General features: G+C 28.9%; 55 protein-coding genes and 1 pseudogene (2 of these 56 cut by a window edge). All 56 read right to left on the reverse strand.

Annotated elements, in window-relative coordinates:
• Positions 1 to 1,449: the 5' portion of an NAD-dependent DNA ligase LigA gene (gene ligA / locus O3884_RS00295; protein WP_371451049.1), read on the reverse strand. It extends 543 nt beyond the left edge of the window; the window shows 1,449 of its 1,992 coding nt (coding positions 1-1,449); it begins with the start codon at positions 1,447 to 1,449; its stop codon lies beyond the left edge, outside the window.
• 4 nt (positions 1,450 to 1,453) lie between these two features.
• Entirely contained in the window at positions 1,454 to 3,637 is a 2,184-nt protein-coding gene (locus tag O3884_RS00300; protein WP_371451050.1) for an ATP-dependent helicase, read from the reverse strand.
• Between the two features lie 356 nt (positions 3,638 to 3,993).
• Positions 3,994 to 5,133: a recombinase RecA gene (gene recA, locus O3884_RS00305; protein ID WP_371451051.1), complete on the reverse strand. Its 1,140-nt coding sequence runs from the start codon at positions 5,131 to 5,133 to the stop codon at positions 3,994 to 3,996.
• A gap of 16 nt (positions 5,134 to 5,149) precedes the next feature.
• Complete coding sequence (locus O3884_RS00310) at positions 5,150 to 6,064, reverse strand: fumarylacetoacetate hydrolase family protein (RefSeq protein WP_371451052.1); 915 nt, start codon at positions 6,062 to 6,064, stop codon at positions 5,150 to 5,152.
• A 132-nt stretch (positions 6,065 to 6,196) separates the two neighbouring features.
• A complete protein-coding gene (gene uvrC, locus O3884_RS00315; protein ID WP_371451053.1) occupies positions 6,197 to 7,945 on the reverse strand; it encodes an excinuclease ABC subunit UvrC in 1,749 nt (582 codons plus the stop codon).
• Positions 7,946 to 8,030: 85 nt separating this feature from the next.
• On the reverse strand, positions 8,031 to 9,932 hold the full coding sequence (pknB, locus tag O3884_RS00320) for a Stk1 family PASTA domain-containing Ser/Thr kinase (protein ID WP_371451054.1): 1,902 nt from the start codon (positions 9,930 to 9,932) through the stop codon (positions 8,031 to 8,033).
• Positions 9,925 to 10,668: a protein phosphatase 2C domain-containing protein gene (locus O3884_RS00325; RefSeq protein ID WP_371451055.1), complete on the reverse strand. Its 744-nt coding sequence runs from the start codon at positions 10,666 to 10,668 to the stop codon at positions 9,925 to 9,927. The genes pknB and O3884_RS00325 overlap by 8 nt, the downstream gene beginning before the upstream one ends.
• Positions 10,646 to 11,779 carry a dual-specificity RNA methyltransferase RlmN gene (gene rlmN, locus O3884_RS00330; protein ID WP_003145512.1) on the reverse strand — a complete coding sequence of 378 codons (1,134 nt, stop codon included), beginning with the start codon at positions 11,777 to 11,779 and terminating at the stop codon, positions 10,646 to 10,648. Before rlmN ends, O3884_RS00325 begins: the two co-directional genes overlap by 23 nt.
• Positions 11,773 to 13,098: a 16S rRNA (cytosine(967)-C(5))-methyltransferase RsmB gene (rsmB, locus tag O3884_RS00335; protein WP_371451056.1), complete on the reverse strand. Its 1,326-nt coding sequence runs from the start codon at positions 13,096 to 13,098 to the stop codon at positions 11,773 to 11,775. Before rsmB ends, rlmN begins: the two co-directional genes overlap by 7 nt.
• Positions 13,091 to 14,053 carry a methionyl-tRNA formyltransferase gene (fmt, locus tag O3884_RS00340; protein WP_371451057.1) on the reverse strand — a complete coding sequence of 321 codons (963 nt, stop codon included), beginning with the start codon at positions 14,051 to 14,053 and terminating at the stop codon, positions 13,091 to 13,093. The genes rsmB and fmt overlap by 8 nt, the downstream gene beginning before the upstream one ends.
• Positions 14,054 to 14,142: 89 nt before the next feature.
• Complete coding sequence (locus O3884_RS00345) at positions 14,143 to 14,646, reverse strand: methylated-DNA--[protein]-cysteine S-methyltransferase (protein WP_371451058.1); 504 nt, start codon at positions 14,644 to 14,646, stop codon at positions 14,143 to 14,145.
• 83 nt (positions 14,647 to 14,729) lie between these two features.
• On the reverse strand, positions 14,730 to 15,185 hold the full coding sequence (lspA, locus tag O3884_RS00350; RefSeq protein ID WP_371451059.1) for a signal peptidase II: 456 nt from the start codon (positions 15,183 to 15,185) through the stop codon (positions 14,730 to 14,732).
• A gap of 13 nt (positions 15,186 to 15,198) precedes the next feature.
• Positions 15,199 to 15,843 (reverse strand): endonuclease III, encoded by a 645-nt coding sequence (nth, locus tag O3884_RS00355; protein ID WP_371451060.1) that lies wholly within the window; start codon positions 15,841 to 15,843, stop codon positions 15,199 to 15,201.
• On the reverse strand, positions 15,824 to 16,345 hold the full coding sequence (locus tag O3884_RS00360; RefSeq protein WP_371451061.1) for a DnaD domain protein: 522 nt from the start codon (positions 16,343 to 16,345) through the stop codon (positions 15,824 to 15,826). The genes nth and O3884_RS00360 overlap by 20 nt, the downstream gene beginning before the upstream one ends.
• A gap of 9 nt (positions 16,346 to 16,354) precedes the next feature.
• Positions 16,355 to 17,641 (reverse strand): asparagine--tRNA ligase, encoded by a 1,287-nt coding sequence (gene asnS / locus O3884_RS00365; protein ID WP_371451062.1) that lies wholly within the window; start codon positions 17,639 to 17,641, stop codon positions 16,355 to 16,357.
• A gap of 127 nt (positions 17,642 to 17,768) precedes the next feature.
• Positions 17,769 to 19,619: an exonuclease domain-containing protein gene (locus O3884_RS00370; RefSeq protein ID WP_371451063.1), complete on the reverse strand. Its 1,851-nt coding sequence runs from the start codon at positions 19,617 to 19,619 to the stop codon at positions 17,769 to 17,771.
• Positions 19,620 to 19,647: 28 nt separating this feature from the next.
• Positions 19,648 to 20,808: a CCA tRNA nucleotidyltransferase gene (locus tag O3884_RS00375; protein ID WP_371451064.1), complete on the reverse strand. Its 1,161-nt coding sequence runs from the start codon at positions 20,806 to 20,808 to the stop codon at positions 19,648 to 19,650.
• 61 nt (positions 20,809 to 20,869) lie between these two features.
• The gene (locus O3884_RS00380; RefSeq protein ID WP_294683315.1) at positions 20,870 to 22,054 is read right to left on the reverse strand and encodes an acetate/propionate family kinase; all 1,185 of its coding nucleotides are present in this window, start codon (positions 22,052 to 22,054) and stop codon (positions 20,870 to 20,872) included.
• A gap of 206 nt (positions 22,055 to 22,260) precedes the next feature.
• Positions 22,261 to 23,256: a hypothetical protein gene (locus O3884_RS00385; protein WP_371451065.1), complete on the reverse strand. Its 996-nt coding sequence runs from the start codon at positions 23,254 to 23,256 to the stop codon at positions 22,261 to 22,263.
• 147 nt (positions 23,257 to 23,403) lie between these two features.
• Positions 23,404 to 23,820, reverse strand: coding sequence for a UDP-galactopyranose mutase (locus tag O3884_RS00390; protein WP_371451066.1), 417 nt, complete (start codon positions 23,818 to 23,820; stop codon positions 23,404 to 23,406).
• A complete protein-coding gene (locus O3884_RS00395; protein ID WP_371451111.1) occupies positions 23,820 to 24,002 on the reverse strand; it encodes a UDP-galactopyranose mutase in 183 nt (60 codons plus the stop codon). The genes O3884_RS00390 and O3884_RS00395 overlap by 1 nt, the downstream gene beginning before the upstream one ends.
• Positions 24,003 to 24,106: 104 nt before the next feature.
• Positions 24,107 to 24,295: a hypothetical protein gene (locus O3884_RS00400; RefSeq protein ID WP_371451067.1), complete on the reverse strand. Its 189-nt coding sequence runs from the start codon at positions 24,293 to 24,295 to the stop codon at positions 24,107 to 24,109.
• Positions 24,292 to 24,525, reverse strand: coding sequence for an NAD(P)-binding protein (locus O3884_RS00405; RefSeq protein WP_371451068.1), 234 nt, complete (start codon positions 24,523 to 24,525; stop codon positions 24,292 to 24,294). Before O3884_RS00405 ends, O3884_RS00400 begins: the two co-directional genes overlap by 4 nt.
• Positions 24,526 to 24,578: 53 nt before the next feature.
• A complete protein-coding gene (locus O3884_RS00410; protein WP_371451069.1) occupies positions 24,579 to 25,532 on the reverse strand; it encodes an acyltransferase in 954 nt (317 codons plus the stop codon).
• A 20-nt stretch (positions 25,533 to 25,552) separates the two neighbouring features.
• A pseudogene (locus O3884_RS00415) lies at positions 25,553 to 25,779 on the reverse strand (NAD(P)-binding protein); the annotation flags it as partial.
• 250 nt (positions 25,780 to 26,029) lie between these two features.
• Positions 26,030 to 27,133 (reverse strand): glycosyltransferase, encoded by a 1,104-nt coding sequence (locus tag O3884_RS00420; RefSeq protein ID WP_371451070.1) that lies wholly within the window; start codon positions 27,131 to 27,133, stop codon positions 26,030 to 26,032.
• A complete protein-coding gene (locus tag O3884_RS00425) occupies positions 27,134 to 28,687 on the reverse strand; it encodes a lipopolysaccharide biosynthesis protein (RefSeq protein ID WP_371451071.1) in 1,554 nt (517 codons plus the stop codon).
• Between the two features lie 9 nt (positions 28,688 to 28,696).
• Positions 28,697 to 29,659 carry a capsular polysaccharide synthesis protein gene (locus O3884_RS00430; protein ID WP_371451072.1) on the reverse strand — a complete coding sequence of 321 codons (963 nt, stop codon included), beginning with the start codon at positions 29,657 to 29,659 and terminating at the stop codon, positions 28,697 to 28,699.
• A gap of 4 nt (positions 29,660 to 29,663) precedes the next feature.
• On the reverse strand, positions 29,664 to 30,659 hold the full coding sequence (locus O3884_RS00435) for a glycosyltransferase (protein ID WP_371451073.1): 996 nt from the start codon (positions 30,657 to 30,659) through the stop codon (positions 29,664 to 29,666).
• A 6-nt stretch (positions 30,660 to 30,665) separates the two neighbouring features.
• Complete coding sequence (locus O3884_RS00440) at positions 30,666 to 31,649, reverse strand: glycosyltransferase family 2 protein (RefSeq protein ID WP_371451074.1); 984 nt, start codon at positions 31,647 to 31,649, stop codon at positions 30,666 to 30,668.
• Positions 31,650 to 31,959: 310 nt separating this feature from the next.
• Positions 31,960 to 32,937 carry a glycosyltransferase family 2 protein gene (locus O3884_RS00445; RefSeq protein ID WP_371451075.1) on the reverse strand — a complete coding sequence of 326 codons (978 nt, stop codon included), beginning with the start codon at positions 32,935 to 32,937 and terminating at the stop codon, positions 31,960 to 31,962.
• A gap of 55 nt (positions 32,938 to 32,992) precedes the next feature.
• Positions 32,993 to 34,000, reverse strand: coding sequence for a glycosyltransferase family 2 protein (locus tag O3884_RS00450; RefSeq protein WP_048802174.1), 1,008 nt, complete (start codon positions 33,998 to 34,000; stop codon positions 32,993 to 32,995).
• A 25-nt stretch (positions 34,001 to 34,025) separates the two neighbouring features.
• Entirely contained in the window at positions 34,026 to 35,006 is a 981-nt protein-coding gene (locus O3884_RS00455; protein WP_371451076.1) for a glycosyltransferase family 2 protein, read from the reverse strand.
• Positions 35,007 to 35,045: 39 nt separating this feature from the next.
• Positions 35,046 to 36,155, reverse strand: coding sequence for a CDP-glycerol glycerophosphotransferase family protein (locus O3884_RS00460; protein ID WP_371451077.1), 1,110 nt, complete (start codon positions 36,153 to 36,155; stop codon positions 35,046 to 35,048).
• Position 36,156: 1 nt separating this feature from the next.
• On the reverse strand, positions 36,157 to 37,233 hold the full coding sequence (locus O3884_RS00465; protein WP_371451078.1) for a glycosyltransferase: 1,077 nt from the start codon (positions 37,231 to 37,233) through the stop codon (positions 36,157 to 36,159).
• A gap of 1 nt (position 37,234) precedes the next feature.
• A complete protein-coding gene (gene tagD / locus O3884_RS00470; protein WP_371451079.1) occupies positions 37,235 to 37,633 on the reverse strand; it encodes a glycerol-3-phosphate cytidylyltransferase in 399 nt (132 codons plus the stop codon).
• Positions 37,630 to 38,463, reverse strand: coding sequence for a glycosyltransferase (locus tag O3884_RS00475; RefSeq protein WP_371451080.1), 834 nt, complete (start codon positions 38,461 to 38,463; stop codon positions 37,630 to 37,632). Before O3884_RS00475 ends, tagD begins: the two co-directional genes overlap by 4 nt.
• Positions 38,464 to 38,470: 7 nt before the next feature.
• The gene (locus O3884_RS00480) at positions 38,471 to 39,577 is read right to left on the reverse strand and encodes an EpsG family protein (protein ID WP_371451081.1); all 1,107 of its coding nucleotides are present in this window, start codon (positions 39,575 to 39,577) and stop codon (positions 38,471 to 38,473) included.
• 48 nt (positions 39,578 to 39,625) lie between these two features.
• Positions 39,626 to 40,285, reverse strand: coding sequence for a CpsD/CapB family tyrosine-protein kinase (locus tag O3884_RS00485; protein WP_371451082.1), 660 nt, complete (start codon positions 40,283 to 40,285; stop codon positions 39,626 to 39,628).
• A 4-nt stretch (positions 40,286 to 40,289) separates the two neighbouring features.
• Positions 40,290 to 40,922, reverse strand: a complete 633-nt coding sequence (locus O3884_RS00490; protein WP_371451083.1) for a YveK family protein — start codon at positions 40,920 to 40,922, stop codon at positions 40,290 to 40,292.
• An 87-nt stretch (positions 40,923 to 41,009) separates the two neighbouring features.
• The gene (locus O3884_RS00495; RefSeq protein ID WP_371451084.1) at positions 41,010 to 41,591 is read right to left on the reverse strand and encodes a sugar transferase; all 582 of its coding nucleotides are present in this window, start codon (positions 41,589 to 41,591) and stop codon (positions 41,010 to 41,012) included.
• A gap of 694 nt (positions 41,592 to 42,285) precedes the next feature.
• Entirely contained in the window at positions 42,286 to 43,665 is a 1,380-nt protein-coding gene (sufB, locus tag O3884_RS00500; protein WP_040464531.1) for a Fe-S cluster assembly protein SufB, read from the reverse strand.
• Between the two features lie 35 nt (positions 43,666 to 43,700).
• On the reverse strand, positions 43,701 to 44,129 hold the full coding sequence (sufU, locus tag O3884_RS00505) for a Fe-S cluster assembly sulfur transfer protein SufU (RefSeq protein WP_371451085.1): 429 nt from the start codon (positions 44,127 to 44,129) through the stop codon (positions 43,701 to 43,703).
• Complete coding sequence (locus O3884_RS00510; protein WP_371451112.1) at positions 44,119 to 45,345, reverse strand: aminotransferase class V-fold PLP-dependent enzyme; 1,227 nt, start codon at positions 45,343 to 45,345, stop codon at positions 44,119 to 44,121. The genes sufU and O3884_RS00510 overlap by 11 nt, the downstream gene beginning before the upstream one ends.
• Positions 45,346 to 45,350: 5 nt before the next feature.
• Entirely contained in the window at positions 45,351 to 46,637 is a 1,287-nt protein-coding gene (gene sufD / locus O3884_RS00515) for a Fe-S cluster assembly protein SufD (protein ID WP_371451086.1), read from the reverse strand.
• Position 46,638: 1 nt separating this feature from the next.
• A complete protein-coding gene (sufC, locus tag O3884_RS00520; protein ID WP_003145337.1) occupies positions 46,639 to 47,379 on the reverse strand; it encodes a Fe-S cluster assembly ATPase SufC in 741 nt (246 codons plus the stop codon).
• A 200-nt stretch (positions 47,380 to 47,579) separates the two neighbouring features.
• Complete coding sequence (locus tag O3884_RS00525; protein WP_371451087.1) at positions 47,580 to 48,476, reverse strand: C39 family peptidase; 897 nt, start codon at positions 48,474 to 48,476, stop codon at positions 47,580 to 47,582.
• Positions 48,477 to 48,488: 12 nt separating this feature from the next.
• Complete coding sequence (locus O3884_RS00530) at positions 48,489 to 49,352, reverse strand: DMT family transporter (RefSeq protein WP_371451088.1); 864 nt, start codon at positions 49,350 to 49,352, stop codon at positions 48,489 to 48,491.
• A complete protein-coding gene (locus tag O3884_RS00535; RefSeq protein ID WP_371451089.1) occupies positions 49,345 to 50,490 on the reverse strand; it encodes a glycerate kinase in 1,146 nt (381 codons plus the stop codon). Before O3884_RS00535 ends, O3884_RS00530 begins: the two co-directional genes overlap by 8 nt.
• Positions 50,491 to 50,987: 497 nt before the next feature.
• Positions 50,988 to 51,848 carry a polyprenyl synthetase family protein gene (locus tag O3884_RS00540; protein ID WP_371451090.1) on the reverse strand — a complete coding sequence of 287 codons (861 nt, stop codon included), beginning with the start codon at positions 51,846 to 51,848 and terminating at the stop codon, positions 50,988 to 50,990.
• Positions 51,841 to 52,041, reverse strand: coding sequence for an exodeoxyribonuclease VII small subunit (xseB, locus tag O3884_RS00545; RefSeq protein ID WP_003145059.1), 201 nt, complete (start codon positions 52,039 to 52,041; stop codon positions 51,841 to 51,843). Before xseB ends, O3884_RS00540 begins: the two co-directional genes overlap by 8 nt.
• The gene (gene xseA / locus O3884_RS00550; protein ID WP_371451091.1) at positions 52,041 to 53,297 is read right to left on the reverse strand and encodes an exodeoxyribonuclease VII large subunit; all 1,257 of its coding nucleotides are present in this window, start codon (positions 53,295 to 53,297) and stop codon (positions 52,041 to 52,043) included. Before xseA ends, xseB begins: the two co-directional genes overlap by 1 nt.
• Before the next feature lie 13 nt (positions 53,298 to 53,310).
• Entirely contained in the window at positions 53,311 to 53,706 is a 396-nt protein-coding gene (gene nusB / locus O3884_RS00555) for a transcription antitermination factor NusB (RefSeq protein ID WP_294682763.1), read from the reverse strand.
• A 14-nt stretch (positions 53,707 to 53,720) separates the two neighbouring features.
• Positions 53,721 to 54,026 carry an Asp23/Gls24 family envelope stress response protein gene (locus O3884_RS00560; protein ID WP_003145278.1) on the reverse strand — a complete coding sequence of 102 codons (306 nt, stop codon included), beginning with the start codon at positions 54,024 to 54,026 and terminating at the stop codon, positions 53,721 to 53,723.
• Between the two features lie 187 nt (positions 54,027 to 54,213).
• Complete coding sequence (gene alaS / locus O3884_RS00565) at positions 54,214 to 56,835, reverse strand: alanine--tRNA ligase (RefSeq protein WP_371451092.1); 2,622 nt, start codon at positions 56,833 to 56,835, stop codon at positions 54,214 to 54,216.
• Positions 56,836 to 57,232: 397 nt separating this feature from the next.
• Positions 57,233 to 57,671, reverse strand: partial view of a type III toxin-antitoxin system CptIN family toxin gene (cptIN, locus tag O3884_RS00570; protein WP_371451093.1) — the 3' portion only. 38 nt of this gene lie beyond the right edge of the window; 439 of the gene's 477 nt are visible here — the last part of the coding sequence; its start codon lies off the right edge, out of view; the stop codon is at positions 57,233 to 57,235.

Genomic DNA, 57,671 nt, shown 5'->3' on the forward strand with positions numbered 1-57,671 from the left:
CTTTTTACCCATTCTTTCTAGAGCAATAAGTTTTTCTCTATCTAATGAATATAAATCTATTGTATGACCAATAATTTCTTTATCATATAAAGTTGCTACTACTTTATCGCCTAATCCCTCAATATTTAAGGCATCCCTTGAAGCAAAGTGGATTATTCTTCGAATATTTTGATCAGGGCAATCAGGATTTTTACATCTAGTAAAAGGATCATTATCTTTTACGTAAGTTTCCTGATGACATGATGGACAAGTAGATGGCATTTGATATTTTGTAGATCCCTCAGCTCTTAACTCTTTAACAACACGAACTACCTTAGGAATAATCTCACCAGCTTTCTTGACTACTACCATATCCCCAATATGAATATCCAGTTCATCAATAATATCTTTATTATGTAAAGATGCTTTAGACACTGTAGACCCAGAGATTACAATTGGATCTAAAATTGCAACAGGTGTAATTATCCCAGTTCTACCTACACTAAGTTCTACATCAAGTAATTTAGTTGCAAGTTCTTCTTCAGGGAACTTGTATGCTGTAGCCCATCTAGGACTTTTTTGGGTATAACCAATCTCTTCTTGTAGGTTATATGAATTCACTTTAATAACAATTCCATCTATATCGTATGGTAAATCTTGTTTGTGTTTTGTCCAATAGTTAATATAGTCAATTACTTCATCAATACTTTTACAAAGTTTGAAGTTTGGATTTACAGGAAGTTCATATTCCTTAGCTGTATTTAATGCTTCTTCTTGTGAAACAATATTATTATCACCTACTATTGAATAAATAAAAGCCGATAATCTTCTTTTTGCTGTTATTTTAGAGTCAAGTTGTCTTAAAGATCCTGCTGCAGCATTACGAGGATTAGCAAATAATACCTCATTATTTGCCTCACGCTCTTTATTTAGTATATTAAAAGATTTCCTTGGAAGATATACCTCTCCCCTAACCTCAAATGATCTTTTATCTTTTAACAGTTTTGGAATCGAAAATATTGTTTTTATATTTTCAGTAACATCTTCTCCGACAGTTCCGTCTCCACGAGTAGCAGCACTAACTAATTTACCATTTTCATAGTTAATAGAAATTGCAAGACCATCTATTTTTAATTCACATATATACTCAACATTTTTACTTGGAACTAATTTTGATACTCTAGCATCAAAATCTCTTAAGTCTTCAGTAGAAAATGTATTTGATAAACTTAACATCGGTATTTTATGAGTAATTTTCTCGAACTCATCAAGAACTCTATCCCCTACTCTTTGTGTAGGGGAATTTTCTAGTATTAATTCAGGATATTTTTCTTCTAATTTCTCTAATTGTTTATATAATGTATCATACTCTGTATCAGTAATTTGCGGATTATCTTCAACATAATACTCATATGAATATTTATTTAGTAGTGAAACTAGTTTTAAAATTTCTTCTTGAATTTGTTTCATAATATTAATCCTTTCTAGTCAGATTAGCATACTCTATTAATAAAGTTTTTACACCAACCTCACTAAATTCAACTTTTACACTATCCTTAGATATGTCTAAGACCTTACCTTCTCCAAATTTCTTATGAAGCACAGTATCACCTACACCATAATTTGTACTAACTGAAGATTTAGGTTTTTCTGAAATTTTAATTTTTGGGCTAAGTTTGCTAATAAACTTATTAGCTTGCTCCATATTTGAATCAGTACTTTCAAAACTTCCTCCGAATGAAGATTCAAAATGCATTAGTTTGTTAGGAACTTCATCTAAGAACCTAGAACGTTTATTCATCTTGATAGAACCAAATTGCATTCGTCTGTTTGCATAAGACATAAATAATCTTTCTTTTGCACGAGTAATAGCAACATATGCTAAGCGACGCTCTTCTTCCATTTTATTCTTCTCGTCAGCACTACTCTCAGCATCTCTGATAGATGGGAATAAATTCTCCTCTAACCCCATTATAAAGACTACTTTATACTCTAACCCTTTTGAAGCATGAACTGTCGATAGTACTACTGCATCTTCTTGATTCTCATCATCAGAATCAGAAGTAAGTGACATTTCCGAAATGAAGTCAATAAGGCTATCATTCATACTAGAGAATTGTTTAGCAGAAGATACTAACTCAGAAATATTCTCAATTCTACTTTCTGCATAAGGATCATTAGACTCTTTTAGCATATTTTCATATCCAGAATCTTTATAAATCCCAATAATTAATTCATCTATTGCGTACTTTTCTACTTCTGAATATTTTTCAATTAGATTTGTCAGTAATTTGATGTTAGTTACTATTTTTTTAGAAACTCCTACTGCTTCGATATTTTTTAGAGCTTCGAATAAAGAAATACCGTATTGGTCAGCATACTTATCAATTTTATCCATAGAACTAGCACCAATACCTCGTTTTGGTACATTAATAATTCTTCTTAAACTAAATTCATCAGCTCTATTTACAATAACATTTAAATATGCAAGTAAATCACGTACCTCTTGACGTTGCAAGAATTTAAGAGAACCAATTAACTTATATGGTATTCCAAAAGATAGACATGAATTCTCCATTTGACGTGAAAGGTAGTTTGCTCGATATAAAATTGCAATATCTTTATAATTAATACCTTCTTTTTTCAATTCAAGTATTTTTTTAGCAATATCATCCGTTTCATCTTTATCATTAGAAGCAGAGTAAACTGATATTTTTCCTCCACCTTTATTTTCAGACCATAGAGCTTTTTCTTTTCTATCAGTGTTATTTTTAATAACAGCATTAGCAGCATCAAGAATTGTTGAATTAGAACGGTAGTTCTGATCGAGGAATACTAGTTCAACATTGTCAAAATCTTTTTCGAAGTTTATTATGTTATCACTACAAGCGCCACGCCAGCTATAAATACTTTGATCATCATCACCAACCACACATACATTTTTATGAACAGCAGATAACATCTTAATTAATCTATACTGAATAACGTTTGTATCTTGATACTCATCTACATGAATATATTGAAATTGATTTTGATAAATAGCTAAAACTTCAGGGAACTTTTTAAATAATACAATTGTTTTAAGCATTAAATCATCAAAGTCTAAAACACTATTTTTCTTTAAATAACTTTGGTAATGTGCATAAATTTCTGCTACATTTTTCATAAAGCCAAAACGCGATTGTTCTCTCATTTTTTTCACAGAAACAAGACTATTCTTTGCATTTGAAATTATTTTTAATACGTTAGCTGGTTGATACGCATCTTCTGACAAGTCTAAAGACCTAATAATATTTTTTATAATACTTTTTTGCTCACTTGTATCTAGTATTGTAAAGTTTTTATTATATCCTAAAAGTTCTATATGTTGACGTAAAATCCTTACACACATAGAGTGGAATGTATTTATCCAAATATACTTTGAAGTTTCACCAACTAGAGCATATATTCTTTCTTTCATTTCTTTAGCAGCTTTATTCGTAAATGTAATAGCCAAGATATTATTTTCTATTATATTTTTTTCAGAAATTAAATATGCTATTCTATTTGTTAAAACACGAGTTTTACCACTACCTGCTCCTGCTATAACCATTACAGCACCTTCTGTTTTTAATATAGCTTTTAGCTGATTGTCGTTCATATTTTGTACTAAATTCACTATAATTTCTCCTATTCATTCTCTAATAATATTTTATCATATTTTCAAAATAAAAGGGAGTGACTCAAAAATCATGATTTCAGAGAAATCGATTTTGTCGAGTCACCCCCGCAAAGTTTAGTAGATATCTAAAAAACTTTTATAAAGTGAGATTAGATATCAATAAACAAGTGCGTCTATGAGTTCTCATATAAACTTTTTTAAAATTTATGACTTTTGGGGTATCCCCTTTTATTTTTATTTACTATGTATCTAGATTATAAGAATATTGCTATAGCTGAAATAAATCCACTAGCTAATATAATAAAAATCATTAACCATAATACAATTTTAAATAACTTTTTATTCATATATTACTATTCAACCTCACCTAAAGTTTCTATCCCTAAATCAAGTTCATCAATATTATCATTTGATTCTTCTTCATCTACTGAGTTATTCTTTTTCCCAGTTTTACTCATAATTTCATCCCTTACTAGGCCATAAATTTCGTTATATAGTTCTTCATTTTCTTCGAAAACTTTCTTAACATTTTCACGTCCTTGACCTAATCGTTCCCCATTATATGAGAACCATGATCCAGATTTGTTAATGATATCTAAGTCAACTGCAAAATCAAGAGTTTCTCCAATTTTAGAGATTCCTTCTCCGAACATAATATCAACTTCAGCGACTTTGAATGGTGGTGCAACTTTATTTTTAACAATTTTAATCTTAGTTCTATTACCTAAAATTTCACTATCAGCACCTTTAATTGCTTCTCCTTTACGTACATCAATACGCACAGTAGAGTAGAATTTTAATGCACGTCCACCTGTTGTAACCTCAGGACTACCAAACATTACCCCAACTTTTTCACGTAGTTGGTTAATAAATAGCGCAATAGTATTAGCTTTGTTTATTTGACCAGTTAATTTACGAAGTGCCTGTGACATAAGTCTCGCCTGTAAACCAATATGGTTAGCTCCCATTACTCCATCAATTTCAGCTTTTGGTACTAATGCAGCTACTGAGTCGATTACAATTATATCGATTGCACCAGATAGTATAAGTTTTTCAGCGATATCAAGTGCTTGTTCACCACTGTCAGGTTGTGATAAGAAGAATTTACCAGGAGTAAAATCAACCCCTAAAGCCTTAGCATATTCAATGTCTAAGGCATTTTCAGCATCTATAAATGCAGCAATTCCTCCAGTTTTTTGTACTTCTGCAATTGCGTGAAGTGCGATTGTTGTTTTACCTGATGACTCAGGACCATATACTTCAACAATACGTCCTTTTGGATATCCTCCTATTCCTAAAGCTGAATCAATTGCTAATGATCCAGAAGATACTGCTTCTACTTTAATTGGATTTTCTGATGAAATATCCATAATAGCACCTTTACCGTATTCTTTTTCTATAACTTTAATAGCTTCATTAATAGCGGCTTGGCGTGCTTTTAAATCGTCTTTTTCAATATGTGTAACTTGTTTGTCTTTTGCTTTCTTTGCCATTGTTTTTCCTTTCTACTTAGTCTCCAATAACAGTAGTTAATGTACCAATTCCTTCAACAGTAATTTTTATTTCATCACCTGGTTGTAAGAATCTTGGTGGTTGTTGAGCAGAACCTACTCCTGCAGGTGTTCCAGTAGCAATAATATCCCCAGCTTCTAAAGGAACTACTTTACTAATTTCAGCAAGAACATCATCAATTCTAAATAGCATTTCAGATGTCATAGCATTTTGTTTAATTTCTCCGTTTACTTTCGTAACAATACTCATAGATTCAGGTGAACTTACTTCATCTTTAGTAACAAGGTAAGGTCCGACTGGTGCTGATTTTTCTAATGATTTTCCTAAGAAAAATTGTCCATGTTTATATTGTAAGTCTGTAGCTGTTATATCATTCATAATTGTGTATCCGAAAATATAATCTAAAACTAGAGGTCTTAGTATGTTTTTTCCTGGTTTTGCTATTACTACAGCTAGCTCTCCTCCGAAATCTAAACTATCTGTAATATCTTTATGAGATGGAACTACTTCATTGTTTCCAGCTAAAGCTGTTGTAGCTTTCGTAAAGATAAGAACATCTTTAGGAGTTTTTGCCAACTCATCACCAAGTTCATTAACATGAGCTTCATAGTTGTGCCCAACACAAAGAATGTTTTTTGGTGTTCTTGTAATAGGCGAACGCCAAATTATTTTATCAAATGGTACTTTATAGTTATCAGCATTACTACTTTCTTCAACTAATTTTAGTACTTTTCTAACTTTTTCTATAAATGAAACACCATATATTTCAATTGCTTCTCTTAACGATTGCGGAATAGTTTCATTATTATCAAAATCTTCAAGTACTTTAATTAAGTCCCATGCACTTTCTTCACGTTTTACTTTTACTCCATATAATTCTTTATCGTTGTAACTGAATGATAAAAATTTCATAGTTGCCTCCTCGACTTTTATAATTTCTTTAGGTTATTATACCATACTTTTAAGAATATTACTATAGAATAATTCAAAAAAATTAAGTTATCCGTATATTTAATTCGATCAAAATATGGATAACTTAATAATTTATAATTTTTTCTTTAAATTTTTTATTACATCTTTAGGAATGCCTAGTTTTAAGAGCTTTTCATCTGGTGCATTCTTAATCTCTTCTAACGAAGAAAATGATTTAAGTAATAAATTCTTTCTAACTTTTCCAATTCCTTGTATATCATCAAGGCTAGATTTATACATATTTTTATTCTTTGTCGCTCTGTGATAAGTTATAGCAAATCTGTGGACTTCATCTTGTATTTGCTTTAAGAATAAATATTCTGCTGAAGTTTTTGGAAACTCTATAATTTCATAATCATCAGTAATTATGTACTCAGTAATATGTTTGTCATTTTTCGCCAATCCAATAATCTTAATTTGTTTTAAACCAAGAGTATTATGAACTACATCAATGGCTACATTAAGATGATTCTTTCCACCATCGACTATTAATAATTCGGTATTAGTCTTCTTGTCTTTATAATTCCTATAAAGTACTTCTTTCATAGTTTGAACATCATTAATTCCGATAGATTCATCAATTTTGAATTTTCTATAATTGTAAGTATTCTTTTTCCCATTTGTAAAATTTACTTTTACAGAAACTGCATCTACTCCCATTATATTAGAGTTGTCAAAAGCATCAATGCTATTAATAGAATTTACACCTAACTTTTCAGCGATATTATTAAGTGTAACTTGTAATTTTCTTTCTTTAAGTTCTTCAATAGCAAGATTATTGTCTAAGTAATAAGTTGCATTTTCTTTAACTGTATCTAGTATTTTTCTATGATTACCTCTTTTAGGAATTATAACTTTACAATCTACTACATCAGAAAGGAGATTACCATCAACTTCATCAATATATATTTCTTTCGGAAGTTTGTTTAGAGCGTAATATTGTAACAAGTAAGAATATAAAATCTCCTCCGGCTTATCGTACAAATTAAAGTATTCTACCTTACGTTCTATAATATTTCCTAATCTAGACAAAAATATTTGGATGCATATATAATCATTATTAAAAGTAAAACCAATATAATCCCTATCTACATTAGTAGTATCTGCAACTACTTGATTTTGAACTGAAACTTCTATAGATTTAATATAACTATGTACTTGTCCAGCAGCTTCAAACTCTAACTTTTTAATATGTTCTTGCATTTTATTTTTTAAATCTGATAATATTTCTTTTGTATTTCCTGTTAAGAAAGATTTGATTTTAGAAATCTGCGCCTTATAATCATCTGTAGTAATTTTCTTAGCACATGGACCTATGCACTCTCCAATTTGATAATACATACATGGTCTTTTTTCTACTGGATTACATTTCCTTAATGGATATATTTTATCTAATATTTTCTTAACCTCTGTAGCTGATTTTATATCAACGTATGGTCCAAAATATATATTCTTATTATTTTTTTTATATTTTCTAGTCATTAGCAGTCTAGGATGTTCTTCTTTTGTAATCATTAAGTACGGATAACTTTTATCGTCTTTTAAACGAATATTAAAATATGGTCGATATTTCTTTATTAAATTATTCTCTAATAATAATGCTTCTTTTTCTGAGTTAACAATTATATATTCAAGATCTTCTATTTTGGATACTAAAGTCTGCGTTTTTTTATTATGAGTACCTGTAAAATAACTTTTTACTCTATTTTTTAGATTTTTTGCTTTACCTACATAAATAATTTCTCCAATATTATCTTTATATAAATAACATCCGGGATTATCTGGAAGTAATTCTAGTTTTTTTTGTAATGTTAAATTCATATTAATCACCATATAATAAATTTATAGCTTTTGTGAAAAAGCACAGTTGAAATAAATATCTCCCCTGTGCTTTTATAATCACTAATTAGTTACTATTGTTATTTCTACTACTATTAGAATTATTTCTTGTTGAATTATTTCTAGTAGTTCTATCATCATTTGATCTAGAATCCACACTTGGATCATCGTTTGACTCATCTCGTGAAGAGTTTCTCTCTTTTCCTTTGGAAATTACTATCTCTAAAGATTCATCACTTGGTACTATATTTGATCCAGTCCTAATACTTTGCGAGATAACCGTCCCCGTTTCTTTATCTGAGTATTCTTCTCTGTAAGTAACATTTTTAAATCCGTATGATGCAATCGTGCTCTCTACAGTTGTGCTATCTTCTCCTACTAGATTAGGCATAGTAACTTTCTTTTTACCTGTAGAAACTTGTATAATTAATTCTTTTTCTTTAGGTATTATTTCCATACCTGCTCTAATGTTTTGAGAAACAACTTTTCCAGATTCATACGAATTACTTTCTACTTTTTCTACTGTTATATTTTTAAATCCTAATTTCGAAGCATTTTTCTTCACAGTTTCTTCATCCATACCTACAAAATTAGGCATATCTACTGTTTTTTTACCTGAAGATACTCTTAAATCAACTTTAGAGCCTTTCTTCACTTTTTTACCAGCTTTTGGATCACTGTCAATTACTGTATTTTCTTTTACATCATCGCTAGCCACTTCAGTAACATCTCCTACCTCAAGTCCTGCTTTAACGATAGTAACTTTAGCTTCTTCTAAAGTTTTATTACGAACATCAGGAGCAGAAACACTATTAGAACCAATAACGTAATTATAGATGAAAAACGTACCTACTACGATGGTTACAATAGCTAATATTGCAAGAAAAATATGCTTAGCTTTAGATGTTTCTTCCTTTTCATCTCGCTTACTTACATTATTATAATTATTTTTTTGATTATTAACTTGTTGATAACGTCTATTATTATTATGTCTATTATCTTCTTCATAATCATAATAATCATCTTCATTGTTATAATCATTATAGCCATATTGATTATTATTACTACTATTATCAAGATATTGAGTTTGATTATAATTTTTTACTGGTTCAGCAGGTATTTTAAATCCTGTGTATTTATTTTCATATAAACGCTCCGGATTAAGAACCGTACTTAAATCCTCGAATAACTCTTTAGAGCTAATATATCTTTCATTTGGATTTTTCATAGTTGCTTGTAAAACTATATTTTTTACACTTTGAGGAACATTTTCTCTATATTTTTCTATATCTGGAAGCTCTTCTTGTAGATGTTTTAAAGCAATCGCTACTGCTGATTCTCCTTTAAATGGGATTTGTCCAGTAATCATTTCAAAAATTAAAATCCCTAATGAATATATATCACTCTGGGCTGTTGCTACATTACCACGTGCTTGTTCAGGAGATAAATAATAAACTGTTCCTAACATTTGGTTTGTCTGAGTAAGAGTAGTATCACCATATGCTCTTGCAATTCCAAAATCAGTTATTTTACAAGTAAGATTCTCATTCATAAGAATATTTTGAGGTTTTATATCTCTATGAATAATCCCGTTTTGATGAGCATGACTAAGTCCTGCAGCAATTTGTTTAGCAATATGAACTATTGTTTCAATCGGAATACGTGGATTTTTAACCATATAATCTTTTAAGGTCATACCTTCAACATATTCTAAAATAAGATAATAAAATTCACCTTCATTTTCTACGTCATATATAGAAACAATATTAGGATGAGATAAGCTCGTTACAGCCTTAGCTTCTCTATTAAATCTTTTTACAGCATCTTCATCATTTGCATCTATTTTAAATGTTTTTATGGCTACTTGTCTGTCTAAAATTGTATCATACCCAAGCCAAACTGTAGCCATTCCTCCAGTTCCTAAGTGATCCAGAATTTTATATCTATTGCATATAATTTTATTAATCATGGTTTTCACCCCCTAGATTTTTTATTATAGCTACTGATATATTGTCTACTCCCCCACGTTCAACACATTTATCAATTAATTTATTAACAGCAATTGATAATTCATCATTTCTTACTATATTTTGGATTTCTTCTTTTTCTATCATATTTGTTAATCCATCAGAACACAATAGAAAATAATCATAATTATTTATATCATCAATAAAAGTGTGCAAATCAATATTTTCTCTAGTAGCTAATGCTTGTGTTAACACATGTTTTTCTGGATGGCTTTTAGCTTCTTCTTCGGTAATTGCTCCAGCTGAAATCAATGCTCCGACAAACGAATCTTCAACTGTAACTACATTCATTACATTATCCTTTGTAAGACCATATGCGCTGCTATCCCCAATATTATAAACAACAACTTGATTGTCAAAGATAGCAACAGTAACTATTGTTGTCCCCATCTTTTTCTGATTATCTTTAGACTTAGTGAATAATTCTGTATTTAGTTTTTCAATCCTATCATATAACCAATTTTTCATATTGTTAAAATTAGCAAATGTTAAATCTTGCCATTCTTTTTCTAATGTTGATACGATATAGTTACTAGAATACGCTGCATTGCTATGACTACCAACACCATCACAAACAATTCCAATTACAGCACCTTGTTTATTTTTTGATACACTAACGGCATCATCATTTTTCTCTTTTCTCCCCTTATTACTATTATACGAATATACTAGTGGCATCTGGAATTCCTCCTTTTACCTCTTCCTTACGTTCTTTAGCACGAAGTTGACCACAAGCAGCATCAATATCATCACCTTGTGTTCTTCTAATTGTTACATTAACTTTATTTTTCTTAAGAACTTTTTCAAATGCGAAAATATCACTCTTACTAGTTCTAACATAGTTACGTTCAGGTACATAGTTAATTGGAATTAAGTTAACGTGACAGTTTAAACCTTTTATAATTTCCGATAATTTTTCTGCATGTTCTTTTTGATCATTTACTTTACCCATTAAACCATATTCGAATGTAATACGACGATTTGTAGTTTCTTGGTAATATTTTAATGCTTCCATAAGTTTATCTATGTTATAAGCTCTATTTACCGGCATAATTTTACTACGTAGCTCATTAGTTGGTGCGTGTAATGATACCGCAAAGTTAATTTGAACTTTTTCATTTGCAAAATCATAGATTTTTGGCACAATACCAGAAGTTGAAACGGTAATGTGACGAGCACCAATGTTAAAACTCTCATCACTATTTACTATTCTAATAAAGTCCATCATCTCATCGTAGTTTTCGAACGGTTCACCGATACCCATAATTACAATACTTGAAATACGCTCACCTTTTTTATCTAACTCTTGTTGAACTTTTAATACTTGTGAAACAATTTCTCCAGCTTCCAAGTTACGTTTTAAACCACCAAGTGTTGATGCACAGAAAGTACATCCAATTCGACAACCTACTTGTGTTGTTACACATAGTGAGTTTCCGTATTTATTTTTCATAAGTACACTCTCAATAGTATACTTATCTTGTAGCTCAAATAGGAATTTCATTGTTCCATCAGCAGATTCTTGCTTAATAATCGTTTTTAGAGTTGTAATCTCGAACTCTTCAGCAAGTTTCTCTTGAAGAGACTTAGGTACATTTTTCATTTCTGAAAAATCTGTAATTCTCTTTTTATATAACCAATCAAAGATTTGTTTTGCTCTAAATTTTTTCTCACCGATACTTACAATATATTCTTCTAATTGATCAAGTCTTATAGAATATATAGACATTTTATCGAAATCTTTTAACCATCTAGACTTTTTATAGCCTTTAAAATCTGAAATTAACATTTTGCCTCCATTTTTTTAAGTTTTGCGATAAAGAATCCATCGCAACTATAGTCATCAGGTAGTATTTCTAATACACCATTTTCTCTCGTTTTTACAATACTATTATTTAGAGAAATACTCTCTAAACTAAAATCTTTGTTCTCTTTTAAAAACTTCTCTATATTTTCTATATTTTCTCTCTTATCTATCGTACAAGTTGAATACATTAATATTCCTTCTTGTTTTACATATTTTTTGCTATTTTCTAAAATATCGTATTGAAGTTTAGCAATATCTTCAACATAAGCATCTGTTATCTTATATTTAATCTCAGGTTTATTTTTTATAACCCCTATCCCTGAACATGGTACATCACAAACTACGATGTCAAACTTATCGTTAAATGAAGAATTATTTAAAGTTGCATCTTGTTCTCTAACCTCTATATTGGTAATTCCAAGTTTCTCTTTATTATCTTCAATTAATTTTAGCTTATGTATATATTTATCACATGAAATTAAACTAGAATTAAAATACTTACTAGCTATATGCAAACTTTTACCACCAGGAGCTGCACAAGTATCTAGTATTTTATATTTTTTATCTATAGGCAAGCCAATTGACGATGCAACTAAAGCACTTGCTTCATCTTGAATAATATAATATCCTCTTGTAAATAAAGTACTATCTATGTTTAATTTATTTAAAACTAGGCTATCTTCACAGATTTCACTCTCGGTAACAGCATCACCTAATTTTTCTATTAACTCTTTCTTAGTAATTTTTAACGGATTATATCTAATACTGTTTTTACTTTTTTGATTAAATGAGATGACTATTCTTTGAGCTTTTTCTACTCCGTATTGTTTTTTAAGTATATTATATAGTTCGATTGGACAACTATTTTCTATACAGAACTGTTCAGTTGTATTTTTATACTTAAGATCTAAATTGCTCGAATTTCTCTCAATATTTCTTAAAATTCCATTAACAAATTTTCCTGTGATATTCCCTGCAATTTTTTTACTTAATTTTACAGCTTCATCAATAACCGCGAAGTTTGGTGTTTTATCCATGTAAATCAATTGATAGATACTCATTAATAAAATAACTTTAACTTTAGGCTTTACTCTGCCTTTAGAATAAGATTTAAGAATGTGTTCAAGATATAATTTGTTTTTTATAGTACCATATACTACCTCACTAATAAATCTCTTATCTTGTTCTTCTACCTTATACTGATTAAAGTATTTATTTAAAGTAATATTACTATAGCCATCTTCTTGGATAATTGTATATAGTACCTCGTAAGCAATATGCCTAGCATTAATGCTACTCATTTTCTTCACCTAATACTGTTCCTACATAGTCTTTCTTATTTGATAAGAAATTAACTACTGGCATACGTTTTTTACCAGAAACTTGAAGCTCGTTCACTTTTAGCACTGTCTTATTACCACATAGTATATAGATATTTTTCTTATCTTGTTTAATAATAGTTCCAACTTTGTCAAAATTAGATTCAAAGTCTTGTTTAACTTCCTCACTAGACCAAATTTTCAGCACGTTACCTTCTAAATAGGTAAATGCACCTGGGGTTGGATCTAATGCACGAACTTTATTAAATACATCTCTAGCTGAAGTATTCCAGTCAATTTTCTCATCTTCTCTTAAGATATTACGAGCAAACGTAGCTTCTTCATCATTTTGTTTTTCTGGAGCAATATCACCACTAAAGATTTTTGGAAGAGTTTCATTTAATAAATCACGCCCCGCGATTGAAAGTTTATCATGTAAAGTCTTATAGTTATCACTATCAAGAATATCAACCTCTACTTTTGATAACATATCTCCTGCATCTAGTTTTTTAACCATATACATAATTGTTATACCTGTTTTACCATGGTCTTCAAGTATTGAATACTGAATAGGTGCTCCTCCACGTAATTTTGGTAATAATGATCCATGAACATTAATACATTTATGCTTTGGAATCTCTAATATTTTTTCTGGTACAAGTTGCCCATAGGCGGCAGTTATAATAATATCCGGGTTTAATTCTTTTAATGTATTATAAGTTTCTTCATCTGTTGATATTTTTTCAGGTTGTAATACTTTAATATTATTTTCTAAAGCCACAACTTTTACTGGGGGTGGAGTTAGTACTTTCTTTCTACCGACTTTTTTATCTGGCTGAGTAATAACTAAATCTACACCATAATTTTCTATTAACATTTCTAAAACAGGAACAGCAAACTTTGGAGTTCCCATAAATACTATTTTTTTATCGTTCATTTATTTCTCCTAAAAAAAGAATTTAATCTAATTAATTATACCATATTTTCATATATTCTTCTATTGTTGTACGGTATTTCACCCTTTAATTAATAATTATTATTATCAGATTCTAAATTTAATAGAAATTTTTTATTTTCAAGACCTGCAGCATAACCTGTTAAACTTCCATCTGCACCAATTACCCTATGACATGGAATAAAAATTAACAATGGATTATGCCCAACTGCCCCTCCTACCGCTTGTGCTGACATAGTTTTTATACCTCTTGTCTTAGCTATTATTTCTCCAATATCCCTGTATGTAATTACTTCACCGAAGGGAATTTCTTTGAGAACTTTCCAAACTGTTCTTCTAAAATCAGTTCCATAAAAATTCAAGGGGATTTTATCTATACTTGGGTTTTCACCGTTAAAATATTTTTCTAACCAGGCTATAGACTCTACAAATACATTTAATTCTTCATTAAATTGATAGTCGTCGATGTCATTAGGGAAATATTTTTGATTTTCTAAATAGCACCCACAAAGACTTTCACCATCTGAAACCAAATATAAAAGTCCTATTTTGCTTACATATGTACAATAATACATTTAAAACTCCTTTGTAGTTTTTTCTGATTTACTTAATTATAACAAAAAATGAGAGCATGACCTAAAAAGTCCGCTCTCAATTATTATTTTTCTTCTTCTTTGTAAATCTTATATAGTAAAAAGAATACTCCTACGCAAATAAAACAGTCTGCTAAATTAAATATAGGAAAATCGTATCCAAAAATTCTAAAATCTAAAAAATCTACAACTTCATGTCTAGTTAATCTATCGATAAAATTACCAATTGCTCCACCATATATTAAAGCGAATGTCCCTTTATCAAAAGCAGATAAAGAATTTTTTTGTTTTAATAGATAATATGTTAAAATAGCCACAAAAATAATCGTAACAACTAAGAAAAATAGACGACTATCTTGTAGAATCCCCCATGCAGCTCCTCTATTTCTATGAGATGATATACTGAAGAAATTCGCTATAACTTCCTTGCTTTCTCCTAATGAGAAATGATTAACTATAAAATTTTTACTAAGTTGATCTAGCAATATTAAAAAACACGCTAATATAAATATGATTAACATATTCCTTCTCCTCTTATTTCAATACTAATAATTTTTCTAATTCAGGATAAATAGTTCGCTCACCTCTTGCAGGGAGTTTATATCGACCTAAATGAATTAGTTGGTGATGTATTTTCCCCCAACTTTCCATAGGGAAAACACTCATAAGACTTTTTTCTACCTGAAGTGGTGTATCGGTTAAATCTGCTAATCCAAACATTTTCGCTACTCGTTCAACGTGAGTATCAACAGCAATCGCGGGAATATTAAATCCAACAGAAAGAACAACATTGGCAGTTTTTCTTCCTACACCAGGTAGTTTTTCTAACTCTTCTCTAGTCTGTGGAATCTTATAATCGTAAACATCCCTTAACATATTAGCCATACCAACTATATTTTTAGATTTTGCCTTATAAAGCCCAAGTGTTCGAATATACTTCTCTATATCTTCCACCTTAGCATCAGCATAATCATCAATTGTCTTATAATTCGCAAACAACCCGACTGTTGCTCTATTTACATACTCATCTTTACACTGAGCAGATAAGAGAACAGCAATAACTAATTCCAAATTATTAGAAAAATCTAGTTCACATTCTACATCAGGAAATACTTTATCCAAATATTCCATGACTTTTTTTGCTTTATTCTTTTTTTGTCTACTTGTTAAACCAGTCATAACCTAAACTACTACCACTTTCTGATTGAATATCTTTATTTACTTTGTTATTTAATATACCATTAACATAACTAATATTTTTAGACAAAGTTAATGCTTCATCTATCTGTTGTTTTGTATAATTTTGTTCAAACCAAGAAGTTACAATATCAATCTCTTTAGAAGTTAATATTCTCCCAGTTACTCGTTCTGTTAATTTTAATAACTCACGCAGAGTATAATAGTCTTCCTTATTATTAAAAACAATAAAATTTAACTTGCTTTCAGCTGAAATAACAATGCATCCTTTATTAACTAAATTATCAAGCATAGAAAAGATTTCATTTTCTGATTTATTTGATTCATTTTTAAATAATTCTATTGAAAATGGTAAATCTCCTTGATTTGTCAAATAACTTATCTGAAGAAGAAACATAGCTTCCTCTCCAGATAAGTTATAAGATTTATAATTCATTAAAAAATCAGCATCAACTAAAAGACCTTTTATATTGATATTGATCATTTTCGACTCCTAAGGCGTTAATCTGTTTAATAAGCGTGGGAATGGAGCAGTTTCACGAACGTGTCCGTTACCTGTAATCCAAGCTACAGTTCTCTCTAACCCTAATCCAAATCCAGCATGTTCTACAGAACCATATTTACGTAGATCTAAATACCAACCATAAGCATCAAGATTTAAATCATGTTTCTTAATGTTTTCTAATAATTTATCGTAGTCGTCAATACGTTGAGAACCACCGATGATTTCTCCATATCCTTCTGGAGCTATTAAGTCCGCACATAGTACTACACCAGGTTCATTTGGATCTTCAATCATATAGAATGGTTTAATATCTAATGGCCAGTGAGTAATAAATACTGGTTTGTTGTAGCTATTTGCGATAAATGTTTCGTGAGGTGATCCGAAGTCATCACCATATTCAATATCATCAAATCCATTATCTTTTAGTAATTGGATAGCATCCTTATATTTAATACGTGGAAATTCTCCTCTAGCATTTTCTAGAGCTTCTAAATCACGACCAAGAACTTTAAGTTGTTCTTGACATTTTTCTAATACATCAGTTAATAGGTGATTAACAAATGCTTCTTGCAGTGCTAAACTTTCATCATGATTACAGAACGCCATCTCAGCTTCAATCATCCAGAACTCGATTAAGTGACGACGAGTTTTAGATTTTTCTGCTCTGAAAGTAGGACCGAATGAAAATACTTTACCAAATGCCATAGCTGTTGCTTCTAAGTAAAGTTGTCCAGATTGAGAAAGATATGCTTCCTCATCGAAATATTTAGTATTAAATAATTCTGTAGTTCCTTCTGGAGCTGATGATGTTAAAATTGGTGGATCTGTTTTTAAGAATCCTTCTTTTTCAAAGAAATCATATGTAGATTTAATAATTTGATTTCTAATTGTTAAGATAGCATGTTGTTTCTTAGAACGAATCCAGATGTGACGGTTATCAGCTAAGAATTCTACTCCGTGCTCTTTTGGAGTGATTGGATAATCAATAGCTTCAGAGATTACTTCAAAGTCTTCAATCTCTAATTCAATACCAGAAAGTTCTCTTTCATTTTCTTTAATTAATCCAGTTACTTTTAATGAAGTTTCTTGTGGTAAATGACGTAATTGTTGGTATCTTTCTTCACCTAAAGCTTCTTTTAATGCGATAGCTTGGATAAATCCAGCTCCATATCTAAGTTGGAAAAATGCAATTTTACCACTACTTCTCTTGTTAGCAATCCATGCACCAAGAGTTACTTTTTGACCTAGTTGTTCTTTTAAATTATTAATATTCAACTTGAAGTCCCTCCTAATTTTAATAAATATTATATTCAAAATTTAAATTATTATAGTTATATAAAAACTATTTATATTATATCATAAAATTACTATTTTTTTAATTATGACTTTTAATTTTTAGAATTTAATGTTCTAAATCACGAAATACAATTATACAATCAAAAATATCTTTTAGAAAATACCTGTATTCTAGTATATCCTTTGTTGCGTAACATCTACAAGCTAGACGATTATTATTTTTCACTTCACTATATAGCTCATTAAAGTTATCTTTAATTGAAAAATTGAAGAATTTAATATAACTCTTTTTTTCGCGTTTACTAAAGTATAAATCTTTATATTTATTACTTTCGAAAATATATAATATTGATTCAGTACTTTTAGATGTTAGTAATTCCTCATCTCCATTACTGTATATATATTTAGCTTTAGATTTCAAATTCAAGTACTTATGCTTTTTAGAATGGATTATATTAATTATTGATTTAACCTTCTTATCATTTACTACTGTAAGTTTTAAGCTATTCTCTTGATCAAGCACTACAAATTTATATGTGTTTTTAGAATCAATTAATACATTTCTTAATTTTTTCATGAATTTATATGATATTGGTAGCTCATCCTTATATTGTTTCATGTCAACCAATATCGCATCAACATCTTGTAATATAAAACTTAAGCTATCATTGTATAAAAACAAACTCTCCGAAATATACATTTCATGAAGAAATTTCACCAAACCATCAATATTGTTTCTTAAACCTTTTATATCTTTATTTTTTAAATTCCTAGATACAGCAACATTTAGTTCCGTAATAGCATTTTTATAAAAATAATCTTTTGTGTTGATTGAATCTAATTCTCGACCAAGTATTTTTTTATGTTCAAATACAAAAGTATAATCCTTAAAAGTATCATTTTCTATTAAATACTCAATCGAATCATAGTTTGTTACAATATTTTTACAAAGTTGAGCAGCTTTATTCTTTTCATCAAAATAATATGCTTTCGAGCTAATAGATACACCTTTCTTTATACCCTCTATGTACATTTTCTCAAGATACAATAGGTTTAATTCTGAAAAATCACCTGTTTTTATTTCTAATATCCAGACATACAACTTGATTAACAATTTATCCAAATTCAAATCTTCTTTTTTTGGGAAAAGAGAAAAGACATTTAGTGGAACATAAGAACTTTTCTTCTTCAATATTACAAAATCTGTTATTTTAAATTTACCAACATAATCATCCTCATCAATTGATGAAAATAGTATATACTTATCATTATCACTAGTTTTTATGTTATCGTATAATACTTTTCTAAAATCAACATCTTGATAATTTATAAATTCATCAGAATTATATTTTACAGATTTAGTTTTATTTCTACAAAATTTAGCAAATTTATACATACTAAGATCAATTTTTTCTAGAAGATCTTCTATTTTTTTATAATTATTTGTATTTATACTAGCTATTTTTCTAGCAATCTCTTTTAAAAGTTTAACAGTAACTTTCACGTCTATTGCAGCATTGTGATATTGATCACCCGTATAAAGGCCAAGAGAATTTGATAAATCTGATAATCTATAACTAGTTTGTGAAGGTAAAAATAATCTAGATAATTCTACAGTATCTAATGACAATTTAGCTTTATACGCTATTCCTACATCATGAAATCTTTTCTTTAGAATAACATAATCTGAAGGAAGACCATGACATACAAGAATATCATCTTTAATATAATTAAATAATTCTTGAGCTACATCTTCAAAAAAAGGTTTATCATGTAACATTTCATTACTTATCCCTGTCAAATCAGTAACAAATGTAGATACTTGTTTTTTCGGCTGAATATAATAATTAATCGATGATATTTCTTTAAAATTTTCATCAAGTTTTGTTGCTGAAAATTGAATAATTTCTTTATCATCTGTTAATTCTATATCAACTACACAAAATAATTTATTCATAAATTCTCTCACCTCTCTTTCAAATCATCTATATATTATCTCTTATATTTAATAAAAAATCTAATATATCTTTTTTATTATTATTTAACTTATGAAGTAAAATATCTTTTTCTAATTTAGAAATTACAGTTTTAATCCATGGACCAGGTTTTCTTTCAATAAAATTTATAATTTCTTCCGATGTAATATCTATATCATCAAAAGAATTTATAGTTAAAATACATTCATCAATATAATTTCCTTTATCATACCCAAAATAATCACATACAAACTTAACATTTTCACGATTATATTTATATAAAATAAATTCTATTGGAGTATTATTTTTAAATTCTTGATTTATTAAATCAAATCGTTTTATTAACTTTATTTCTTTATTTGATAATTTCAATAATTTTAGTTTTTCAAACGAAATATTGTTAATATTCGATAAAATATACAAACTCTGACAGAATGAATAACTTGATAAATCTTGAACTTCAGTAACTTCCTCAAAAAATGGAATATATGAATTAAGCTTACTATCTATTAATAATTCTAAACTCCTTAGATTACCTTTACCAGCTAAAAGCTTTTTAAATTCATTTACAATACGTTCAATAGATACAAATTTTATAAGTTCTGCATTTTTCTTAATAGCGTCTATTGTATTATCCTCAATTTCAAAACCTAACTTAGATGAAAAACGAAACGCTCTTAACATTCTTAAGGCATCCTCATAAAATCTCTCATTAGGATCATTTACAGTACGAATAATTTTAGAACTTAAATCTTTATCTCCATTATGATAGTCGAATAACTTCCCATTATAGTCTAATGCCATAGCATTAATTGTAAAATCACGTCTATCAAGATCCTCTCTTAAATTACTTACAAACTCTACCTTTTCGGGAGAACGATGGTTTGTATAATCTTCCTCAGTTCTAAATGTAGTAACTTCATAACTATCACCATTAACTAAGATTGTTACTGTTCCATGCTGAATTCCGGTATCAATACTCTTACGAAACACCTTCTTTACTTCTTCAGGTAGCGCATTTGTCGTTATATCAATATCAGAAAATTCTTCACCTAATAAATAATCTCTTACACAACCACCAACAAAGTATGCCTCATAGCCATTTCGATTAAATATCTTCAAGATATCAATAGCTCCTTTAAACTTATTTTTGAAGTTATTTATTACCATAGCGTCCTTTCAAATTATTAAAGGACTGGAGAGAAAACCCCAGCCCTTGAAATCTTATTTATTATTTAGATAAGTTATAAGTATCTCTAGCAATCATAACTTCTTCATCTGTAGGAATTACGAAAGCTTTAACTTTAGAATCTGCTGTTGAGATTTCTGCAACTTTTCCACGTACATTGTTTTTCTCTTTATCGATTTGTACACCTAGGAAAGTTAATCCTTCTAATACTTCTTCACGAACCCAAGTAGCATTTTCACCAACACCTGCAGTGAAGACAATTGCATCTACTCCGTTCATAGCTGCAGCATAAGCTCCAACGTACTCTTTAATTCTTGTGATGTAAACATCAATAGCTTCAGCAGCGTGTGGGTTTGTATCTCTAACGTCTTCAACATCACGTAAGTCAGAAGAAAGTGCAGATACACCTTTTAATCCTGATTCAAAGTTGAAAATACGTACGATTTCTTCTAGTGATAATCCAGTTTTTTGTGCGATGTAAGGGATAGTAGCTGGATCAATGTCCCCAGTTCTTGTACCCATTACTAAACCAGATAATGGAGTGAATCCCATAGAAGTATCGAATGATTTACCATTTTTAATAGCACAAATTGAAGCACCGTTACCAATGTGACAAGAAATTGTTTTTAGTTCTTTAGGGTCTTTTCCTAAAATTTCAGCAACTTTTTCTCCAATGTATCTGTGGCTTGTTCCGTGTGCACCGTATTTACGAACCCCATATTTTTCATAGAATTCTCTTGGTACTGCATACATGTATGTTGATTTAGGCATACTTTGGTGGAATGCAGTATCAAATGTTAATACGTTTGGAACTCCTGGTAATTCTTTTTGGAATGAACGAACACCTTTAATATTCGCTGGGTTGTGTAAAGGTGCTAAATCTTCGATAGAATCAACTTTAGCTAATTCTTCTTCAGTTACTAATACTGATGCATCATAGAATTCTCCACCATGAACAACACGGTGACCAACTCCTTCAATTTCTTTAACATCTTGTACAATACCTAATTTTGTTAATTTTTCAAGTAGCATTTCAATAGCCACGTCGTGGTTAGGAATATCTAATGTTTCTTTATTTTTTTCTCCGTTGAATTCGATTGTGAATACACTGTTTTCAATACCGATTCTTTCAACTAGTCCTTTTGTAATAACTTTTTCTTCAGGCATTTCAAATAATTGAAATTTTAAAGATGAACTTCCTGAGTTAATAGCTAAAATCTTTGTCATAAGTAAAAATCTCCTCTTAATCTATTTGCATTATATGTACTATTATCTCATTAAATATCATTAATTACAAGAGTTATTTAAAATTTTTTATAAATAAATTTACAAAAAAACTAATAACTAGAATACGCTCTCTATATTTTAGTTATCAGTTTTTTCTATTTTTATTATTTTTCTTTTAATGCAAAAATATTTTAGTTGAATAAATATTATGAAGTATATGTACTACTAATTACATTCCAACCACCATTTTCATAATGTTCCAATTGACCACTTGAATTAACTCTATATTTACCTACTGTAGTTCCATTTTTCTTCAAGTTAGCATATGCTAAATGATCGCTACCTAACCATACATCATATGAAAAATCAGAATTTACTGAGCCTCTAGAGTAATCTCTAATATATATAGCTCTAGCCCAATCCCCAACTTGAGAATCAGTAAGTTCTTTAGTATTAATAGAACTATTTTCTCTTAGAACAATACTTGTAGATGATGAACTATCTCTAGAACTATCTTTTGTTTTTTCATTTAAACCCCTAACTGTATAAGAACGTTTAAATTCACCTTTTAATTCTAGTTTTTTTGCTTCAGCTGAAGTTTTACTTAAACTAATCGTAACCTCCACTTTTTCACCATTTTTTAAGTTATTAGACTTACTATAAGTAATTGTTGGCTCTTGTAAAAATTTAGTAATAGTAGGATCCTCAGTATCTAGCGTCGGTATTTTCTTAATATCAGCAGAAGCTGTACCGTCTCCATCAGTTCCATAAGGTTTAAAGTCTATCTCATATTGATTTAAATCAACTATTGATTTTTTATCTAGTACATACTTAGTATATCCAAAGTATGCAGTAATCGCTATTAAACCTATTACTAAAAAGCTAATTAAAAAAATTAGACCAGTTTTCTTTTTAGGCTTATCATATTCTACATAATTAAAATTCGGAGGAAAGTTTTCTTGATTATACTGACTATTGTTATTATACCTATTATAATCATTGTTTTCTATATTATTATAATTTGTATTCTGGCTTGAATAACTATCGTTATAATTATTCGAATTATGTGCATACTGATTAGCATAATCTGCATTATCATATTGACCAGTATAAGTCATATCTTGATGTTGCTGATTTTGATAGTTGTTGTTTCCATATTCATAATTTTGGTTATTATATCTTTGATTATTATTTTTTCCCATATTATTTTCTCCTACTTCCTTAATAAATTGTAACTATTATTAATGTATTTAACTTATTTATAATATTACTACAAATAACAAGTGTTTTCTATAAAAATATTATCTATTCATGCATAAATACATATCTAATCTAGTCTAAATAGATTATCAACTCAATTTCTCTCTTACTACATTAATCAATCTTTCGATTACTATGTGCATATCATAATATTTATAGTCTGTAAGACGTCCACAGGAGACAACCTCATTACCTTTTGCTTCTACTAAATATTTTTTATACATTTCATTATTTTTAGCAACGTTAATTGAATAGTATGGTTCATCCCGACCTTTCCAATCTACTGAATACTCACGTGTAATAACTGTTTTTTCTTGAGTACCTTTTTCGAAATGTTTGTGCTCGATAATACGAGTATAACGAACTTCGCGTTCTGTGTAGTTCACTACAGCATTACCTTGGTAATTCTCTTCATCTAATACTTCGTGCTCAAAACGAAGACTTCTATATTCTAATCCTCCGTGTTTATAATCGAAGTATTGATCGATCATTCCTGTAAATACCACTATTTTCGCACTTGCTTCTCTAACTCTTCACGATTCTCAAAGAAGTCTACATTTAGTTCTACTTCAATACCTTTTAACATGTTTTCAATAATAACATTATATCCACCGATTGGAATACCTTGATATCTATCGTTAAAGTAGTTGTTATCGAATGTGAAACGTACTGGAAGACGTTTAATGATAAATGGTGGTAGTACTGTTGCACTACGTCCCCATTATTTTTCTGTATAACCTTTAATTAAAGTTTCGTATACATCAGTACCAATAAGCTTGATAGCTTGTTCTTCTAGTTTTTAGGTTCACAATCTTTTAGATGAGCTGCTTGTTCTGCGATTTTCGCTTTCACTTCTGCAGGAGTCTCAGTTCCCCATAATCCATAGAAATTATTCATATTGAAAGGTAGATTGTATAATTTACCTTTGTAGTTTGCTACTGGTGAATTAATGTAGTTGTTAAACTCAGCAAACTGATTCACATAATCCCAAACTTCTTTGTTAGAAGTTTGGAAAATGGGGGCATAATATTTGAGAACGTTGATTTCTTCAACGTTCTCACAATAGATGTTTCACCAATGTGGTCACATTTATCTATTACTTTTATTTTTTTTCTTTGTTTTGTTGCTTCATGAGCAAAGATCGCACCTGACAATCCAGCCGCTACTATTAAATAATCGTATATTGCTTCCTCCGTTATATAATAAACCAAATCAGGTTTGTTTCTTATTAAATTTTTAACATTACTCTAAAATATTTTATACTTCAAATAATTCTTGAAATAAAAAAACTAATATTCAACGTGATAATTAATATAATAACTGTACTATACCATAAATTATAATTTATATACTTCGCTACTCTTGCTAATACATACGTATGAACAATATATACTCCCATAGTTAATGATGATAACATAACTATTAATTCATTATTTTTCAATACAATATTTTTTTCAATTTTTGCAAAAAATATAAATAGTCCTATACATACTATTTTTACAATCATTGAATCATAAAAATACTCTGCAGTTCCGTTATGATAGACATTTTTCGCTAAATAAAATAATAGTATGGGTGAAATTATAAATATTATACTAAAACTAATCTTAATAAATTTTGTTAATTTGATTTCTTGAATATTTATCTTCCCTAAATATCCACCTAAAATATAATAGAAAAACCATGTCCAAAATCTAAAAGTTTGTGGAACATATTGTTGTATAGGTTTATGAAAAATAAAAGTATTTATCATTTCAATAACTATACCAATAACTATCAATATTAACAAAATAACAGAGTATGAATAATCTTTCTCCAATAATTTTTTTACTATAGGTAATGTCAAATATATTATTATTAACGATCCAAAAAACCAAAATTGATAAGCATATCCTTCTTGAATTAATGAACCTATAATTTTCATTAATGGATTAACATTAAAATCTCTTTTAATCATCCATATCAACATATTCCATACGAATACTATAGTCAAGATTCCCCTTATTTTATTAAAAACATAACTATAAGGCAATTTTTTCTTATTCAATAAAAAATATCCATTTAACATGAAAAATAATGGTATAGCATATGTGCCTAGATAATATAAATGTGCACTTATATTATAATGTTCTAAATTAAATCCAGACCTAGTAGAGTGTAGTACTACAACTCCAATACAAGAAAATATTTTTAATAAATCTAATCCTAAATTTCTCAAATTATCACTCCTAAATCATTATTAAACTCAGCGAAATGATTCACATAATCACATACTTTTTTGTTAAAAGTACGGAAGATGTGAGCACCGTATTCGTGAACATTGATTCCTTCAACATTCTCACTATAGATATTTCCGCCAATATAGTCGCGCTTATCTATTACTTTTACTTTTTTCCTTGTTTAGTTGCTTCATGTGCAAAAATCGCTCCTGACAATCTAGCACCTACCATTAAATAATCATACATTTCATCCTCCTAGTATCATTTCACCTTGAACAACCAGCTTATACATATCTACACTATAATATTTAAATTACAATTTAAAATTCTCTTCTCTATTAAATAACTTTATTCATTAACATTTTTTTAATTTAAAAAAAAGGGAGTAATTCGACAAAATCAATTTCTTCGAAATCACGATTTTTGAGTCACCCCCATACCACATTAATATAGCATATCTTAAATAATAAATTCAATATAAAAGTTATTATTTCTGTTAAAATAACTTCTCTAACTGTCTAGTCGCAGACTTAATCTCATAACCATGTTCACTTAATTTTTTATAAACATATTCTTTGTCTAATATTCGTCCCTCTCTAACAGACAGAATCTTATCCGCCCAAAGCTTCCATTCATCTTTTAAAGAGAGTCTATTATCATAGTTTTCCAGTATTCTTGCAACTGGTAAGTGATTTGCTGTTACTACTGGTAAGCCATTAGCTTGGGCTTCAACTAGCACGATTGGTAATCCTTCAAAATTAGACGGGAAGAAAAACACATCTAATATATTTAGCATTTCTCCTACATTACTTTTTAAACCAGTAAAAATCACCTTATCTTCAACACCATATTCTTTAGCAAGATTTTTCAAGAATGTCGTATCCCCTTTTCCAATAAAAACTAATCGAGAATTCAGTTCTTTCTTTATTAGTTCTGAAAATACTTTAACACAAAAACTTTGGTTTTTCGCTTTTTCATATAAACGTGATACTTGTCCAACAACAAGACAATCTTCTGAAATATTATATTCTTTTCTCAGTTTTTCACGAACTTCTTCGTTATATAAAAATTGTTCTACTTCTATAGCATTATTAATAATTAGTGCCTTTTTTCTTTCCTTGCCGTAATAAAAATGATTTGCAGCTTCTACTCCACACGCCCAAAAGTCTGTTGCATATTTCCCAACAAATAGACGATTTATAGGATGTATAAATCGATAAAACTTGTCAGCAGTTGCACAATGACCATGCACAATTCTTTTTTTAATACCATACTTTTTAGCAAGCTTTAAAAATTCAAGATGAGTCAATCCATTTTGATTAGACCATAGTATATCATACCGATGGGCATTGTTTCTAAAGAATTTATCCCACTCTTTCAATGCTAGTTTTATATTTGGTCTTAACTTAGGTATTCTATGAACGACAATTGGATTTTTGCACAATTTTTTAAAATGATCACTAAATTCAACATTTTCTGTACCCTGAAGTAAAAATTCAAATTCAAATTCATCTGTATTTATGTTATTGTAAAAATCTACAACTATTTTTTCTAATCCCCCAACATCAGGTACCAAGCCACAAACTAATACTCTTTTCATTTATTTTCTCCTTAATCTCTTTAAAAACAATATTTTTCGCATCATACGTACAATTAATTTACCTGCCTCATGATTTCTATATGTATAAATATATATACTAAATAACCCAACATATAGGAGTATTTTCATAAATATAGTGACAATAAATTCCTGTTTAGAAAATACAAAAACATCTAATAAGATAATACAGACAATACTTATCGTAAATACTGCAAAATGTTTAATCATGTTTTTGAAATATTCTTTTGCTGAAGATTTGATCCCATACTTAAACGCGCTATACGGCTCATACCATATACAAGTTACCACCGTTGAACAAATAGTACCTAATAAAATACCAGCTACACCTAGATCTAAGACAACAAGATAATAAAGCGAAAAAACTATATTTAATATAATTTCTGAAATAGTTTTATAATTTTGTTCATAACTTAGTCCATATACTGATATTAAAATAAGCGCAGGCCTTCTATAATTTGTTAAGAAAAAATTAACAACTATAAGAACTACAACTCCTATATTAAATAGGAAATCTTTACCCAACCAAATCGTTATAAATGGATTAATAAAGATTAAGAAGCCCATACTTAAAAGATAAACCATACTAAAGACAATAAATTGAAATTTTTTTATAAAGTCAAGTTTAGTAATAAGTGTAGTATCTTCAGAATGAATTAAATTACCTATTGAGGATGTAACTGGATTAATTGTTGTACTTGCTAATAGAGATAAAAATCCAAGTACAAAAATATAATTCCCATATAGACCTATAGCGGTTAAACTTATATAAGCCCCCATTAGAAGGCTATCAGTTTGAAAAACAATAGTTTCTCCAATACTCCCTACAATATTACCTTTTATATTTTTAACAAATCTCGCCTTTTCTTCTTGAGTAATAGAAGTGACTTCTTCATTAAACAAATAATCATACATTTTATCAACAATGCTAGACATGATAAAATTACCAACTATATTCATTAATATCCCTACTAAAAGATATATAATAAAATTCTTAGTATAGATTAAGACTCCAATCTGTAGAAGAATACGAAGAACATAAAGACTAAAATCAATCGAAGTCATGACGTAATTACGTTGATCTACATATAACAATGTTCTTTTGTAAGAGAAAAAGTAACTCGAAGCAGAATTAAAAACAAAAAGAAAGTAAATAATATACACTTCACGATTTACAGGATAATCCTTAATTATATACGGTAAAAACAATGCTAGAATAGATCCAATGATGAAAATACCAATCCCAATCATCCTATATAACTTTTTAAATAAAATCATAAAAGCATTAATCTTAGCATGCTCTTTTCTAGCAAGTGGTCCATATAAAGCATATGTCATAGCACCACCTATCCCCAATTCAGCTAAGGATAACATTGATACTAAGCTAGATAAATAATTATTTAAACCTAAATAAGTTACTCCAAGAATATTTAAAAATATTGTACGGCTTACAAATCCAATAAGTGCTTGAAAAGGTTGTATCGCAAGAGCGATACTCGTATTTAAAGTTGCATAATCTGTTCTACTTTTTTTCATCTATTTCCTCTATTCATTTAGTGCTCCTTGATATAATTTATACAGATAACTATTTGGAATGATCTCTTTTTCATTGATTTTATAAGTTGTTTTCATGATAGGAGTTGTTTTCAATACATCATTCCATTCCGTGTCATCAAAAATATCATTTGCGTGGTCTCTTAAAAACCAGAGTTTCTCAGCAGATTCTAAAACAGGTAATCTATCTACTAATATACTAAATTCATCATTACACTCATATTCGGACAAAATAAAGTAATCCATCATTAGATAATGAATGAATATTGGATATTTACGAACATAGTAAATATATAAATCCCGAATATGCTTGAAATGTTTTTTTCCTTTTTGTCCTGCAAGGAAAAAACCTGACCATTTATAGTCGCAAATTGTTCTTTCTATTTTATTGGTATTTAAAGGTGGATGATTCAAACTAAAAAATTCTCCTTCAAACATTTCTACTGTGGCGTATCGAGATACAAATAATGTTGCATCCATCCATATCCCACCGTATTGATATAATATACTAAAACGAATAATATCAGAATAATGAGCGGCTGACAATTCTTTTTTCTTATATTTTTCTGTAATATCTTTTGGAATATTGACAAAATGCTCAAGATTTTTGTCCGTTAACAAATGAAATTCACAGCCACTTCTCTCAGAAAACTCTTTTATTGTTTTTACAGTAGCTTTTACCGTTTCAGGCATTTGAGCTTCTCCCTGTTGCCACATTGTCCAAATAATTTTTGGAAATTTTTTTGTAACTTCTTTTTTATCAGTATTCGATTCATCTATTTTAGCTTCTCTTCGTAATTTTAGAACAAAATCTAAAATAACATTTTTACTAAAGTCATAGTATTTTGAATCAGACTGTTGCGTAAGATAGTATGCAAATGTTAATTTAGGGCCAAAATATCTTAAAATCTTATTGTACCTAGTAATTTTTTCTTGTACTGACTGTAATTTCACGATTTTATAATTCCCTTTCACATTTTTCTAAGGCTGTTTTTAGATAATATCCTTGTCGAATTTTCTCTCCAATTCTCTTACTGTTTTTTACCAATTCTTGATACTCATCTTCAGAAATCGATTTTAAAGTTTCTGAAATTTCAAATAAAGAATTTACGAATATTCCACAATTGTTATTTCTTACAAAATCAGCAAGAGCGGACTGACTCCAAACAATAATTGGAAATCCAGATGCTAAATAAAGCGAAGCTTTGTGAGGATTATTCAACTTTAAATACTCCCCATACATTCCACTACAAGTGTGTGCGCTATCTCCATCCCATACTAAACCAAACCCGCCTTGCAGGTGATTAGGCAGTTCATCTGGAGTAAATACTCCCTTATAATGAACATTATTCGGAAGATGTTCAGACTCAAAGTTGATACCATAAATTTCAAATTCGGGGTTTTCGGGTAGATTACGAGCATACCTTGTTTTACGAATATCAAAATTACCAGCTAGTAAGATTTTATCTTTATCATAATTTTTATCCTCGTTAAAATCAGGAATTAAATAGTCAAATATCTCTAACGAAACAATTTTCTCTTTATTAATTCCCATTTTTACTAGTTCGGACTTCATTTTATCATTATGTGCTATGATCCCATCTACTCTTTCTAAAACTGTTTTATTTTGTAATAAATGGATGATAGAATATTTAAAATCAGAAAATGATTTAATTTTTTTATTTCTAAGCGATTCAATATCATGAATAAGTAAATACGCCTTAAAATTTCTTTTCTTTAAAAACTTCATACGTATTTGTTTCTTTAGCGACTGCCACAACAGTGGAAATTGAAGAATAATAACATCATTTTGATTTAAATGATTGTTCTTTTGACTTTCTGTTAAATAATATTCTCGATAGCCATTATCCAACCAAATTTTTTCAGCATCCATTCTCGCTTTGGGACCTGCATGATTTGCTTTTGCATATGTTTCTTTTAAAAAATACTTCACCTTGATTTACCCCCTTCGAAATTTTTTAACTACATATTCCTGCCAGCGCCATTGTAGTCCTCCAAGAATACGTGAAATAATAACGATATGTTTAGGGAAAAGTAAATAGGCATGAATTAAAAACGATTTTTTTGAAGTTTTCGCATATTTATTTAAATAATTACGATATTTCTCTTCATAGGTATTACCTTCAAAAATATGGTAATCTATCACGTGCATCAATACTAAATTAAACAATCGACGATAAATATAACTTAGTGCTTCTTTATCATTCTCGTATAATTGTTCTAATTTATCACAAATCGTAAACAAATCTAAATTTTTTTCGCTAAATTCTCGATTCATAATACTACCAGAACGTACACGATAATAATAACCTATATAATTAATTTTTACCATTTTATTTATATGTTTTAAAATTCCAATTCCACCATAAACATCTTCATAAAATAAACCTTCTAAAAATGGAAAACCGATAATTAATTTTCTTCTAAATAGTTTAGCAACTGCATTTAAACGTACAATATTATCACTACAAAGAGAAACCAACGCTCCTTTAGCATCTCCTCTAAAGACTATTCCTATATTATCTTTTGTTTCTAATTCTAATTCTTGTTCATTATGAGTATACCAACATTCTACGATATCAATATTTTCTGAGGTCATCGGTTTCATTAGTTGTTCAAGCATATCTTCTTTAATTACATCATCACTATCGACAAAAGTAATAAATTCAGCAGTTGATTCCTGAATTCCTCTGTTACGTGCCCCGCTCAACCCTCTGTTTTCTTGATTTATTAAATAAAAACGGGAGTCTTGTTGACAATATAGTTCACAAATTTCCTGCGATTTATCGGTAGAACCATCGTTTACTAATATTACTTCTATATTTTTATATGTTTGCTTTCTAATGCTATCTAAACATTCATCTAAATATTCTTCAACATTATAAACGGGTACAATTACACTTATTAACTTTTCTAATTTCAACTTTTCTCCTTTCCTCCTTTTTTAAGGATATATTTGCAACAACAATCTATTATTACTTGTTTAAATTTCTTAAAATATTATATTTTTTTATTAAGTTTATCAAATTTATACTTAATAGAGCTATGGACATATTTTACAAAATAATTATGTTCATTCTTATTATTTGTATCTACAAAATATCAATTAGAACTAACATCATCAATATTTACAAATATGATAAATTCGATTATTAAATTACATACTCCAATATTTCACAAGATACTTTGCCCTTTATCTTTTTACTAAACGAGTAGAAACAAAGCTATTATACTTATTCTAAATTATCCCTTTTATAATTTATTTTATTACGAATATCCAAATACTTTAAATATAGCGGAAATATAATTATAATAAATAATTTCGAAGAAAAATTATACCATCGTAATAATTTACTGCTTTTTAAAACTTCTGAAGATTTTTTTGCAATTCCAAGATATTTTTTTAGATTCCCGTCGTATTCCTTAAAATAAGGGTGACCAGGACGAATTTTATATAATTCAACATGCGCAATACAAACTAAAAAGAGTACTTTAGCTATATATGGTAATAATTTATCCTCACTAAATTTTTCTAATAAAGAATCCCCAATTTTAAATAGATCTAAATTTTTACTATCAAATTTTCTTCTCATAGTGCTTCTAGGATGAATACGATAATAGTAACCGATGTAGTTAATTTTCCTCATTTTTTCTATATTCTTTAATGAAACAATTCCTGAATATAAATCTTCATAAATTAAATTTTCTAAAAATGGAGTCCCCTCTACTATTTTTCTACGGTACAATTTAGCTACAGGACTCCACTTTATCTCCATATCGAAACATTTTTTTAGTGCCTCTGATGAAGTAAATTCTTCAATTTTCAACTGTCTATTTTTTATATTATATATTTCTTTGTCTTCTGTAAAATCACATTCTACAATATCAATTCCTGTATCCATATATCTCATTAATTGTTGTAACATATCACTTTTTATAACATCATCGCTGTCCACAAAAGTGATAAATTCACCTTTAGAAATGACAACTCCATTATTACGCGCAACACTTTGTCCTTGATTTTCTTGATTAATTAAATAAAAACGAGGGTTTTGTTGACAATATCTTTCACAAATTACTTGTGAATTATCAGTAGATCCATCATTAACTAATATAACTTCGATATCTGTATACGTTTGATTTTTTATACTCTCTAAACATTCTTCCAGATATTTTTCTACATTATAAACTGGAACTATTATGCTAATCATTTTTATTCTGACATCTCCTTTATAATTTATTATATTACCCTTCATATTTAAATACTCAAATTTTTCTTATATACAATTTATCGTTTAAATTATTAATTAATTTTTTAGTAGAAATCCATCTATTTTGTAATTTTTTATAAATAGGATAAGTGATAGTTGTATAATATTTTGGAGCAAATAAGTACAGTCTCAATAGACGATATTTTCGAACAACTTCCTTGGATTGCTTTGCTATAAAAGCAGCCTTTCTAATAAAATCTTCATATAAATCAGCATAGATATTCATCTTATTTATTCCATCTTTTAAATAGTGTCCATGACCAATATAAAACATAAAATATCCAATATAGGGAAGCATATCTTCATCATCTTTAAAAGAATCTATTAATTGATTTCCTACTTTAAAAATATCTAAATCTTTTTCAGTATAGGATTTCGTCATAGTACTATTTGGACGAACTCGATAATAATAACCAATATAATCAACAACTACTATTTTTCGCATATGTTTTAAATAATTTATTCCTGTAAAAACATCTTCGTAAATATATCCTTCTAAAAATGGAACTTTTTCAACAATTTCTCTTCTATATAGTTTTGTAACTGGACAAAACTTCACTTCTTTAATCTCAATACAATTAAGAATTGCTTCTTTAGCATTTCCTTTAAATACAATTTTAGAAGGCTTATTAAGATAAAATTCTTCTTTTTTTCTTGTCATTCTACATTCTACGATATCCACTTCCGTCTTCATGTAAGGAAGTAGTACTTCTAACAGGTTTTTATTGATAACATCATCGCTATCCACAAACATAATAAATTTTCCAACAGATTCTTTAACACCGCGATTCCTTGCGACACTTTGTCCTTGATTTTCTTGATTAATTAACTTAAAACGACTGTCTTTCTGACAAAACCGTTCACATATTTCCCTTGAACCATCAGTTGAGCCATCATTAACTAGTATCACTTCAATATCAGTGAAAGTTTGCTGCTTTATACTTTCTAGACATTCTTCTAAATATTCTTCCACATTATAAACGGGTACGATAACGCTTATCATAAATTAAATTTTCTCCTCATTTATCTTATTCATCTACCTTTACTTCTTTTATGCCATTTTTCAATTTCCAAATTGCATAATAGACTGGGAATACAATTGAATTATAATATTTTGGGCAAAAGTTATAGAGCTTAATTAAACGTGACGCTCTAGCTAAGTCTGGATTTTTCTTTGTTAATGTTACATACTCAGCTAATTTTTGATTATAGAATTCTCTATATGGATTCCCTTTTTTTACATAACTGTGATAATGCATCGTAGCCAAATGAACTAAAAAACTACCAACATAAGGAAGAAGGTCTTCTCTATCAGCATATAATTCTATTAATTTATCACAAACAGTAAATATATCTAGATTTTTTGGTGAAAATTCTCGGTGCATTATACTACCTAAACGTACTCGATAATAATATCCTACATAGTCAATTTTAATCATTTTTCGAATATATTTTAACATCCCTATTCCACTATAAACATCTTCATAAAATACACCTTCTATATATGGAACTGCTTCAACAATCTCTCTTCTGTACAGTTTAGTAACTGCATTAACATTTAGAGTATGATGCGGGAAAAACTTAACTGCCTTATTTGAATCTCCTTCAAAAATAATGGTTGTTGTCTCAATATTTTCATCCAAAAATTCCATTTTCTTTACTGTAAATATACACTCTACAATATCTACATCCTCAGCCATGTATTGCATTAACTTTTCTAAATAGTTTGTTTTAATAATATCATCGCTATCTACAAATACAATATACTCTCCAGTTGATATTTCTACCCCTTTATTTCTTGCAGCACTTAATCCTTGATTTTCTTGATTAGTTAAAAGAAAACGACTATCTTGTTTACAATATTTTTCACATATTTCTTTAGAATTATCCGTAGATCCATCATTAATTAATATAACTTCTATATCTACATATGACTGTCTTTGAATACTATCTAGACACTCTTCTAAATATTTTTCCACATTATAAACAGGAACTATTACACTAATCATAAACTATATCCTTTCAAAATTTAATTTATCTTAAATAAACTATTTTTCTATACCGACATTTTCTAGAAGTGTCTTAGTAAAATCTCTTTGAATTGAGTTTACTTTTGAATTAATTTCATTTCTTTCAAAATAGAACTCATCCTCAGATTTCATAACACTATTAAGAAACTCCAATAAATCGTCAAAATTACTAACAGTCGGACCTACCATTAAGCTTTTCACATCATCGAATACAAATCCCCTATTTTCTTTGTATTCTTCATAATCATTTATAGTAAACGCCACAGGTCTATTCAATAAATAGTAATCCAAAAATACAGAGGAATAATCCGTAATCAACGCACTAGTAGTTCCAAGGAACTTATACAAAGTACCATAGTGTTGACTAATAGTCTCTTCTGACAACATATGAATATTTGAGTAATTATTTTTAAATTTAAAATGAGACTCCTCTAACGGATGCAATTTAATATAAAGATGATATTCATATTCTAAAAGCAGTTTATTTACTTTACTAAATTCAGTATCATCAAGGGAAAAAATAATCGCATCTTGACTATCATGATAATTCTTTGAATTACGATAAGTTGGCATCCAAATAATATTTTTATCTTTTTCTTCTTCAAATAACTCGTCATTCCTAATATTCCCTACTAACAACATTTGCTCATCATTAGCATTAAATGCTGCTTTCATAATCGGAGTAAACAAATCAGATGAAGAAACTAATTTTGTGAAAAAATTATAATCAATATTTTCCATACCATTCTCAAGATTACCAATTTTTTTCAAAGGCATCCCGTGCCATAAATTCACAACCATCTGTTTTTTTGTAGGTTTAATTGGATATTTTCCAAAAGAATAAAAGAAGTATTTTGAAGTTAAAAAATAGTATAATCCATTGTATATAGAAACAAATTTCACCTTGTTATCTTTTTTTAAATGATAAAAATTATTTGAAGCACAGACAATCTCATATTTATCTTGATAGCCATTGTCAACTAAATATTGGTACAAAGTTCTAATATTATCTCTAAAACCCCAGTTTGAATATATAACTATTCTATCCCTTTTTTTAGGAATTAGTGTATTTAATTTAGAAGTAACATCACTTATTTTGAAAAATAATGTTTTTAAATTTTTATTCATATTACTTCTTCAAACCTTTCTGATAAATTTCTTTTAGATTAATTATATTTTCACTGATATCAAAATCGATTAATCGTTCATCAAAATCTCTCTTATTATTTACTACTTGCACTTTTTCAATATAATCTATCCATTTATTTTTATCTAATGGCAAAGCAGTACAAATATTATTAACAATCTGAGTTGTTGAGTCTATTGTTTCATTCATTATAATATCAACCCCTGAACATTGCGCTTCAATCAAAACCATCGGAAACCCTTCATAAAGTGAAGGAAATGCGAAAATATCGAAAGCCGAATAAAATTTATACGCATCTTCTCTTTTCCCTGTAAAAATAACATTAGTCATTTCTTTACATTTTTCTTCTAAAATTAGACGATCAGGTCCTTCTCCTACTAATAAGAAAGTTACCTCAGGTAACTTTCTGGCAAGTTCAATCAAAAAGTTCTGATTCTTAAATCGATTTAGTATACCTATCATTCCGACTACTTTTATATTTCCCTTTATATGAAATTCCTCTCGAATCTCTTCTCTATATTTCAATGAAAATTTATATTTATTAATATCAATCGCATTTGGAACTATTTGAAAATTTTTATTACCGAAAATTTTAATTCCCGCTAACTTGCCACACGATACACGATGAGTGGCATTTTTTAATGCTAAGAAAACTAAAAATCTATTTCGAATACTTTTCAGAATAGTATCCGAAAATTGACTACTATGATTATGATAAATACGTACCTTAACACCATGTTTTTTAGCATAATAATTATGAATGAAAGCAGTAATAGGGTTATGTACATGTAGAACATCAATCCTATTATTTTCATAAAACTCTCTGCATTCTCTACCATAACGCATCATCTTAGAGACTTTCAAAGAAGGGAATAATATTCTTTTAATTCCTTTTTCATCTAAGTATTTATTAAAAGGAAAATGAGAATCACCATTAGACTCACCAACCATATATTCAAATTCTTCATCATCTGTCTTAATGTGATTTTTTATGAAGCTTTGCACTCCACTGATAGTATTTCTTACTCCACCCGTCACATGTATAACACGATATTTCATTCTAACACCTGCTATTCAAATCATTTTTTATTTTAGATGTAGATATCTCCTTTGTTCGAGAAAGATAGACAACCTCTATACCAAAATCTTTCAAATAATCAAATTTGCCTTTCCAGTCATCTCCAATTACAAAGACATCGATGTTATATTTTTGTATATCAGAAATTTTTTGTTCCCAATTTTCTTCTGGAACTACAAGATCAACATATCTAACAGCATCTAAAAGTAGTTTTCTATTTTCGTAATCAAAGTAGCATTCTTTATTTTTTTCTTTATTATTAAATTCATCAGTAGATAATCCTACAATAAGATAATCTCCTAAAGATTTTGCTCTTCTTAGTAGGTTAATGTGACCATAATGTAATAGATCAAATGTTCCATAAGTTATTACTTTCTTCATTTTCGACTTTTAACCTCAACACTTTCTCTCATTTTCTTTTTATAAATTAGTTTTCTAATAGAATTAGGAAGTACTCTGACAATATTGCGTGCAAAAATATTTCGACATAATTCAAGTCTCGAGATATAACCTCGTCTATAAAAATCTGCCTGTAAGAAGAATTCTGTTTTTACATAAAGTAATCCACCTCTACGAAGATAACTTGAATCATCCGTTTGCATGACTACTAATGGCTCTTGAATATTCAAAAAGTCCTTTGTTGGATTATCATGAATAAGTCTCATCGTTAAATCATAATCCTCTAAATATCGAAACTTTCTATAATTTCCTACTTTTAAAATATATTCTTTTTTCATCATACTTGAAGGATTATTAAACGGATTTCTAAACTTAGAATACTCTCTAATTTCTTTTGTTCTTTCAGGAACTGTTTTTAAAGCCGTAAATTCGGTATTCTTTTCTAGAATATTAGTTCCAACCATAATAAGATTTGGATTTTCTTCAAAAGCTTTAATTTGTTTTTCAAAACGTGTTTCTTCAGAATAATCATCACTATCCATTCTTGCAATTAGGTCCGTATTACATTTTTCTACTCCAAAACGAGATGCAGGCCCTGAGCCCACATTAGTATCGAGTTGATACACTTGTAAGATTGGAATTTCGATTTTTATTTGGTCTATTTCATCATATAATTCTTGAGTTAATTCCCCATCACAAACTAAAACAATTTCTGTGGGTTTAATAGTTTGACTATATGAAGTTAACAAACTTTTTCTTAAATTATAAGGTTTTTCTTTTTCATATACAGTCATTAAAACTGAAAACTCCATATCTATCTTAAAACTCCTTTCCTACTAACCAATCTACAATAACAGAACGATATGGTGAGACATTATACCATTCAACTTTATAATATACTATTACAAATAAAAATATTGAGTATACTATAATTATTAAGTAAAGCAATGCCCACTTGATTCTTCTATCTGACACTTTATGTATAAACATAGGAACGTACAAAGCGGCAAATGGTGAAAAATAATGAGCGAATCTACTTAATAGACTAGTTTGCATAGTTGTGATAGTAAATATTAAATAACAGAAAAACAATATCCTAATGTATTCTTCAGATTCAGTTAATTCGCTATTCTTTAAGATTATCTCACCAATCACAAAAAATATAATATAAACTATTGATAACGCAACTGGTGCGAGCTTATAACTATCTAAAAACCAAGATGATTCTAAATATGATGTATATTGAGGAAATATATTAACAAAAAATTCTGAAAAATTCTTTAATAAAGGAAATGTTAATATTAATCCTAGAAGAACAACTACAAAAACTTTCAAACTCAAATGAATCTTTCTCAATATTATAAATAATATACAAATAATTCCAGTTATATGGAACAATGGTGCAATCAAAGTACAAAGTAAACCTCTTATATACTTTTCTTTGGTAAAAAAATGAAATCCTAATAAACCTACAGATATTGATAAACCTTGACGTATATTTGAAAAAGAATACAATAGCATCCCAAGAGAACTAAAATATATAATTAAACTAATATATATATTCTCAGAATAATTCCAAAAAACATAAAACCAAATCGATACTGTTATTACCGCAAAGGAAAATAACAATATAGTATAGTTATCTGAAAAATTTCTTAATGAATTATTGAGAAGAATATATCCAACTTCAAATCTAGACTTAAAAATATTTGATAGTTCTGGTATTTGTAAAGAATTTTCTTTAAATACATTTACATAGAAATTAAGATCTCCTCCAACACTAGAACTTCTAAATCCATCAAGAACTAAGAATAAAATAAAAGTAGGAATTGTTAACAATTTTATTTCATCTTTTTTCTCTTCAAAGTAAGTATATATTGTAGATAATCCTACAAGATATAAAAAAACAAAAATATATAGTAACATTCCTACTCCTTTCTAATCTATTATCTATTTATAATAGATTTAACTATTTTATTTATAATTATAATGGTAATAGCTATTCTCATGTGTTTCTAATTTATTTGCTACAATACCTAAAAGTCTAGCTCCAACATTATTCAATCTTTTTTTTGCTTCTATAATTTGTTTTCGTTTGCTTATTTGCATATCAACAACTAGTAAAGTCGCATCCGCAACTCTAGCCATTATCTGAGCATCAGTAGCAGCTAATAAAGGTGGTGTATCTACTATTACATAATCATAATTATCGATACAAGAATTTAAAATATCCTCCATAGTAGAACTTACTAGCATTTCTGATGGATTAGGAGGTACTGGTCCAGATGTTAAAACATCAAATTCCACATCATTTACATTTAAATGACTTACTGCATCCTCGCTTATTTCTCCTAAAATTAGTTTACTCAATCCTGTATTATTTCTTTTATCAATTAATTTATGTTGTGTCGGTTTTCTCATATCAGCATCAATTAAAATAACTTTTTTACCTTGTTGAGCAAGAGATGCAGTAAGGTTTAAACTAACTTCACTTTTCCCTTCATTGGGATTTGCGCTAGTTATTACAATTATTTTTAAATTTCTCCCGAAATTTGAAAACTGTATATTACTTCTTAGTGTTCTATATGATTCTGATGCAATAGACTTACTATTATGAATAACTTCAATATACATAATTTTACCTTCTTTCTTTTTCTTTCACAGCAGGTATCATACCTAATACGGAAACACCTGCCAGTTCTTCCAAATCATCTAATGAATCTATTGAGTCTCCCATTATAAAACGAATAAAAACAATATTAAGTCCAATAAATGTAAATACTATAAAAGAAATAAGCATATTTTTCCATAAGCTCGGATATACAGGATTATAACTACCTACTACATCAGTAACTATAGACAAATCATCTCTTCCAATCTTTTCAGCAGCAAAAGATTTATAATCAACTATGTATTGTTTTGCATAGCGTTCAGCTAATTCCCTATCAGTTGAACGTATCGTAAGTGTTAATAATTGTGAACCTGAATCATTAGTAAGTTTTATAGATTTAATATTCTTAATCTCTTCTCCTGTCAAATCCAGTGATTTATTAGTTTCTTCTCTAATATTTGGTAATTCTGATATTTCTAGATATGTTTTCACCTGTCTTTGTAATAAATTAATAGATGTTAAAGCATTTGAATCGTCATTCTTATCACTAGAACTTTTCATAATCAGTGTAGATGAAACACTATAAATAGGAGTGATAGCAAAAACTGTATAGGCACTTACTACAGCTACTCCACTTAATATGAATATCAGTAAAATCAAAAGTTTCTTTTTAAAAAAATTAAATACTCTTGTAATATTGTTATTTAATAAATGCATTTTTTTCTCCTCAAGTTTCCTATGTTCTTTTTATCTTGCACCATGTCTTGTAAAAATTACCATAATCGTTTTTAACAAAATCAATGAGTCCAATTTAAATCCTCTATTTTGAATATAATACTTATCAAACTCTAATTTTTCTTTTGGAGTTAATGAATAACCTCCATTAACTTGAGCCCATCCTGTAATACCAGGTTTAACCAAAAGACGGTCATTAAAATCGGGTATGTATTTAATAAATTCTTTAATCAATTCTGGTCTTTCTGGCCTAGGACCAATAATAGACATATCTCGCTTTAGAATGTTAACCAATTGTGGTAACTCATCAATTCGCGTTTTTCTAATTATACGTCCTACTTTTGTAATTCTTTCATCATTTTCACTAGCCCATTTAGGTCCATCTTTTTCCGCATCAATATACATTGATCTAAGTTTATATATTTTAAAAATTCTACCATTTAATCCAACACGTTTTTGCGTATATATTGGATTCACACGTAACTCAATATAAATAGCAATACAAGCAAAAATACAAATTGGAACAGCAAGCATCAATAATATTAGACAAAAAATAAACTCGATAGAACTTTTAATATTTTCATAATATTTCACTTTTGCGTTCTTCTATAAAAGCAAACTAAGTTGTGTATTCCCAATACAATAATAAAACAAATACTTATTATTACTTTAAATTTAGGATAAAATAATGTTCAATCATACCTAATTAATAATGAGTTCATTTTTAAAATTTTTTATTAGTATAAAATACATATTTTATATGCTTTTAATACTCTCCTTCCACTGCACTTTGGCAGTAAGTGTATCAATTTTTTAATCAGCTGTTTAATCCAACTATATCATTTCAATAATTTTTATTGTACTTTTTAATGTATTAAGTAGATTTGATATATTTGGAAATAGATTTTTATTTAAGTTTTAAAGTTCATTTATACTTTCTATAAAAAAAAAAAAAACAGCATAACATTTCCTTTACTTTTCTTATTTACATTATATCACATTATAAAATATTAATACAATATATAATTAACAAAATTTGTTTATGATTTTTCATATTACTATTAAACTGGATTTTTTATTAAATTATTCTGTGTATGTATATATTTAAGGTAAGTTATCATATGAAAATATTTATAAGTTGTTCATTCGGATTCTTTTACAAATATTTATTAATCGTTTAGATTATTCTTATAATACAAGTATTTTCATTCTAAATATTATCTCATTACAAAATAAAAAAAACCCTGTAAATCTATATTTAGATTTACAGAGTCATATTTTTATTATATTATCCTATTGATCCTTCCATTTCAAATGAAATTAATCTGTTTAATTCCACAGCGTATTCCATTGGAAGTTCTTTTGTAAATGGTTCGATGAATCCCATAACTATCATTTCGGTAGCTTGTCCTTCATCGAGACCTCTACTCATTAAGTAAAATAGTTGTTCTTCTGATACTTTAGATACTTTTGCTTCGTGCTCTAATGATACGTTAGAGTTTTTAACTATGTTGTAAGGAATAGTATCAGATGTTGAGTACTCATCTAGAATTAAAGTATCACATTCAATATTCGAACGAGAACCTTCAGAATTTTTACCAAAGTGAATCCATCCACGGTAGTTAACTTTTCCACCTCGACGAGACATTGATTTAGAAACAACAGTAGATGATGTTCTAGGTGCTAAGTGAATCATCTTAGATCCAGCATCAAGTACTTGTCCTTCACTAGCCATAGCTATAGATAATGTACTTCCACTTGCTCCTTCACCAACTAAAATACATGCTGGATACTTCATAGTTAATTTAGAACCTAAGTTTCCATCTACCCATTCCATAGTACCGTTTTTCTCAACAATCGCACGCTTAGTAACTAAGTTATAAACGTTCGTTGACCAGTTTTGAATAGTTGTATATCTGAAACGAGCATTCTCTTTAATAAAGATTTCTACTACAGCGGCATGAAGTGAACTTGCTGAGTAAGTTGGAGCTGTACATCCTTCTACGTAGTGTAGAGAAGAGTTTTTCTCAATAATAATTAATGTACGCTCAAATTGTCCCATTTTTTCACTGTTAATTCTAAAGTATGCTTGAAGCGGTGCTTCTACTGATACATTTTCAGGACAGTAGATGAATGATCCACCTGACCATACCGCAGAGTTTAAGGCTGCGAATTTATTATCGTTGAAATCAACAGCTTTTGAGAAGTATTCTTTAAAGATTTCTTCATGATTTTTTAACGCTGTATCAGTATCTTCAAAGATTATTCCTTTTTCTTCGAATTGTTTATGCATATTGTGATAAACTACCTCAGACTCATATTGTGCAGATACACCTGCAAGGTATTTTTGTTCTGCCTCTGGAATTCCAAGTTTTTCAAAAGTATTTTTAATCTCTTGTGGTACTTCATCCCATGAGCGTTCTGTTTTTTCTGATGGTTTTACATAGTATGTTAAATCCTCAAAATCTATTTCAGATAAATCTCCACCCCATGTAGGCATCGGCATTCTGTAGAACTCTTTTAATGCATTTAGACGGTATTCTAACATCCATTGTGGCTCTTCTTTTCTTTCAGAAATAGTTTTAACGATTTCTTTTGTTAATCCTTTATCAGTCTTGAATATAGATACATCTTTATCTGAAAATCCATACTGATAATCGGTAAACATTTCTTCATTTTTATTCAATGCTATCACTCCTTCTTCTATTTATTTTCTTCTAAAATTTTTTCTGTAATTTTCCATGCTAAAGTAGCACACTTAACCCTAGCTGGAAGTTGAGAAATATTTTGTAATGAAATACTATCTTCTAAGTTTTCTTCATTAAATTCATTTCCCATAATCATATTTAAAAAGTCTTTTATCTTGGCATTAGCTTTCTCTACTGATAAACCTTTTAATTCCTCAGTTAACATAGAAGCTGAAGCTAGTGAAATCGAACAACCAGTTCCTACGAATTTAATATCTTCAATAATATTGTCTACTAATTTCATACTAACTGTTATTTTATCACCACAAGATGGATTCAACATCTCCAACTTGTAACTACTCTCTATTTCCCCATTATTTCTAGGATGCTTACTATGATCTAAGATTACTTGTTTATATAAACTTTTTAAATCGCTAAAACTCATTTTCAAAAAACTCCTTCGTTTCTTTTAATGTTTGAATAAAGAAATCTATCTCTTCTTTTGTATTATATAAGTATAGACTTGCTCTTGCTACTGAGTATGTTCTTAACTTTCCTAATAATGGTTGAGTACACTGATGTCCTGCTCTTATGCAAATACCTTTTTCATCTAAGAAACTCGTTAAATCGTGAGGATGAACACCTACCAAGTTAAAAGTTATTAATGAAACTCTCTCTTCTATGCTTTTAGTTCCATAAATCTCTATATTTTCTATCTTAGAAAGCTCAGAATACATATATTCAGTAAGCTCTTTAGTGTAGTTCTCAATATTTTCTAAGCCGATACTATCTAGATACTTAATAGCGGCTCCTAATCCTGCTGCTTGTGCAAGCAGTGGCGTTCCAGCTTCAAATTTATCAGGAAGAATAGCCCATGTTGCTGAAGTATCTTCAACAATACCAATCATTCCTCCACCGAATTCAACCGGATCAAATTTTTCTAATAGATTTTTTTTACCATATAGAACTCCAATACCAGTAGGTCCACACATTTTATGTGCACTGAAAGCTAAGAAGTCACAATTCATTTTTTGAACATCAATCTTTAAATGAGGAACTGATTGTGCCGCATCTACTACAAAATAAATATCTTTATCTTTTAATAATTCACCAATCTCATAAACCGGATTAATATTACCTAATACATTAGAAGCATGACACATTGATACGATTTTAGTTTTATCTGTAATAAATTCTTCTAATTGGTTAATACTTATTCTTCCTTCTTCATCTAATTCTAAATATTTAAGAACAAGATTTTTTCGTTTAGCTAGTTGCTGCCAAGGAATAATATTAGCGTGATGTTCCATATAAGTAAGGATAATTTCATCTCCTTCACTTACATCTTGCTCTAAAATTCTAGCAGTAAAATTTAAACTTTCAGTAGTTCCACTAGTATAGATTATTTCTTCATAACTACTTGCATTTATAAACTCTCTAACTAACTCTTTAGACTCTTCGTATATTTTCTCTGATTCATTACCTAAGGTATAAACAGATCTATGAATATTTGAATTATAATTTTTATAGTAATCTGTAATAGCATCAATTACTTGATTAGGCTTTTGAGTAGTAGCTCCATTATCAAAAAATATCAAATCATTCCCTGATATCTTTCTTTTTAATATAGGAAAATCTTCTCTATATTTACTAAAATCTATCATTATTATTCACTCTCGTTATTGTTAATTTTTTCATCAATAAGCACTGTAACTAGTTCTTTAATCTTATCTACTGTTAATTCTGAGATAACTGGAGATAAGAATCCGTGAACTAGTAATCTGCTAGATTCTTTTCTAGTTAAACCTCTACTTTGTAGATAATATAATTGTTCTTCATCAATACGACCTAACGACGCTCCGTGACCAGCCATAACATCATTTTCATCGATTAATAGCATTGGGTTTGCGTCTGCTTTTGCTTCTGAAGAAAGTGTCAGCATTCTTGAACTTTGATAAGCATTAGAACCTGTTGCACCTTTTACTATAAATCCAACACCGTTAAATACGATATGTGATCTATCTAATAGCACACCATGTTGTAAGATATCACCTTTACTACTTAATCCTTGGTTAACTACTTCACTATTGAAGTAAGTTTTTTGTTCTTTAACTCCTAGAGTAACAATCTTAAGGTTAGCTTCAGATCCGTCTCCTAGAATATTCGTTGTATTATCGTGATATACATCTGCCTCATCCATTGCAGCTACATTCCAGTTAATTAATGAATCTCTATAAGTTAAACCACGACGTAAAATAGTTCCACGTTTTTCACCTGGTTGGTTCGTAATTGAACTATAGTTAATTTGAGCTCCTTCATGTGCAACTACTTCTGATACTAAACTGAAAGGTGCCTTATCGTCTTTTTGGTTATTTACATAGTTTTCAATAAAGTTAAATTTAGCATTATTTCCAACCTGAATAGTTACATGGTTGAATAAACTTTGTTCTTTATCAGAAATCACGATATATTGAAGCGGTTCTTCAATTACAGCATTATCCTTAACATCAATAAATAATCCAGCATTTAATAGAGTATAGTGAACAGCTGTTACTTTACTTTCAGCATAGTCAACAACACTCATAAAACTATCTTTAATGTGTTCATCATTCATTGCAGTGAAAATATCTTTAATCTCTACTTTATCAGCATATTTCTCTGGAATATTGATATGTACAATAGTATTATTCTTTTGAACTACAGCAAAATCATCACTATTAATACCATATTCAGCTATATCTACATTTCCTTCATTTTCTAATCTTAGAGTTGAAAAATCAACATTAAATAAGTTCCATCTTTCTAACTCCATAGACTCTAATTTTGGAAAAGGTAGTGTATAACTCTTATATAAAGCTAATTTTCTAGTATTTAAAAACCATGTAGGCTCATTTGTATTAGAAAAGATACTTTGTAAAGTTTTAATACTTAGTTTTAATTTATTATTCTCCATATTAAACCTCTTCTTTTAACCAGTCATAACCTTCTTTTTCTAAACGAAGTGCTAGTTCAGGTCCACCTGATTTTACGATTTTCCCATCCATAAGTACGTGTACAAAATCCGGCTCAATATAATCTAATAATCTTTGATAGTGAGTAATAATTAAGCAACCGAAGTTTTCACCACGCATTTTATTAACACCTTTTGATACGATTTTTAGAGCATCAATATCTAATCCAGAGTCGATTTCATCTAGAATAGCAAATTTTGGTTCTAACATCATCATTTGTAATATTTCGTTACGTTTCTTTTCTCCTCCAGAGAAACCATCATTTACATAACGTTGAGACATTTTTAGATCCATTTCTAAAAATTCCATTGTCTTATCTAATTTTTTAATATATTGCATTAAAGGAATACTATCTTCACGTTGCGCGTTAATTGCAGATTTAATAAATTCTGAAGTTGGTACTCCTGGTACTTCAGATGGATATTGCATTGCTAGGAATAGACCAGCACGAGCTCTTTCGTCAACTTCCATTTCTAATACTTCTTCACCATCTAATAAAATACTTCCACCATCTACTTCATATTTAGGGTGACCCATAATAGCTGACGCTAAAGTAGATTTACCTGCACCATTTGGTCCCATTACGGCATGTATCTCACCAGATTTAATTTCTAAATTAAGTCCTTTTAATATTTGTTTTTCATTAATTGATACTTCTAGATTTTTTATATCAAGAACTGACATTTTATTTCCTCCATCTTTTATATTTGTTGCGATTTAATCATATAAAACATAAATTATCGCAAATTACATAAGTATTATTATAAAGGTTTTCACATGTTTTATCAAATTATTGGTTCGAACGCTCTCTAGTTATACACTCCTGTTTATAAAAAAATAAATCCTCAAATTTCATTTGAAATTCGAGGATTTATCTGTATAATTTATTTAGAAAATTCCCACATAGCTACTATTTCAGTTTTTAATTCATCATATGACCATTTTTTTAGTGTTCTCGTATAACTATTTGGATCATTAATTATAAATTTTCCTTCGTTGTCTACTCCAGTTATCAAAATAATATGTCCAACAGTTGTAAACTTACCTGGATGCACAGAAGCGATAATAGGATTTCCTTTACTTAAAACAGATTTCATTGCTTCTTCATTAAGTGGTACTCCAGTAGATTTTACTCCATATTCTTTAGCAATATAATCGAAGAAACTCCATTTTGTACCTGCATCTGTAAAATGTCCACTGGCATCTTCTTTTTCTGCAATGTTTTTTGGTGTAATTGATTTATCATCTAATATTCCACTAAGTGCCATAGCTACACAAGTTGGACCACAACCACCTATAGCCACGTTTGTGCCACCTAATTTATCATAAGCCCAACGTTTATCCCATTGGATATAGTAAGGAAACTTCCTATTAATTTCAACTGTTTCTCCTTGTTCAAACGGTGTTGCTTCTTGACCAGCGAGATACCCAAGTACATATTGAGTAGCATCTTTATTATTAACTAATAATTTCTGTTCTGCTTCTGGAAGATTCTCTCTTTGTAAGTATATTAATTGTCCTATTAGACTACCATTAGCATTTTGAAGTAAATTATTTTCAACTCCATTTGGATTAGTAATAAATGGATAAGGTTGCGTTACCCCCTTAATACCATCTCTTGCATTAGCTACATTTTCTGTTTGTAACACATTAGTACTCTTATTTTCATCTTCTGAATTTTTATTAAACCAAACAATCTTATTATTTTGAATAACATAAAGTACAACTGTACATAGAATAATGAACGCTATCGTCATTATTTCAATTCTTTTTCTTTTCATAATTACACCTCACTATTTACTTTTTATCACTAAAATTATTCCTACTGAAATAACTATAATATATCCGATTAAACTTTGCAAGTCTGGTAACTCGCTAAAAAATATAAATCCTAAAATTCCCGAAAACAATACTTGCGAATAATCAAACACTGATATATTTTTTGCCGCTGCATACTTATACGCAAATGTCACACCATATTGACCAATTGTCGCGGAAGCACCTGCTAATATTAGCATTGATAGTTGATACAATGTCATTACTCTATAATCAAAAATAAGATAAGGTAATAATAGTATTGTAGATAATGATGAGAAAAAGAATATAATAAACTCTCCAGAAACATTATGAGTACCTAAATACCTTACACAAGTATATGCAATACCAGAACAAAATGCCCCAAGTAATGCTGCTAGAGCTCCTGTACTTATTAATCCATCACCTGTTGGTTTTATAATAAATCCAACTCCGATAAATGCTATAACAATTGCTATAAATTGGAATTTTGTCATTCGTTCTTTAAAAAAGATATACGATAAAATAATTATTACAAACGGTGAAAGTTTTTGTATGATAGTAGAATCAGCAAGACTAATATGAGAAATTGCATAAAAGTTAAATACTAAGCCTATCGTACCAAAAATACTTCTTGAGATTAGAACACTCCAAGAAACTTTATTACCAGGTAGATTTATATTTTTCCAGTGCTTTATTAAAGGAATTGACGAAATTCCAACGGCTATAATATTTCTAAAAAATCCTTTCTGCATGGAAGGTAAGTCGCCTGCTAGCTTTATAAATAACGCCATCAATGAGAAACCGAAACCTGACAATATTATACAGAATATTCCCATTAGTATATTATTCTTTTTATCCATTATTAAACTCCAATATATTAAATATTTGAACAATTGTATTTTCTAGATTTTGTTTAGAAACTTTTTTATCCATTGCAGTATTTAATGATATAAATCTTCTTTGAATCGAAAACGAAGCGTCAATTAATTTTTTATCATCTTCATTTAATTCAGATAATTCTTCATCTAGAATATTTCCGGCTAAAAAGATAACTTTTTTATTAAACTTTTTTGCTAGTTTAGCGACTTCAATCGGAGCTTTTCCCATAAAACTTTGTTTGTCTAGTTTTCCTTCTCCAGTAATAACGATATCAATTTCTTGTATAATTTCTTCTAACTTTAAGTATTTAATCATAAATTCTGAACCTGATTGAAGCGTCGCATTACTAAAAGACATAAAAGCAAAACCTAATCCACCAGCTGCACCACTACCCCCATTAAAAATACAGTTTTTCTTCACTACGTTATTTACAATATTCGCAAAGTTTTCAACATACTTATCTACTTCTTGAAATTTGCTCTCAGAGAGTCCTTTTTGTTTAGAATAAACATAAGTAGCACCATTTATTCCTATAAGGGGATTATTCACATCACTTATTATAGTAAACTTGGCAGTTTTAAATTTATCATTAATAAATCTTAAATCAATTTTGTCAATTTTCATTAAATCATCAATACCATGTTTACAAAAATTTCCGTTTTTATCAGTAAAATGTATACCTAGTTCACTTAACATACCAATTCCACAATCATTAGTTGCACTGCCACCTAATCCAATTATAAAATGATTAATCCCTTTTTTAAGTAAAAACGAGATTAATCTTCCTAAACCAACAGTAGATGTTTTAAACGGATCTTTCTGAATATCTTTAAGATGCTTGAGACCAATTACTTCAGCAACCTCAATAACTGCTTCTTTCCTTTTAGCATCTAACAGATAGTTTACTTCACATTCTTGACGTGCTGCATTAATGGTTTTGAATTTCATTTTCTCAAAACCCTTAAATAATGCTAAAAAACCATCTCCACCATCTGCAATAGGTTGAATAAGTGTTGTAATGTTATCATAATTACTATTTAATTTATTAGAAATAATCTCTCCAATTTCTAGTGATGATAATGATCCTTTAAACTCATTTACGGCTACTAACACTTTCATAAAGTTACCACTCCACTTACAAAATTCTTATAATCATTTAGTTAATTTTATCATTAAATCAATATTTATAAAAGTTATAAACTTGAAAATTAAAATAAAAACATTTTCATCGATAAAATTTACACAAATACTTTAAATTTATTATTTTTTTTAGTATAATAATTATGTAAAGTATTTTACTTTATGTTTAGGGTTGAAATTAGGACTCAATTTTTGATTATATCAAAAAATACAGTATTAATTTGTCAACTGTAGAAGCAAACTACTTTTAGTTTTACAATTAATAAGTAATCCTCATGTTTGTGCCAGTAATCTACAGCCAACATTTTAAATATATTAGTTTACGAGTATCCTAAACCCTAAAGCTAAACTAATATTATTACTGTAAAAAACCACGAAGTTTACCCCTAAACTTTCGTGGTTTTTAGTTAATATCCAAAAAAATTAAGATATCCTAGAAAACGTGTTTGTTTCTAAGATATCTTTTATTATCTATTTTATTTATCTCGTTTTAATAAATAATTAGCGAAATCTTCAAGCAAATTATTATTTAGATGTTTTGCTACAGTTATAGCATTAAATGTATGTTGTTTTAATAATTCTTCACACTCTTCAATTCCATAGAAACTAAGGTATGTAATCATATCTTCATCACTAGGTAATTTACCAATTTTTTCAAAATCACCATAATAATCTAGAATATCATCTTTTATCTGATAAGCAATACCTAATTGTTGACCAAATTCTTTAACATTATCATAATCTTCAAGTTTATTTGCTACTAAACATGCAAAATCTAGTGGTAACTCTATTAAACGCCCGGTTTTTAAACTATGCATTTTTCTTAAGTAGTCCGCATCAACATCATAGTTTTTTTGTTTAACATCATAAATCTGCCCTGCAATCATTCCCATTGCACCAGAATAATTAGCAAATTGCTTAATTAATCTTACCTTCAATTCTGGAGTGACATCTGCATCACTAAGAACTTCAAAAGCTAATGTTAACATTGCATCTCCTGTAAGTACCGCAACATCTTGTCCAAAAACTTTATGATTAGTATGTTTACCCCAACGATAATCATCATTATCCATCTCTGGTAAATCATCGTGAACTAACGAATATGTATGAACTAACTCAATAGCTAGTGCTATGTCAAAATATTTACTATAATCTATTCCGTAATACTTTAGTAAATATAGAAAAGATAAAGGTCTAATTTTCTTTCCATCATTAACCAAAGAATAAGTTATTGATTCTTTTAAAATATCTGGCATCTCTAGTTTTTCTACATATTCTTTTGCAAAAGCATTTAATTTATCTTTATTAGTTTCTATGAAAAGTTTAAAATTATTCATTGTCTTTAAAATCCTTAGTTAATTTCGCTACTTCTTTTTCAGCATTCTCAATTAATGCATTACAGTTTTTTATTAAATCTATTCCTTGTTTATATCTTTCCAGTGAATCTTCTAATGATAACTTTCCAGATTCTAATTCAGCAACAATTTTTTCCAAATTCATTAAACTTGTTTCAAAATTTTCTTTACTCATTACTTAACTCCTTTATCGGATATATTATTTACTTTACATTCAAGACTACCATCTACAAGTTGTACTGATATTTCATCGTCAGTATTAATTTCTTTTATTGTCGTAATTTTTTTATCACCCAAGAAAGCCACAGAATATCCTTTTTTCATAATATTCAACGGTGAATTAGCCTCTAATTTATTTATTTCATTTGTAAAGTTTTCTTTAAATTTTCCTAACAGATCAATATTTAAAAATTTCTCAGTTGATGCTTTCAATACATGCTGTTTATCTTTAACAAATATTTGTAAAGATTTATTTAGTTCTTTTTCTAATAATTCAACTCTATTATTATACTCAAGGAAAACTTTTGAATAATTTTTATAATATGGATTATTTTCACTGTTAAGAACTCTAGTTTTATATGTTTGTATAATGTAATTAATAGTATTTGTTAATTTATCATAATTAAACGATATTCTATTTTTTATATCCTCAATATTCGGTGTTACTAATTCTGCAGCCGCAGTTGGCGTTGACGCTCTTCTATCTGAAACAAAATCAGCAAGAGTAGTATCTGTTTCGTGTCCAATTCCAGTGACAATTGGTGTTGTACAGTTGAAAATAGCTCTAATTACTTCTTCAGTATTAAAACTCCAAAGATCTTCAATTGATCCTCCACCACGACCCAATATGATAACATCATTAGTACCATCATCAGCTAATTTAATATTTTTAACTATATCCTGTACTGAATTCTCACCCTGTACTAGAGTTGAATAAATATTAATTTTAGCTATAGGAAATCGTCTTTGAATGGTTCTTGTAATATCTTGTACTGCAGCTCCTGTTTTCGCAGTAACTACCGCTATATTTTGACTGAAGCTTGGGATTATTTTTTTATATTGAGGTAAGAACAATCCTTCTTTCTCAAGTTTTTCTTTTAACTCTAAAAACTTCTGATACAGTTCTCCTATTCTATCTTTTTTCATATCAAGAACAACTAGGTTTACTTCACCACGCTTCAGGTAAAAATCAACCTTAGTTTTTATTAGTACTGTATCACCATCTTTAAAGTCTTTTGATCTTGCTCCAAACCAGTTTGCTCGAATTACTGAATTTTCATCTTTTATTGAAAAATAAATATTATTTCCATGAGGCTTAAAATTTGATATTTCACCTTTAATATAGACCTCACCTAAATATGGATCTAATTTAAACTTACGTTCAATATATTTATTTAACGCTGTAACGGTTAGATATGTTTTTTCTTCCATCTAACTTTACCTCTTATTTTGTTGAGTTTTCTACAATACCTTTTAATACTCCATTGATAAACTTATAGCTTTCATCTTTTTCACTATATTTTTTTGAAAGTTCAACAGCTTCATTTATTGAAACTTTATAAGGAATATCACTATATAGTATTTCATATGCTGAAATACGTAAAATCTGTCTATCCATTTTTGAAAGACGTTCTAATTTCCAATCTTTCAAATTATTAGAAATAATTTCATCAATTTCTTCTTTCTTTTCTAATATTTCTGTTAATGTTCTATTAACATAAATACTAGTTGAGATTTCTTCTTGTTCTAAATCTAAAAGTTCTATAAAATCTAATTCCGTATTTTCTACTTGGAATAAAATTTTAAAAACTGCTTCTCTAAGTTCGTGTCTGCTCTTCATTTATATCTCCTAAATTAAAAATCAATTCCTATAATATTAACATTTACAGTTTTAGTACTAATTTCTGTCATATTAAAAATAGAATTTCTAACATTCTCTTGAATTTTTCTTGCTGTTTTAGTTACTGAATATCCAGCTTTTAAGTTACAATACACATCAATAATTAATTCTGTACCTGCAAATTCTAATTCAACTCCACGTGAGTATACTTTTTTTCCTAATAATTTAGAAACACCCTCTACCTCAGTTGTTGCAATATTAGCAATAACTTCTAAAGCGCTTGGGTTAATTTCTACTTTTCCTAATTTTTTTGTTTCCATTTACTTATCCTCCAAAATTATATTTAATATTAAAAACAATCTAATATTAAATTATTATTTGTCCATAATAATCCTATTAATTATACCATATTTTCAGAGAAAAAGGGAGAGATTACCTCAAAATAGTTATTGTTGAAAATACTATTTTATCTAGGTAATCCCTTCCTTATGATTTATGTATCAGTAATTAAATATTAGCTAATAATTCATCGAATGCTTTATCGATATTATCTTTATTTTTAGCTCCTGCTTGAGCCATATCTGGACGTCCACCACCACGTCCATCACATACTGTAGCTAGCACGTTTACTAGTTTTCCAGCATTGTATTTATCAGTGATAGCTTTATCTACAGCTACAACGAAGTTTACTTTATCTTCATTTACTGAAGCAAAGGCAATAACATAGTTTTCTAATTTAGACTTAGCGTTGTCTACAAGTTGTTTTAAGTGATTCATATTTTCAGATTCAACAACACTTGTTAATACGTTAACTCCGTTAACTTCTTTAATGTTGTTTACTAAGTTGTTTAACTCAGCATTAGCAATTTTTTGTTGTAAACTTTCTTTTTCTTTAGATAGTTTCTTAATATCAGATTGTAATGCAGATACTTTTTCTACTACATTTGACGCATTAGCTTTTGTTAATTTTTCAACAGAACGTAGAGTTTCTTCTTGCTCTCTTAGGTACTCGTATGCAGCTTTTCCAGTTAGAGCTTCAATTCTTCGAACCCCTGCAGCTACTCCTGATTCAGATACAATCTTGAAGATACCTACTTCAGCACTATTAGCATTGTGAGTTCCTCCACATAATTCAATAGAGTAATCTCCAATAGAAACAACACGTACAACATCACCGTATTTTTCACCGAATAATGCTTGAGCACCAAGTTTTCTAGCTTCAGCGATTGGCATTTCTTCTGTTTTGATTTCTAACGCATTCCAAATTTGTTTGTTTACTTCTTGCTCAACTTTTTCAATTTCTTCTTTTGTAAGTGGAGCGAAGTGAGTAATATCAAATCGTAATTTTTCTTCAGTTACTAGAGATCCTGCTTGTTTAATGTGAGATCCAACTTCATGACGAAGAGCTTCATTTAATAAGTGAGTTGCAGTATGGTTTTTCTCAACATTTAATCTATAAGCTCTATTAACTTCTAGCTTGTACTCTTTTCCAACTACTAATTCACCCTCTACCACTTTTACAAAGTGAATGTGACGTTTGTCAGGAAGTTTCTTAACATCAACAACCTCAGCTTTGAAACCTTCAGCTGTTACTAAACCTTTATCCGCAACTTGACCCCCACTTTCCGCGTAGAATGGAGTTTTATCAAATACAACTTTTACAATTTCTTCACCTTTATAGTTTTCTAATAGATTATCTTCTTTATCAACTATTGCTAGTACTTTACCTTCACCTGTAAGGTTAGTATAACCTGTAAATTCACTATCTCCTACTATTCTGCTGTATAAGTCAGATTGTACTTGCATTGAAGAATCGTCTTGACGTGAAGAACGAGCACGCTCTTTTTGTTTTTCCATTTCTTCATTAAATCCATCGATATCTACTGTTAAACCTAATTCTTCAGCATACTCTTCTGTTAATTCAATTGGGAAACCAAATGTATCATAAAGTTTGAATGCATCTTTCCCTGAGATAACTTTTGTAGTATCTTTAACTTCTTTAGCGATATTATTTAAGATTGTTTCACCTTCATGAAGCGTTTCATGGAATCTATCTTCTTCTTTAAGAATTACATCTTTAACAAAGTTTGCACTTTCTTTAACGTTTGGATAATAGTCTTCCATAATTTCAGCAACTACATCAGTTAGTTTATACATGAATGAGTTATTTAAACCTAAAACTTTTGCAAATCGTACAGCACGACGTAATAATCTTCTTAAGATATATCCACGTCCTTCATTTGATGGTAAAGCTCCATCAGCAATAGCGAATGCTACAGTTCTAATGTGGTCAGCGATAACTTTAAATGCTACATCTTGCTCTGCATTTACACCGTATTTAGCACCTGAAAGTTTTTCGATTTCTCTGATAATTGGGATAAATAGGTCTGTATCAAAGTTAGTTGGAACATCTTGTAATACAGAAACAATTCTTTCTAACCCCATCCCTGTATCTATGTTTTTCGCTGGAAGTTCTGTATATGTACCATCAGCATTGTGGTTATATTGACTGAATACTACGTTCCATACTTCAAGATATCTATCGTTTTCCCCACCTGGATACATTTCTTCTTTTGGTGACCATGTATCTGCATCTTCTCCACGGTCATAGAAGATTTCTGTATTTGGTCCAGACGGTCCTTCACCGATATCCCAGAAGTTACCTTCAATTCGAATAATTCTTTCTTCAGGTAATCCAATAACATTGTGCCATAAATCATATGCTTCTGTATCTTCAGGGTGAATTGTTACTGATAATTTTTCTTTTTCTAATCCTAACCATTTCTCAGAAGTTAAGAATTCCCAAGCCCAAGGTACTGCTTCATTTTTGAAGTAGTCACCAATTGAAAAGTTCCCTAACATCTCGAAGAATGTGTGGTGACGTGCAGTTTTCCCTACATTTTCAATATCATTCGTTCTAATAGATTTTTGTGAGTTAGTAATTCTTGGATTTTCAGGTATTTCTCTACCATCAAAATATTTTTTAAGAGTTGCTACTCCTGAGTTAATCCATAGTAAAGTTGGATCATCTACTGGTACTAAAGAAGCACTTGGTTCAATTTTGTGTCCTTTTTCTACGAAGAAATCTAAGTACATTCTTCTAATTTGTGTTGATGTTAGTTGTTTCATTAATTTTTCTCCTTTCAATCTAACAAATAAATAAAAAAGTCCCTTGTGTAAAATTAATTACACAAGGGACGACTATAATCGTGTTACCACCCTAATTCGAGTACATTGTACTCCTCATTAGTTTTTATAACGGCTTAATTGCCGATGAAGTACTACATAGGTAGCATAAAAGTTCTATTATGAATCCTTTTCACCACTAGATTCTCTCTGTTGAATAATACTCTTAACTTTTAATTCCTAAACTTCATAGTATATGTATGTTATTATAAACAGTTAAGTTACGTTTGTCAATAGATTTTACTTAGAATTTCTCAATTCAAAGATAAGTTTTATCAGATATTATATTTAACTCTTTTAACAACTATGTTTTATTAGCTAACTTTTATACTGTAGCTGATTATATATAGTCTTTATTATTTAACTGTCTATATATTTTCATTACATTTGGTTGTAATGGTGTAAGTCTAACATCTCTTTTTAATAGCGACAAAACTTTTCTAGCTTTTCTCTCTATTTCTCTAGCGACATGTTCACTGGTAACTTTCAAATGATTCCCAGAAATTGTATATTCTCTTTCTACAAATTCGTCTGTTATTGGAAACATATCTTGAATTAGAAAAACACTTTCTTTGTTATTATCCAATTTTGCAATATGTAAAATATCACATTTAGTTCCCTTTTTCTCTTTATTTTTTATTATTCTTTTATACTTCTCTAACTTACTAGACATTGGGATGATCCAATAAATACCTGTCTTTGAGTCTTCAAAACAATAATAATGCGGTCTATTCCCTTGCTTGTTCCCTTTTAAAAAAGGATCATTAAAAATATTAAAG

This window comes from Gemella sp. 20925_1_85 (assembly GCF_041433735.1).
GTDB lineage: Bacteria > Bacillota > Bacilli > Staphylococcales > Gemellaceae > Gemella.

Bases quoted from the DNA above. Each gene is read 5' to 3' on its own strand.
- O3884_RS00445 (WP_371451075.1), bottom strand. From the start codon at position 32,937: ATGATTAGCATAATAGTTCCAGTTTATAATGTAGAAAAATATCTGGAA.
- sufD (WP_371451086.1), bottom strand. From the start codon at position 46,637: ATGGAGAATAATAAATTAAAACTAAGTATTAAAACTTTACAAAGTATC.
- O3884_RS00370 (WP_371451063.1), bottom strand. From the start codon at position 19,619: ATGAATAAATTATTTTGTGTAGTTGATATAGAATTAACAGATGATAAA.
- lspA (WP_371451059.1), bottom strand. From the start codon at position 15,185: ATGTTAATCATATTTATATTAGCGTGTTTTTTAATATTGCTAGATCAA.
- fmt (WP_371451057.1), bottom strand. From the start codon at position 14,053: ATGAACGATAAAAAAATAGTATTTATGGGAACTCCAAAGTTTGCTGTT.
- O3884_RS00425 (WP_371451071.1), bottom strand. From the start codon at position 28,687: ATGAAAAAAAGTAGAACAGATTATGCAACTTTAAATACGAGTATCGCT.
- xseB (WP_003145059.1), bottom strand. From the start codon at position 52,041: ATGAGTAAAGAAAATTTTGAAACAAGTTTAATGAATTTGGAAAAAATT.
- O3884_RS00560 (WP_003145278.1), bottom strand. From the start codon at position 54,026: ATGGAAACAAAAAAATTAGGAAAAGTAGAAATTAACCCAAGCGCTTTA.
- O3884_RS00375 (WP_371451064.1), bottom strand. From the start codon at position 20,808: ATGGTAATAAATAACTTCAAAAATAAGTTTAAAGGAGCTATTGATATC.
- O3884_RS00310 (WP_371451052.1), bottom strand. From the start codon at position 6,064: ATGAAATTTTTATCATTCAGTTACAACGATAAAGAATTATATGGAGTA.
- sufB (WP_040464531.1), bottom strand. From the start codon at position 43,665: ATGTTTACCGATTATCAGTATGGATTTTCAGATAAAGATGTATCTATA.
- O3884_RS00360 (WP_371451061.1), bottom strand. From the start codon at position 16,345: ATGATCAATATCAATATAAAAGGTCTTTTAGTTGATGCTGATTTTTTA.
- xseA (WP_371451091.1), bottom strand. From the start codon at position 53,297: ATGGAAGAAAAAACATATCTAACCGTTACAGCGTTAAATAAATATATT.
- O3884_RS00450 (WP_048802174.1), bottom strand. From the start codon at position 34,000: ATGATAAGCGTTATCGTACCCGTTTATAATGTGGAAGAATATTTAGAA.
- sufU (WP_371451085.1), bottom strand. From the start codon at position 44,129: ATGAGTTTTAGCGATTTAAAAAGTTTATATAAACAAGTAATCTTAGAT.
- recA (WP_371451051.1), bottom strand. From the start codon at position 5,133: ATGGCAAAGAAAGCAAAAGACAAACAAGTTACACATATTGAAAAAGAC.
- O3884_RS00385 (WP_371451065.1), bottom strand. From the start codon at position 23,256: ATGGGAAAAAATAATAATCAAAGATATAATAACCAAAATTATGAATAT.
- sufC (WP_003145337.1), bottom strand. From the start codon at position 47,379: ATGTCAGTTCTTGATATAAAAAATCTAGAAGTATCAATTAATGAAAAA.
- O3884_RS00480 (WP_371451081.1), bottom strand. From the start codon at position 39,577: ATGTTACTATATATTTTTGTTTTTTTATATCTTGTAGGATTATCTACA.
- O3884_RS00540 (WP_371451090.1), bottom strand. From the start codon at position 51,848: ATGAATAATTTTAAACTTTTCATAGAAACTAATAAAGATAAATTAAAT.
- O3884_RS00420 (WP_371451070.1), bottom strand. From the start codon at position 27,133: ATGAAAAGAGTATTAGTTTGTGGCTTGGTACCTGATGTTGGGGGATTA.
- O3884_RS00485 (WP_371451082.1), bottom strand. From the start codon at position 40,285: ATGTATATTGAAGTTATTCATAATAGTAAGTCTATTGCATCAGAATCA.
- O3884_RS00525 (WP_371451087.1), bottom strand. From the start codon at position 48,476: ATGAAAAGAAAAAGAATTGAAATAATGACGATAGCGTTCATTATTCTA.
- rlmN (WP_003145512.1), bottom strand. From the start codon at position 11,779: ATGTTAATTTCAGATTTTAAAGGCTATAAAAAGTCTAGATGGTTAAAA.
- nth (WP_371451060.1), bottom strand. From the start codon at position 15,843: ATGACTGGTTTAACAAGTAGACAAAAAAAGAATAAAGCAAAAAAAGTC.
- O3884_RS00325 (WP_371451055.1), bottom strand. From the start codon at position 10,668: ATGCCACTAGTATATTCGTATAATAGTAATAAGGGGAGAAAAGAGAAA.
- O3884_RS00460 (WP_371451077.1), bottom strand. From the start codon at position 36,155: ATGAATAAAAATTTAAAAACATTATTTTTCAAAATAAGTGATGTTACT.
- alaS (WP_371451092.1), bottom strand. From the start codon at position 56,835: ATGAAACAACTAACATCAACACAAATTAGAAGAATGTACTTAGATTTC.
- O3884_RS00475 (WP_371451080.1), bottom strand. From the start codon at position 38,463: ATGGAGTTTTCAGTTTTAATGACTGTATATGAAAAAGAAAAACCTTAT.
- uvrC (WP_371451053.1), bottom strand. From the start codon at position 7,945: ATGAATTTAACATTACAAAAAAAACTAGAATTACTTCCAGATAATCCC.
- nusB (WP_294682763.1), bottom strand. From the start codon at position 53,706: ATGAAGAGCAGACACGAACTTAGAGAAGCAGTTTTTAAAATTTTATTC.
- tagD (WP_371451079.1), bottom strand. From the start codon at position 37,633: ATGAAGAAAGTAATAACTTATGGAACATTTGATCTATTACATTATGGT.
- pknB (WP_371451054.1), bottom strand. From the start codon at position 9,932: ATGATTAATAAAATTATATGCAATAGATATAAAATTCTGGATCACTTA.
- O3884_RS00345 (WP_371451058.1), bottom strand. From the start codon at position 14,646: ATGTATTATTGTACATATGTAAGCAAAATAGGACTTTTATATTTGGTT.
- O3884_RS00380 (WP_294683315.1), bottom strand. From the start codon at position 22,054: ATGACAAAGATTTTAGCTATTAACTCAGGAAGTTCATCTTTAAAATTT.
- O3884_RS00455 (WP_371451076.1), bottom strand. From the start codon at position 35,006: ATGATTAGTGTAATAGTTCCTGTTTATAATGTGGAAAAATATTTAGAA.
- O3884_RS00465 (WP_371451078.1), bottom strand. From the start codon at position 37,233: ATGAAATATCGTGTTATACATGTGACGGGTGGAGTAAGAAATACTATC.
- O3884_RS00530 (WP_371451088.1), bottom strand. From the start codon at position 49,352: ATGGATAAAAAGAATAATATACTAATGGGAATATTCTGTATAATATTG.
- O3884_RS00535 (WP_371451089.1), bottom strand. From the start codon at position 50,490: ATGAAAGTGTTAGTAGCCGTAAATGAGTTTAAAGGATCATTATCATCA.
- rsmB (WP_371451056.1), bottom strand. From the start codon at position 13,098: ATGAGTAGCATTAATGCTAGGCATATTGCTTACGAGGTACTATATACA.